The organism is Kineococcus sp. G2, from assembly GCF_037154035.1.
Taxonomy (GTDB): Bacteria; Actinomycetota; Actinomycetes; order Actinomycetales; family Kineococcaceae; genus Kineococcus.
This window is the reverse complement of the sequence record NZ_JBBBEM010000042.1, coordinates 1-41,597: the sequence shown is the minus strand read 5'-3', so window position 1 is coordinate 41,597 and position 41,597 is coordinate 1. Positions and strand designations below refer to the sequence as shown.

36 protein-coding genes and 1 pseudogene are annotated in these 41,597 nt (G+C 75.9%); 17 read left to right on the top strand and 20 right to left on the bottom strand.

Translation table 11 applies throughout. From position 1 onward, the window contains the following. Nucleotides 1–386 precede the first annotated feature (386 nt). Nucleotides 387–1,127: a transcriptional repressor LexA gene (lexA, locus tag V9U69_RS08250; protein WP_337061092.1), complete on the top strand. Its 741-nt coding sequence runs from the start codon at nt 387–389 to the stop codon at nt 1,125–1,127. Between the two features lie 33 nt (nt 1,128–1,160). Here lexA and V9U69_RS08245 read toward each other — a convergent pair whose 3' ends face one another. The 4 genes from V9U69_RS08245 to hflX all read right to left on the bottom strand — a co-directional run bounded on the left by V9U69_RS08245 (nt 1,161) and on the right by hflX (nt 6,163). Continuing rightward, nucleotides 1,161–1,580, bottom strand: a complete 420-nt coding sequence (locus V9U69_RS08245; protein WP_337061091.1) for an ATP-binding protein — start codon at nt 1,578–1,580, stop codon at nt 1,161–1,163. 159 nt (nt 1,581–1,739) lie between these two features. After that, on the bottom strand, nt 1,740–2,408 hold the full coding sequence (locus V9U69_RS08240) for an aspartate/glutamate racemase family protein (RefSeq protein ID WP_337061090.1): 669 nt from the start codon (nt 2,406–2,408) through the stop codon (nt 1,740–1,742). A 62-nt stretch (nt 2,409–2,470) separates the two neighbouring features. Continuing rightward, nucleotides 2,471–4,522, bottom strand: a complete 2,052-nt coding sequence (locus V9U69_RS08235; protein ID WP_337061089.1) for an ATP-dependent DNA helicase — start codon at nt 4,520–4,522, stop codon at nt 2,471–2,473. 42 nt (nt 4,523–4,564) lie between these two features. Continuing rightward, nucleotides 4,565–6,163: a GTPase HflX gene (gene hflX, locus V9U69_RS08230; protein WP_337061088.1), complete on the bottom strand. Its 1,599-nt coding sequence runs from the start codon at nt 6,161–6,163 to the stop codon at nt 4,565–4,567. Nucleotides 6,164–6,326: 163 nt separating this feature from the next. On the opposite strand from hflX, the gene V9U69_RS08225 reads away from it, so the two are divergent. Then, nucleotides 6,327–6,959: a class I SAM-dependent methyltransferase gene (locus tag V9U69_RS08225; RefSeq protein WP_337061087.1), complete on the top strand. Its 633-nt coding sequence runs from the start codon at nt 6,327–6,329 to the stop codon at nt 6,957–6,959. A gap of 23 nt (nt 6,960–6,982) precedes the next feature. Here V9U69_RS08225 and dapF read toward each other — a convergent pair whose 3' ends face one another. Next, nucleotides 6,983–7,948, bottom strand: a complete 966-nt coding sequence (gene dapF, locus V9U69_RS08220) for a diaminopimelate epimerase (RefSeq protein WP_337061086.1) — start codon at nt 7,946–7,948, stop codon at nt 6,983–6,985. Continuing rightward, nucleotides 7,945–8,904, bottom strand: a complete 960-nt coding sequence (miaA, locus tag V9U69_RS08215) for a tRNA (adenosine(37)-N6)-dimethylallyltransferase MiaA (RefSeq protein ID WP_337061085.1) — start codon at nt 8,902–8,904, stop codon at nt 7,945–7,947. Before miaA ends, dapF begins: the two co-directional genes overlap by 4 nt. 67 nt (nt 8,905–8,971) lie before the next feature. Here miaA and V9U69_RS08210 point away from each other — a divergent pair, with 67 nt between their 5' ends. Further along, entirely contained in the window at nt 8,972–9,295 is a 324-nt protein-coding gene (locus tag V9U69_RS08210) for an antitoxin (protein WP_337061084.1), read from the top strand. A 306-nt stretch (nt 9,296–9,601) separates the two neighbouring features. Here V9U69_RS08210 and miaB read toward each other — a convergent pair whose 3' ends face one another. Continuing rightward, nucleotides 9,602–11,146, bottom strand: a complete 1,545-nt coding sequence (gene miaB / locus V9U69_RS08205) for a tRNA (N6-isopentenyl adenosine(37)-C2)-methylthiotransferase MiaB (protein WP_337061082.1) — start codon at nt 11,144–11,146, stop codon at nt 9,602–9,604. Between the two features lie 108 nt (nt 11,147–11,254). Between miaB and V9U69_RS08200 the strand changes: the two genes are divergently transcribed. The 4 genes from V9U69_RS08200 (at nt 11,255) to V9U69_RS08185 (ending at nt 14,687) form a co-directional block, all read left to right on the top strand. Continuing rightward, on the top strand, nt 11,255–12,040 hold the full coding sequence (locus V9U69_RS08200; RefSeq protein ID WP_337061080.1) for an amino acid ABC transporter ATP-binding protein: 786 nt from the start codon (nt 11,255–11,257) through the stop codon (nt 12,038–12,040). Between the two features lie 67 nt (nt 12,041–12,107). After that, nucleotides 12,108–13,016 (top strand): glutamate ABC transporter substrate-binding protein, encoded by a 909-nt coding sequence (locus tag V9U69_RS08195; protein ID WP_337061078.1) that lies wholly within the window; start codon nt 12,108–12,110, stop codon nt 13,014–13,016. A 103-nt stretch (nt 13,017–13,119) separates the two neighbouring features. Beyond that, a complete protein-coding gene (locus V9U69_RS08190; RefSeq protein ID WP_337061076.1) occupies nt 13,120–13,770 on the top strand; it encodes an amino acid ABC transporter permease in 651 nt (216 codons plus the stop codon). Beyond that, nucleotides 13,767–14,687: an amino acid ABC transporter permease gene (locus V9U69_RS08185; RefSeq protein WP_337061074.1), complete on the top strand. Its 921-nt coding sequence runs from the start codon at nt 13,767–13,769 to the stop codon at nt 14,685–14,687. Before V9U69_RS08190 ends, V9U69_RS08185 begins: the two co-directional genes overlap by 4 nt. Before the next feature lie 84 nt (nt 14,688–14,771). On the opposite strand, the gene V9U69_RS08180 is transcribed toward V9U69_RS08185, so the two are convergent. The 3 genes from V9U69_RS08180 to recA form a co-directional block, all read right to left on the bottom strand. Next, complete coding sequence (locus V9U69_RS08180; protein WP_337061073.1) at nt 14,772–15,068, bottom strand: putative quinol monooxygenase; 297 nt, start codon at nt 15,066–15,068, stop codon at nt 14,772–14,774. A gap of 64 nt (nt 15,069–15,132) precedes the next feature. After that, on the bottom strand, nt 15,133–15,588 hold the full coding sequence (locus tag V9U69_RS08175) for a regulatory protein RecX (protein WP_442907678.1): 456 nt from the start codon (nt 15,586–15,588) through the stop codon (nt 15,133–15,135). A gap of 83 nt (nt 15,589–15,671) precedes the next feature. After that, nucleotides 15,672–16,712 carry a recombinase RecA gene (gene recA / locus V9U69_RS08170; RefSeq protein WP_337061071.1) on the bottom strand — a complete coding sequence of 347 codons (1,041 nt, stop codon included), beginning with the start codon at nt 16,710–16,712 and terminating at the stop codon, nt 15,672–15,674. 280 nt (nt 16,713–16,992) lie between these two features. On the opposite strand from recA, the gene V9U69_RS08165 reads away from it, so the two are divergent. Beyond that, nucleotides 16,993–17,976 (top strand): SMP-30/gluconolactonase/LRE family protein, encoded by a 984-nt coding sequence (locus V9U69_RS08165; protein ID WP_337061070.1) that lies wholly within the window; start codon nt 16,993–16,995, stop codon nt 17,974–17,976. 16 nt (nt 17,977–17,992) lie between these two features. Here V9U69_RS08165 and V9U69_RS08160 read toward each other — a convergent pair whose 3' ends face one another. Continuing rightward, a complete protein-coding gene (locus tag V9U69_RS08160; protein ID WP_337061068.1) occupies nt 17,993–18,214 on the bottom strand; it encodes a DUF3046 domain-containing protein in 222 nt (73 codons plus the stop codon). A 100-nt stretch (nt 18,215–18,314) separates the two neighbouring features. On the opposite strand from V9U69_RS08160, the gene V9U69_RS08155 reads away from it, so the two are divergent. From V9U69_RS08155 to V9U69_RS08130, 6 genes are all read left to right on the top strand, one after another. Beyond that, a complete protein-coding gene (locus tag V9U69_RS08155; protein ID WP_442907677.1) occupies nt 18,315–23,177 on the top strand; it encodes an ATP-dependent helicase in 4,863 nt (1,620 codons plus the stop codon). Between the two features lie 276 nt (nt 23,178–23,453). Beyond that, nucleotides 23,454–24,038, top strand: a complete 585-nt coding sequence (locus V9U69_RS08150) for a hypothetical protein (protein WP_337061066.1) — start codon at nt 23,454–23,456, stop codon at nt 24,036–24,038. 110 nt (nt 24,039–24,148) lie between these two features. Beyond that, nucleotides 24,149–24,826, top strand: coding sequence for a response regulator transcription factor (locus V9U69_RS08145; protein ID WP_337061065.1), 678 nt, complete (start codon nt 24,149–24,151; stop codon nt 24,824–24,826). Next, nucleotides 24,823–26,241, top strand: coding sequence for a sensor histidine kinase (locus V9U69_RS08140; RefSeq protein ID WP_337061063.1), 1,419 nt, complete (start codon nt 24,823–24,825; stop codon nt 26,239–26,241). The genes V9U69_RS08145 and V9U69_RS08140 overlap by 4 nt, the downstream gene beginning before the upstream one ends. After that, nucleotides 26,238–26,909 (top strand): GerMN domain-containing protein, encoded by a 672-nt coding sequence (locus tag V9U69_RS08135; RefSeq protein WP_337061061.1) that lies wholly within the window; start codon nt 26,238–26,240, stop codon nt 26,907–26,909. The genes V9U69_RS08140 and V9U69_RS08135 overlap by 4 nt, the downstream gene beginning before the upstream one ends. 92 nt (nt 26,910–27,001) lie before the next feature. Beyond that, a complete protein-coding gene (locus tag V9U69_RS08130) occupies nt 27,002–27,514 on the top strand; it encodes a hypothetical protein (RefSeq protein ID WP_337061060.1) in 513 nt (170 codons plus the stop codon). Between the two features lie 398 nt (nt 27,515–27,912). Here V9U69_RS08130 and V9U69_RS08125 read toward each other — a convergent pair. From V9U69_RS08125 to V9U69_RS08100, 6 genes and pseudogenes are all read right to left on the bottom strand, one after another. Next, nucleotides 27,913–28,105, bottom strand: a pseudogene (locus V9U69_RS08125) (helix-turn-helix domain-containing protein); the annotation flags it as partial. A gap of 203 nt (nt 28,106–28,308) precedes the next feature. Further along, on the bottom strand, nt 28,309–28,815 hold the full coding sequence (locus V9U69_RS08120; RefSeq protein ID WP_337061059.1) for a CinA family protein: 507 nt from the start codon (nt 28,813–28,815) through the stop codon (nt 28,309–28,311). Then, on the bottom strand, nt 28,812–29,396 hold the full coding sequence (gene pgsA / locus V9U69_RS08115) for a CDP-diacylglycerol--glycerol-3-phosphate 3-phosphatidyltransferase (RefSeq protein WP_337061058.1): 585 nt from the start codon (nt 29,394–29,396) through the stop codon (nt 28,812–28,814). Before pgsA ends, V9U69_RS08120 begins: the two co-directional genes overlap by 4 nt. Beyond that, on the bottom strand, nt 29,393–30,865 hold the full coding sequence (rimO, locus tag V9U69_RS08110; protein ID WP_337061056.1) for a 30S ribosomal protein S12 methylthiotransferase RimO: 1,473 nt from the start codon (nt 30,863–30,865) through the stop codon (nt 29,393–29,395). The genes pgsA and rimO overlap by 4 nt, the downstream gene beginning before the upstream one ends. A gap of 54 nt (nt 30,866–30,919) precedes the next feature. Next, on the bottom strand, nt 30,920–31,765 hold the full coding sequence (locus tag V9U69_RS08105) for an NYN domain-containing protein (protein WP_337061055.1): 846 nt from the start codon (nt 31,763–31,765) through the stop codon (nt 30,920–30,922). Between the two features lie 117 nt (nt 31,766–31,882). Then, complete coding sequence (locus tag V9U69_RS08100; protein WP_442907676.1) at nt 31,883–34,456, bottom strand: DNA translocase FtsK; 2,574 nt, start codon at nt 34,454–34,456, stop codon at nt 31,883–31,885. Nucleotides 34,457–34,837: 381 nt separating this feature from the next. Here V9U69_RS08100 and V9U69_RS08095 point away from each other — a divergent pair, with 381 nt between their 5' ends. Next, nucleotides 34,838–36,010, top strand: coding sequence for a heparan-alpha-glucosaminide N-acetyltransferase domain-containing protein (locus tag V9U69_RS08095; protein ID WP_337061053.1), 1,173 nt, complete (start codon nt 34,838–34,840; stop codon nt 36,008–36,010). 10 nt (nt 36,011–36,020) lie between these two features. On the opposite strand, the gene V9U69_RS08090 is transcribed toward V9U69_RS08095, so the two are convergent. Next, the gene (locus V9U69_RS08090) at nt 36,021–37,337 is read right to left on the bottom strand and encodes a Gfo/Idh/MocA family protein (protein WP_337061052.1); all 1,317 of its coding nucleotides are present in this window, start codon (nt 37,335–37,337) and stop codon (nt 36,021–36,023) included. Between the two features lie 144 nt (nt 37,338–37,481). Here V9U69_RS08090 and V9U69_RS08085 point away from each other — a divergent pair, with 144 nt between their 5' ends. Beyond that, complete coding sequence (locus V9U69_RS08085; RefSeq protein WP_442907675.1) at nt 37,482–38,723, top strand: glycoside hydrolase family 27 protein; 1,242 nt, start codon at nt 37,482–37,484, stop codon at nt 38,721–38,723. Nucleotides 38,724–38,789: 66 nt separating this feature from the next. Here V9U69_RS08085 and gdhA read toward each other — a convergent pair whose 3' ends face one another. Beyond that, nucleotides 38,790–40,139 carry an NADP-specific glutamate dehydrogenase gene (gene gdhA, locus V9U69_RS08080; RefSeq protein ID WP_337061049.1) on the bottom strand — a complete coding sequence of 450 codons (1,350 nt, stop codon included), beginning with the start codon at nt 40,137–40,139 and terminating at the stop codon, nt 38,790–38,792. Nucleotides 40,140–40,291: 152 nt separating this feature from the next. Then, complete coding sequence (locus V9U69_RS08075; RefSeq protein ID WP_337061048.1) at nt 40,292–40,939, bottom strand: cyclase family protein; 648 nt, start codon at nt 40,937–40,939, stop codon at nt 40,292–40,294. Nucleotides 40,940–41,009: 70 nt separating this feature from the next. Here V9U69_RS08075 and V9U69_RS08070 point away from each other — a divergent pair, with 70 nt between their 5' ends. Further along, the gene (locus V9U69_RS08070) at nt 41,010–41,438 is read left to right on the top strand and encodes a ChaB family protein (RefSeq protein WP_337061046.1); all 429 of its coding nucleotides are present in this window, start codon (nt 41,010–41,012) and stop codon (nt 41,436–41,438) included. The last annotated feature ends 159 nt before the right edge of the window (nt 41,439–41,597 follow it).

Here is a 41,597-nt window from a genome sequence, read left to right as displayed (position 1 = left end):
GTGGTGCGGGCGCCCGCACGGGCCGCGGTGCGGTGCGGCTGCGGCGCGAGGCGGCCGGTGCGGCGGGACGGTGCCGCCGGGACGAGGGCGAGGGCGGTGCTGCTCACGGGGAGGACCTCCGGCTCGAGAGCCGGTTCGAACGGGTGTTCGAACCGGCCAGGCTGTTCTACACCTCCACCCGCACCGCGCACCACCCCCGCGGGCGGCGACGGGGGCCCGGCCCCCCGGGACGGGGACGGTGCGCCGGCCGCAGGTTGCCACCCGCCTCCGACACGAGGCCCCGCACGCAGGGGCGACGCGTTCGAACACCTGTTTGAGGTCGGCGCCCGGCGCGGGTAGCGTGATCGCAGCCGCGGGACGCCGCGGCCGCGACGACGGGAGCGGACGTGACGGACGTGCTGGACGGGGCCGACGACAACGGTCGGGGCGGCCGGGACGGGACCACGGGCTCCGTGCACCCGCTGCCCGACGGCCCCCTGGACCGGACGGGCCTGACGCCCCGCCAGCGCCGCGTGCTGGAGACGATCCGCGAGGCGGTCGAGCGCCGCGGGTACCCGCCCAGCATGCGCGAGATCGGGCAGGCCGTCGGGCTGACCAGCCCCAGCAGCGTCGCGCACCAGGTCAAGACGCTCGAGCGCCTGGGGTACCTGCGCAAGGACCCCCGCCGCCCGCGCACCCTGGAGGTCGTCGCCCCGGGCCCGGCGCACGGCGCGCTCACCGACGGGCGGACGACGGGCACCGACGAGCGCCCGGCCACCACGTACGTGCCGGTGGTGGGACGCATCGCGGCGGGCGGTCCCATCCTCGCCGAGCAGCTGGTGGAGGAGGTGTTCCCGCTGCCCGCGCAGCTCGTGGGCGCCGGCCAGCACTTCATGCTGCGCGTCGTGGGCGACTCCATGGTCGACGCGGCCATCTGCGACGGCGACTGGGTCGTGGTGCGCCAGCAGCCCACCGCCGAGAACGGCGACGTGGTCGCGGCCATGATCGACGGGGAGGCCACGGTCAAGGTGCTCCAGCGCCGCGACGGCCACGTCAAGCTGCTGCCGCGCAACGACCTCTACGAGCCCCTCGACGGTGACGAGGCCGTCGTCCTCGGGCGCGTGACGGCGGTGCTGCGCAGCCTCTGACCGCCCCCACCACCGGCCGGTGGTGGGGGCGCCTCAACCGGCGGCCACCTCGCACCACACCTGCAGGGCCCCGGGGGTGCGGTACCAGCCCCAGTCCCGGGTGAGGGCGGACAGCAGCGCTGCGGCCTCGTCCCGCACGCGCACCTCCTCCAGCCCGGCGAGGTCGAGGACCACGGTGATCCCGTCGGGCAGCTCGCGCACCTCCACCGCCTGCAGCTGGTCCACGGCGCCCTCCGCGCCGAGCAGTTCGGCGGCGGCCTGCACGAGGTCGTCCGCACGCTCCTCGTCCACCCCGCTCTGCTGGGCGTACAGGCGCACGAAGCGGCGCGCCCGGGCGAGCGCCTCGGCACCGGCGGGCAGGGCCAGCCGGACGCGGTCCCCGGAACTCCCCCGGGCGCTCCCGGGCTCGAGGAGGTCCGGTCGGTCGTCCGTGCGGGCGGCGGTGGGGTCCACGGCTCCTCCTGGGCGGCTCGGCGCCGCGGTGCTCGGGGGGACGGCCGTAGGCGACCGTGGGGCCCGTTCCGCGACCCCGCCCCTCAGCTACCCGGTGCACCGCGCGCCGAAACGCGGCACCGGTGCCCCGCGGGTGACCGGCCGGTGTGCGGCGCGCAGCTAACGGCCGATGGGGACGACCATCTCCACCGCCGCCTCGACGGCCAGCCGCGGGGACGTGAGGACGGGCAGGTCCAGCTCCCGCAGCAGCGGCGCGGCGCCGACCATGCTGGCCTGGGCCAGCACGACGACGTCGACCGGCGGCCGGACGGCGCGCACCGCCCGCCGCACGGTCTCGGCGACGCTCGCCGAGTACGTCACCAGGTCCCCGGACTCGAAGGAGGACCAGGCGTCGGGGCAGCGGACCTCGACGAGGTCGACCTCGCGGCCGTTGGCCACCGCGCACTCGCGCAGCAGCGGCCGCAGCGTGGCGGCCGCCTCGTCCAGGGAGCTGACCAGGGCGATGCGCCGCCCGGCGAGGACCGCGGCCTCCGCCATGGGCCGGTCCACGCGCAGCACCCGCACGCCCGCCTCGGCACCGACGCGCTCGGCCTCCGGGCCGGTCTCCGAGCAGGTGGCCAGCACCAGCTCGGCACCCTCGGCGACCAGGCGGCGCAGGCGGTCCGCCAGCGGGGCCCGCACGCTCGCCGCACCGCGCTCGCGCGCGGCGGCGAGCAGGCCGGTGTCGACCAGGTGCAGGTCGGCGACGGTCTCGTCGCGCTGGTGCAGGAGGTCCCGGAAGGTGCGCACGTGCGCGTGCGCGGTGTGCAGGAAGCCGACGGTGGCCACGGGCCGAGGATGCCAGGCGCGGGCCGAGCGGTCAGCACCAGCCCCCGGTGCGGGCGCCGGTGTCACCCGACCGGTGCAGCGCCGGCCGCGTCCAGCCGGTGCAGCGCCCGCCTCGCCACGTCGGGCGAGTCCGTCGCCCAGAAGGCGGGCAGGCTGCCGCGCAGGAAGCCCCCGTAGCGGGCCGTGGCCAGCCGGGGGTCGAGGACGGCCACGACGCCGCGGTCGCCCGCGGCGCGCACCAGGCGCCCGGCGCCCTGGGCCAGGCGCACGGCGGCGTGGGCGGCGGAGACGGTGAGGAACCCGTTGCCGCCGGCGGCGTCCACGGCCTTCGCCCGCGCGGACATCAGCGGGTCGTCCGGGCGCGGGAAGGGGATGCGGTCGATGACGACGAGCTGGCAGCTGGCGCCGGGCACGTCGACGCCCTGCCACAGCGACAGGGTGCCGAAGAGCGAGGTCGCCGGCTCCTCGGCGAAGCGGCGCACCAGGCGCGGCAGCCGGTCGTCGCCCTGGCACAGCACGGTGCGCCCGGTGCGCTCGCGCACCCCGGCGGCGGCCTCCTCCGCGGCACGGCGGGAGGAGAACAGCCCCAGGGTGCGTCCGCCGGCGGCGTCGACGAGGGAGGCCAGCTCGTCGAGGACGGCGTCCGCCGGGCCGGTCCGCCCGGGAGGGGGCAGGTGCCGGGCGACGTAGAGGATGCCCTGGCGCGGGTAGTCGAAGGGGCTGCCCACGTCCAGGCCGGTCCACGGGGCGCGGTCCTTCGACCCCGAGCGCAGCCCGAAGGAGCCGGCGACCGGGTCGAAGGAGCCGCCGAGGGTGAGGGTGGCGGAGGTGGCCACGACGGTGCGGTCGGTGAAGACGCGCTCGCGCAGCAGGCCGGCCACCGACAGCGGCGCCACGTGCAGCGAGGGGCCGCGGCCGCCGGGGCCGCCCGCGGTGATCCAGGCGACGTCGTGCTCGGAGCCCTCCGCGAGGCGCTCGGCGACGGTGAACACCTCCTGCACGGCCGCGCGCGCCAGGTGGCGGGCACCGCGGGTCTCGGCGTCCTCCTCCTTCGCGGCACCGTCGGAGGCGACCTTGAGGTCGCTCAGGGCGGTGCGGGCGCCGTCGCGCACGGCGGTCACGGCGGTGGCCAGCGCCGCCGGCCAGGTGTCCAGCCGCCCGGGGGCGCTCTCCTGCAGGGCGGCGTCCAGCGCGACGGCGGCGTCCTCCAGGGCCTCGCCGACGACGCCCGCCGAGCGCCGCAGCCGGCGGGCCGCGGCGCTCAGGACGGCACCGGACAGCTCGGCGGTGGCCACCGCGGTGACGCGGTCGGCGAGCTCGTGGGCCTCGTCGACGACGAGGACGTCGTGCTCGGGCAGCAGCTGGCCGGAGCCCTCCAGGGCGTCGATCGCCGTCATGGCGTGGTTGGTGACGACGACGTCGACCTCCCGCGCCCTCGCGCGCACCCGCTCGGAGAAGCACTCGGCGGCCACCGGGCAGCGCTGCCCGCCCAGGCACTCGCGCGCCGAGACGGACACCTGCCGCCAGGCGCGGTCACCCACGCCGGGCTCCAGCTCGTCGCGGTCGCCGGTGCGGGTGGTCTCGGCCCACTCGCGCAGGCGCACCACCTCCCGGCCGAGGCGGCCGGCGTGGTCGGCCCCGCCGCCCTCGCCCGCGGGGGCGGCCACGTCGAACAGCGCGGCCTCGTCGGCGGGGAAGCCGCCGTCGAGCTTGTTGCGGCACAGGTAGTTGGCCCGGCCCTTGAGCAGCTCCCAGGTGGGCTCGCGGCCCAGCTCGGGGGCCAGCGCGCGCGCCAGGCGCGGCAGGTCCCGCTCGACGACCTGGGCCTGCAGGGCGAGCGTGGCGGTGGTGACGACGACGCGGGAGCCCTCGCGCACCGCGTGCGCGACGGCGGGCACCAGGTAGGCCATGGACTTCCCCGTGCCGGTGCCCGCCTGCACGAGCAGGTGCCGCTCGTCGCGGACGGCCTCGGCGACGGCGCGCGCCATGCGGGTCTGGCCGTCGCGGCGCTGACCGCCGAGGGCGCCCACGACGGTCCCCAGCAGCTCGGCGGCGCCGGGTGCGCCCGCCTCGTCGGCCTCGTGGTGGACCTGCTCGGTGCTGGGCGCGCTCACCGGACCATCCTCGCCGACGCGCGGTGCTGTGGACGGCGCGGCTCAGGCGCGCGCGCCGCTGAGCCGGTACGGCTCCAGCTCGGCCGCCAGGCGCGGTCGCACCCGCGCCCGCAACCGGGTGCCGGGGGCGGTGTGCTCCTCGGCGAGGACCTGACCGGTGGTGTGCACCCGGTTCACCAGCTCGCCGCGGTCGTACGGCACGCACACCTCGACCTCGACGTCCGGCACGGGCAGCAGCTCCGCGATGCGCTCGCGCAGCTGCTCGATCCCCTCACCGGTGCGGGCGGAGACCACGACGGCGCCGCGCTCGCGGGCGAGCAGGCGCTGCAGCACCTCCGGGTCGGCGACGTCGCACTTGTTGATCGCCACCAGCTCCGTCACCTTGTCGGCGCCCACCTCGGTGAGCACCGAGCGCACCGCCGCCAGCTGCCCCTCGGGGTCGGGGTGCGAGCCGTCGACGACGTGCAGGACGAGGTCGGCCTCGGCGACCTCCTCCAGGGTGGAGCGGAAGGCCTCCACGAGCTGGTGCGGCAGCTGCCGCACGAAGCCGACGGTGTCGGCCAGCGTGTAGGGGCGCCCCTCGGGCGTCTGCGCGCGCCGGACCGTGGGGTCCAGGGTGGCGAACAGCGCGTCCTCGACCAGCACGCCCGCCCCGGTGAGGCGGTTCAGCAGCGAGGACTTGCCGGCGTTGGTGTACCCGGCGATGGACACCGACGGCACCGCGCGGGCCACGCGCAGGGAGCGCTTGGCGTCGCGGGAGGTGCCCATGCCGCGGATCTCCCGGCGCAGCTTGGCCATGCGGGAGCGGATGCGGCGGCGGTCCAGCTCGATCTTCGTCTCACCGGGACCGCGCGAGCCGATCCCCGCACCGCCGGCGACGCGGCCACCGGCCTGCCGGGACATCGACTCGCCCCAGCCGCGCAGGCGCGGCAGCAGGTAGTCCAGCTGGGCCAGCTCGACCTGCGCCTTGCCCTCCCGGCTCTTGGCGTGCTGGGCGAAGATGTCCAGGATCACGGCCGTGCGGTCGACGACCTTGACCTTGACGATGTCCTCCAGGCCGCGCCGCTGGGACGCGGACAGCTCACCGTCGCAGATGACGGTGTCCGCGCCCTCGGCGGCCACCAGCTCGGCCAGCGCGGCGGCCTTGCCGGCCCCCAGGTAGCTGGCCGGGTCGGGGGTGGAGCGGCGCTGCAGGACGCCGGCGAGGACGTCCGAGCCGGCGGTGGCGGCCAGGGCCGACAGCTCCTGCAGGGACACCTCCGCCTCGGTGCGGTTGGAGTCGGCGCTGGACCAGACCCCGGCCAGCACGACGCGCTCCAGGCGCAGCTGCCGGTACTCGACCTCGGTGACGTCGGCGAGCTCGGTGGACAGGCCGGCGGCGCGGCGCAGCGCGCGGCGGTCGGCCAGGTCGAGCTGGTCGCCGTCGTAGTCGCGCTCGCCGGAGCCGTCTGCCGCCTCGTCGCCGGTGGTGGGTGCCGCGCCGTCGTGGCCGGTGAGGATGCGGGCCAGAGCGCGGTCGAACTCGGCGTCGCGGTCCACCTCGCGGGCGGCGGCCGGCACGGGTGCGTGCTGGTCGTCGCGCGCGCTGTCCGTCGACGGCTGCGTCGCGGACGGCTGGACCGGCGAAGAGCGGTGGTTCATGGACCTCCCAGGTCGTGCTGCCCCTCACGGGTTGAGGGGACCAGCATCCTTCTCAACGGGCTCGGGGTCCACGGGATTCCGCGTCCGGCGCGGGCGTGTCGTCCTGCGCGGGCGCGCCGGGGCGCGCGGGAGGGTGCGCGGTCGCCGCCCTACCCTCTCCTGCGTGAGCAGCACCGCGGCCGGCGACGAGCACTACTTCACGGCCCGTCCCGCCACCCCCGACGAGCGGCGCGAGGTCGAGGTGGAGCTGGCCGGGCGCGCCGTGACGGTGCAGACGGCGCGCGGCGTCTTCAGCGCCGAGCGCGTGGACCCGGGCACCTCGGTGCTGCTGCCCCTGGTGCCCGACGAGCCGGAGGCCACCGGCGACGTCCTGGACCTCGGCTGCGGGTGGGGCCCGGTGGCGCTGACGCTGGCGCTGCGCCAGCCACGGCGGCGGGTGTGGGCGGTGGACGTCAACGAGCGGGCCCTGGACCTGCTGCGGGGCAACGCGCAGCGGCTGGGCGTGCAGGTGCGCGCGTGCCTGCCCGACGAGGTGCCGGACGGCGTGGCGTTCGAGCGGGTGTGGTCCAACCCGCCGATCCGGGTGGGCAAGGACGCGCTGCACGCGCTGCTGCTGCGCTGGCTGCCGCGCCTCGCCCCGGGCGGCGAGGCGCACCTGGTGGTGCAGAAGAACCTCGGCGCGGACTCGCTGCACCGGTGGCTGGAGGCGGAGCTGCCCCCGGTGCTGCCGGGCGCGGTGACGACCCGCACGACGTCCTCGAAGGGGTTCCGGGTCCTCACCGTCCGGCGCACCTGAGCGGCGGGCGCCGCGGCGCGCGCTCAGGCGGGGGCGGGCTCGTCCAGCAGTCCGGGGGCGGTGCTGCCGCTGGCCACCAGCACCGCGGGCCCGGTCAGCCACACGGTGCCCTCCACGAGGCTGGAGCCCTCGCCGACGGTGACGACGACCTCGCCGCCGGGCACCTCCACCCGCCACACGTCCAGCGACGCGGCACCGGACCAGGCGCGGGTGGCCAGGGCCGCCGCGCAGGCGCCCGTGCCGCAGGAGCGCGTCTCCCCCACGCCGCGCTCGTGCACCCGCATGCGCACGTCACCGATGTCGGCGACGTGGTCGCCGGTGACGTCCACGGCCAGCAGCGGCACCACGAGCTCGACGTTGGTGCCGTGCGGCGGTTCGGGCTGCACCTGCGGGGCGTGCAGCAGGTCCGCGGCGTCCAGCTCGGCGGGCTCGGCGAGCGCCACGACGGTGTGCGGGTTGCCCAGGTCCAGCGAGAGCGCCGGGCGCGGCACGCCCAGGCCGGCGACGGCCACCAGCGCGTCGGAGCCGTCCGCGAGCGCCCGCTCGCCGCCGGTCAGCCGCCAGGGCCCCATGTCGGCGGTCCAGCGCCCGTCGGGCTCGCGCCGCAGCCGCTTCAGGCCGGCGCGGGTGCCGATCGCGAACCAGCGGCCGTCGCCCGCCTCGGCGGGCAGGAACCCCTCGGCCAGGAGGAACTCGGCGAAGACGCGCACGCCGTTGCCGCACATCTCGGCGATCGAGCCGTCGGCGTTGCGGTAGTCCATGAACCACTCGGCGTCCGCGGCCAGCGCCGCCCCCTCGGGCAGCGCGGCGCTGCGCACCGCGCGGATGAGCCCGTCGCCGCCGATCCCGGCGCGCCGGTCGCACAGGCGCGCGACGACGGCGGCGGACGGCTCCCAGGTGCCGTCGGGGTCGGCGACGAGGACGAAGTCGTTCTCGGTGCCGTGGCCCTTGACGAAGGGCAGCCCGGCGGCGGGGGTGGTCTCGCTCACGCGGCCGACTCTACGGCCAGCAGGGCCAGCACCCGGCGGGCGAGCTCCTCCGGGTCGGTGCCGTCGCCGGCGTCGAGCCAGCGGACCCGCTCGTCGCGGCGGAACCACGACTCCTGCTTGCGCGCGAAGCGCCGGGTCAGGCGGGCGGTCAGCTCGGCGGCCTCGGCCTCGGTGGTGGTGCCGTCCAGGGCGTCGAGGACCTGCGCGTAGCCGAGGGCGCGCGAGGCGGTCAGGCCCTCGCGCAGCCCGGCGGTCTCCAGCCGGCGCACCTCCTCCACGAGGCCGGCGTCCCACATGCGCCGCACCCGGGCGTCGACGCGGGCGTCGAGCTGCTCGCGCGGCACGGCCAGGCCGACCTGCACGGCCGGGCGCACGTAGCGCTGGTCGGGCAGGGACGCGGCGAACGGCCGGCCGGTGAGCTCCCCCACCTCCAGCGCCCGCACGATCCGCCGGCCGTTGGAGGGCAGGATCGCCGCGGCCGCGGCCGGGTCGCGCGCGGCCAGCTCGGCGTGCAGGCGCTGCGGGCCCACCTCGGACAGGCGCGCCTCCCAGCGGGCCCGCACCGCCGCGTCGGTGCCGGGGAAGCGCATGTCGTCCAGCGCCGCGCGCACGTACAACCCGGAACCGCCCACCAGCAGCGGCGTGCGCCCGCGGGCGGCGATCTCGTCGAGCGCGGCGCGGGCCTGCCGCTGGTAGGTGGCGACGTCGGCGGTCTCGGTCACCTCCAGCACGTCGAGCAGGTGGTGCGGCACGCCGCGCCTCTCCTCGGGCGTCAGCTTGGCGGTGCCGACGTCCATGCCCCGGTACAGCTGCATGGCGTCGGCGTTGACGACCTCTCCCCCACCGGGCAGCAGGTGCGCCAGGGCGACCGCGACGTCGGACTTGCCGGAGGCGGTGGGGCCGACGACCGCCACCACGGGGGTCGCGGCCGGGTGCGGTGATCTCGACTGGCCCACGCGCCGATGGTGGCAGACAGTGGACCCCGCACGGACGCTGCACGGACGCGAGGAGCGAGGAGGAGCCGTGGGCACCATGAAGTTCCTGGGGCTGAAGCTGGACGAGGCCGTGGAGCAGGCGCGCGTGGCCGCCGAGCAGGCCCGCAGCCGGGCCGGGGAGTTCGCCGGCCAGCACACGCAGCAGGCCGAGGGCGTCTTCCGCAGGGCGACGACCTTCGTCAACGAGCGCACCGAGGGTCGCTACGCGGGACCGCTGGAGCGGGCCACGAGGGTGGCCCAGAGCGGCTGGGAGCGCGCCGCGGGGGTCCGCCCGCACTTCGAGGGCTGGGGCACGCCGATGCGCGGCGGCACCCGCACCGAGGGCACGTCGATGTCCGGCCCGGCCCGCTGACGCAGCACGAGCAGCACGAGCAGCACGGGAACCAGCACGTCCGACACGTCAGGAGGACGGGATGACGATCCCCACCACGCCACCGACGACGCCGCAACCGCCGAGCCCGGTGCCGCAGCCGGGCACACCCGGCCAGCCCCCGCAGCCGGACCCCGGCCCCACGCCGGGACCGGACCCCGAGCCGGGACCGGCCGCACCGCCGCCGATGTGACGCTCCCCCGGCGCGACCGGGGGGAGCCCGGAGCGCACGAGGGCCCCGCACCGTCCGGTGCGGGGCCCTCGTCGCGTCGAGGAGGTGAGCGCGGGTCAGCGGCGCCGGATCGTCGGCAGCCCCAGGCCCACCGGCCGCGGGCCCGCGGTCTCGGGCTCCGGCCGGGCCTGACGCGCCTGCCACGCGTCGCCGGCGCGGGTGCGGCGCACCGCGAAGGCGTCGGTGGCGTCGGCCTCCAGGTAGTGCGGGGCCCCGCGGCTGATCGTCACGGTGGCGACGTCGCCCGGACGGGGCGCCTCGGCCCCCGGCGGCAGGGAGAAGTGCACGAGGCGGTTGTCCGGGGCGCGGCCGGAGAGCCGGCGGGTCTCGGCGTCCTTGCGGCCCTCGCCCTCGGCGACGAGCACGTCGAGGGTGCGCCCCACCTGGGCGCGGTTCTCGGCGTAGGCGATCTCGTCCTGCAGCGCGGTCAGCCGCTCGTAGCGCTCCTGCACGACGGCCTTGGGCACCTGCTCCCCCATGGTCGCGGCCGGGGTGCCCGGGCGCGGGGAGTACTGGAACGTGAAGGCGCTGGCGAAGCGGGCCTCGGCGACGACCTCCAGGGTCTGCTGGAAGTCCTCCTCCGTCTCCCCGGGGAAGCCGACGATGATGTCGGTGGTGATCGCCGCGTCCGGGATGCGCCCGCGCACCTCCTCCAGGATGTTCAGGAAGCGGGTGCGCCGGTAGGAGCGGCGCATCGCCTTCAGCACCCGGTCGGAGCCGGACTGCAGCGGCATGTGCAGGCTGGGCATGACGTTGGGCGTCTCGGCCATGGCGTCGATGACGTCGCTGGTGAAGCTGGAGGGGTGCGGGCTGGTGAAGCGCACCCGCTCCAGGCCGGCGATGCCGCCGGTGGCGCGCAGCAGCTTGCCGAAGGCGAGCTTGTCGCCGAACTCCACGCCGTAGGTGTTGACGTTCTGCCCCAGCAGCGTCACCTCGAGCACACCCTCGGACACCAGCGCTTCGACCTCGGCGAGCACGTCGCCGGGGCGGCGGTCCTTCTCCTTGCCGCGCAGCGAGGGCACGATGCAGAAGGTGCAGGTGTTGTTGCACCCCACGGAGATGGAGACCCACGCCGCGTAGGGGGACTCGCGGCGGGTGGGCAGCGTGGAGGGGAAGACCTCCAGCGACTCCAGGATCTCCACCTGGGCCTTGGCGTTGTGCCGGGCGCGCTCCAGCAGCGCCGGCAGCGAGCCCACGTTGTGGGTGCCGAAGACGACGTCCACCCAGGGCGCCTTGCGGACGATCTCGCCGCGGTCCTTCTGCGCCAGGCAGCCGCCCACGGCGATCTGCATGCCCGGGCGGCGCTCCTTCACCGGCGCCAGGTGGCCGAGGTTGCCGTAGAGCTTGTTGTCGGCGTTCTCCCGCACCGCGCAGGTGTTGAACACGACGACGTCCGGCTCGGCCGGCCCGTCACCGCCCACCTCGTCGAAGCGGACGTAACCGGCGTCCTCCAGCAGCCCGGACAGCCGCTCGGAGTCGTGGACGTTCATCTGGCAGCCGAAGGTGCGCACCTGGTAGGTGCGGGGCGCCTGCTCGGGCGCGGCTGCCTCGGCCGGCGCGTCGAGCGGGCCGGTCGGGCGGGGGACGGTGGGCGTGCTCATCGCCGTCCAGGGTAGGTCAACGCCCGAAGATCACGCTCGGGTCACGATCTGCCCGCATCCGTGGACGTCCGGTGGGCACCGTGCACGGTGCCTGTACGTTCTGGCCGCATGAGTGACCCCTCCGCGGCCACCACCTCGCCCGGCGCCGACGGCGCGCGCCGGCCGCTGGTGCGCCTGGAGCACGTGGACAAGCACTTCGGCGCCCTGCACGTGCTGCGGGACGTGGACCTGACGGTCGCCGAGGGCGAGGTCGTCGTCGTCATCGGCCCCTCCGGCTCCGGCAAGTCCACGCTGTGCCGGACCATCAACCGGCTGGAGACCATCGACTCCGGCCGCATCACCATCGCCGGCGAGGACCTGCCCGCCGAGGGCAAGGCGCTCGCGAAGCTGCGCGCGGACGTCGGCATGGTCTTCCAGTCCTTCAACCTCTTCGCCCACAAGACCGTGCGCGAGAACGTGACGCTCGGCCCGGTGAAGGCGCGCGGGATCAGCGCCGAGAAGGCCCGCGCCCGCGCCGACGAGCTGCTCGAGCGCGTCGGGGTGGCCAACCAGGCCGACAAGTACCCCGCGCAGCTCTCGGGCGGCCAGCAGCAGCGCGTGGCCATCGCCCGCGCGCTGGCGATGGACCCGAAGGTCATGCTCTTCGACGAGCCGACCTCCGCCCTGGACCCGGAGATGATCAACGAGGTCCTCGACGTCATGACCGGGCTGGCCAAGTCCGGCATGACCATGATCGTCGTCACCCACGAGATGGGTTTCGCCCGCCGCGCCGCCGACCGCGTCGTCTTCATGGCCGACGGGCAGATCGTGGAGGACGCCGACCCGGAGACCTTCTTCACCGCACCGAAGCACGAGCGCGCCAAGGACTTCCTGTCCAAGATCCTCACCCACTGACGTCCGGGCCGGTCGCGACCGGCCCCGCAGCGGCGACCGCACCACCGACACGACCCAGGAGGACCCCATGAGGAAGACCCGCAGCGCAGCGCTCGCCGCCACGGTGACCGCCCTGCTCACGCTCACCGCCTGCGGCGGCGACGACGCCTCCACCGGTGCCGAGGGCGAGGTCGCGCAGCCGGAGGTGGACACCAGCGCCACCTTCGAGGCCGGCACGACGATGGCCGAGATCCAGGAGGCCGGCGCCGTCACCATCGGCACGAAGTTCGACCAGCCCGGCTTCGGCCTGGCCGACCTCGAGGGCATCCCCGCCGGCTTCGACGTCGAGGTCGCCGAGTACGTCGCGGCGCAGATGGGCGTCGCTCCGGAGGACATCGAGTGGGTGGAGGCGCCCAGCGCCCGCCGCGAGGACCTCATCGCCAACGGCGACGTCGACATGGTCGTGGCCACCTACACGATCAACGACAAGCGCAAGGAGCGGATCACCTTCGCCGGCCCGTACTACGTGGCCGGGCAGCAGATCATGGTGAACGCCGACAACACCACGATCACCGGGCCCGAGGACCTCAAGGCCAACCCGGACGTCAAGATCTGCTCGGTGACCGGCTCCACCCCGGCGGAGAACATCCGCCAGTACCTCGCCAGCCCCGACCAGCTCGTCACCTTCGAGGTCTACGACGACTGCGTCTCCGCCATGCAGAACGGCCAGGTCCAGGCGCTGACGACCGACAACGTCATCCTCACCGGTTACGTCGCCGAGAACGAGGGCGAGTTCAAGCTCGTCGGCGAGCAGTTCACCGAGGAGCCGTACGGCATCGGCATCGAGAAGGGGAACACCGCCTTCTGCGAGTTCATCAACGAGTCGCTGACCGAGATGGCCGAGAGCGGCGCCTACGAGGAGGCGTGGAAGGCGACGGCGGGTCAGTACGAGGGCACCGAGGTGCCCGAACTGCCCGAGCTCGACCCCTGCGTCTGACCCCGACGGCAGACGCCCCCTGATCGCACGGAGGGGGACGAGGGCCCCGACGACGTGGCCGCCGTCCCCCTCCGTGCCCCACCCCACCCGGAGGCCCCCACCCGTGGACCCCGTCCTCGAGAACCTCGGCCTGTTCGCCAGCGGGTTCCTGCGCTCCCTGGGCATCGCCGCCTGGGCGCTGCTGGGCAGCCTCGTCTGGGGCACGGTGCTCGCCGTCTTCCGCATCTCCCCCGTGCCGGTGCTGCGGGCCTTCGGCACCTTCTACGTGACCTGGCTGCGCAACACGCCGCTGGCGATCGTGCTGTTCACCATGGCGTTCGGCATCCCCGCCGTCGGGATCAACGCCTCCTACTACGTGTTCGGCGTGACGGGTCTCGTCCTCTACACCTCCGCGTTCGTCTGCGAGGCCGTGCGCTCCGGGGTGGCGACGGTGCCCGCCGGGCAGGCCGAGGCGGCGCGCTCCATCGGGCTGACGTTCTCGCAGACCCTGGGGCTCATCGTGCTGCCGCAGGCGCTGCGCGCGGTCGTGCCGCCCGTCGGGAACGTCCTCATCGCGATGATCAAGAACTCGGCGGTCGTCGGCGCCATGGGTGTCGGCGGCGAGCTGTTCAGCGTCTACAACCGCCTGACCAGCGCCCAGGGCTACCCGGCGCTGCCCGTCCTCACCGGTGTGGCGATCGGCTTCCTCATCATGACCCTGACGGCGAGCGCGCTGCTGGCGCTGTTCGAGCGACGCGCGGCGGTGGTCCGGTGAGCGCGCCCACCGCCGTCCTCTTCGACGCGCCGGGCCCGAGGGCCCGGCGCCGCACCCTCATCGCCAGCGTCGTCGCGGGCCTGGTGATCGCGGCGGTGCTGGTGCTGATCGTGCTGCGCCTCGCGGAGCGCGGGCAGCTCGACGCCGAGCTGTGGAGCCCGCTGGTCGACCCCTCCGACGAGCAGTTCGACGCCGTGTGGGAGCGCATCGGCGAGGGCCTGCTGGTCACGCTGCGCGCGGCGCTGTTCGCCGTGGTGCTGTCGCTGTCGATCGGCCTGGCGCTGGCCGCGGCGCGCCTGAGCCTGGGGCGGGTCGCCCGTGTCCCGCTCGTCGGGGTCATCGAGCTGCTGCGCGGCCTGCCGGTGATCGTGTCGATCCTGTACGTCGACGTCCTCATGCGGACCCTGGACATCTACCAGGGCTCCGTGACCACGCTCGTCATCGCCCTGACGCTGTACAACTCGGTGATCATCTCGGAGATCACCCGGGCGGGGATCCTCTCGCTGCCGAAGGGGCAGGTGGAGGCCGGCCTGGCGGTGGGGCTGACCCGCGGTCAGGTCATGCGGACGATCCAGCTGCCGCAGGCGGTGCGGGTCATGCTGCCGGCGATCATCAGCCAGCTCATCGTCATCCTGAAGGACACGGCGCTGGCGAGCATCGTGCTCAGCCAGATCGACGACCTCGGCCGGGTCGCCGACCAGCTCGGCGGTTTCCTCGACAACCGCCTGCAGTCGTACTTCGTCGTCGGCCTGGTCTACATCGCGATCAACCTGCTGCTGGAGCAGCTGGCGAAGCTGGTGCAGCGGCGGATGTCGGGGCAGGGCCGCAAGCGGCGCACCCGCGCGTCCACCGCCCCGGACGCGGCGCAGCAGGTGGACACCGACGCCGCGGACCGGACGACCGGCACGCGCCCCTGACCACCCACCGCACGGCAGGAGGGCCGCCACCCCGTCACGGGGTGGCGGCCCTCCTGCGGTGCGCCCCGGTTCCGGGGCACGGGTTCAGACGCCGGGTTCGGTGGTGAACCGCGTCAGGACGGGCGGCGCGCTGAGCAGCTCCCCCAGTCGCGAGGCGCCCTCGGGGGTGGCGCGCCAGGCGCGGTAGGCGTCGTCGACCTCCAGGGACTCCCAGCGCTCCAGCACCAGCACGTGCGCCTCGTCGGCGGCGTCGCGCAGGACGTCCACCCCGAGGTTGCCCTCGAAGGCGCGGGTGGCCTCGAGGGTCTCGGTGAGGACGGCGGGGGCGGCGGCGACGGCCTCCGGCTTCAGGCGCAGGTCCAGCAGGGACGTGATGCTCACGGGTCCTCCTCGTCGGGGTGTGCGGCGAGGGTAGCCAGGTGCGTACCGGGCCCGGCGGGCCGGCTCAGTCCTCCAGGGCCTCGGCGTCCTCGTCCGCGCCGATCGCCTCGCGCACCAGGCGCATCACCAGGCCCGGCGGGTAGCCGCGCCGGGCCAGGACACCGGCGAGGCGGCGCTGGCGGGCGGCGCGGTCCAGCCCCCGGGTGGCGGCCAGCGGGCGGCGCAGCAGCTCGCGCGCCGCCTCCTCCTCCACCTCGTCGTCGACCCCGTCCAGGGCTTCGCGGGCGGTCTCGTCGTCCACGCCCTTGCGGCGCAGCTCCAGCGCCAGGGCGCGCTTGCCGCGACTGCGGGAGCGGGAGTGCACGTACGCCTGCGCGTACGCGCCGTCGTCGACGAGGCCGACCTCCTCGAAGCGGTCGAGGACGTCGGTGGCGACCTGCTCGGGGACGTCCTTGGCGGCCATCTTCTCGGCCAGCTGGGCGCGCGTGCGCGGCGCCATCGTCAGCTGGCGCAGCGCGATGGCGCGGGCGACGTCGTGCGGGTCGACCTCCCGGTCCGGGTTCTCCTCCGGACCGGGGGGCCGCTGACCGCGAGCGCCTCGACTCAGAACGCGACCTCGGGCTCGGCCTCGGCCGGGGCGTCGATGCGGGCGCCGATGCCGAGCTTCTCCTTGATGCGCTTCTCGATCTCGTCGCCGAGGTCGGGGTTGTCGCGCAGGAAGGCGCGGGCGTTCTCCTTGCCCTGGCCCAGCTGGTCGCCCTCGTACGTGTACCAGGCGCCGGACTTGCGGACGAAGCCGTGCTCGACGCCGAGGTCGATCAGGCCGCCCTCGCGGGAGATGCCCTGGCCGTAGAGGATGTCGAACTCGGCCTGCTTGAACGGCGGGCTGACCTTGTTCTTGACGACCTTGACGCGGGTGCGGTTGCCGACGGGGTTGGTGCCGTCCTTCAGCGTCTCGATGCGGCGCACGTCCAGGCGCACCGAGGCGTAGAACTTCAGCGCCTTGCCGCCGGTCGTGGTCTCCGGCGAACCGAACATCACGCCGATCTTCTCGCGCAGCTGGTTGATGAAGATCGCGGTGGTGCCGGAGTGGTTGAGCGCACCGGTGATCTTGCGCAGCGCCTGCGACATCAGGCGGGCCTGCAGGCCGACGTGGCTGTCACCCATCTCGCCCTCGATCTCGGCGCGGGGCACCAGGGCCGCCACGGAGTCGATGACGATGATGTCCAGCGCCCCGGAGCGGATCAGCATGTCCGCGATCTCCAGGGCCTGCTCACCGGTGTCCGGCTGCGAGACGAGCAGCGCGTCGGTGTCGACGCCCAGCTTGGCGGCGTAGTCGGGGTCGAGCGCGTGCTCGGCGTCGATGAAGGCGGCGATGCCGCCGGCCTTCTGCGCGTTGGCGACGGCGTGCAGGGCGACGGTCGTCTTGCCGGACGACTCCGGCCCGTAGACCTCCACGACGCGACCGCGCGGCAGGCCGCCGATGCCGAGCGCGACGTCGAGGGAGATCGCCCCGGTGGGGATGACCTCGATGGGCGGGCGGCTCTCGTCGCCCAGACGCATGACGGAGCCCTTGCCGAACGACTTGTCGATCGCGGCCAGGGCGGATTCGAGGGCCTTCTCGCGGTCCGCGGGAGCGGGCATGTCCTCACCTCGGGTTGGGGTGGCCGACGCTTCGGCCCGGTGTGTTCTTCCGACCCGGGGAACGCTACGACCCGCCTCCGACACGACCCGTGCACGCGGCCCGGCGTGTGGAGAGCGGGACCGGACGGCCCCCTGTGGAACAGCGGCGATCCTATCCGTACAGGTGTTCGATGCCCAGCCCCGCGACCCGGCGGGTCCCGCCCGGAGTTGCGCCCTCCTAGGCTGCGCCCACCCACCGGCCGGCGGGACCCGCCCGGCCCCGAGCAGCGACGGAGCGCCCGTGAGCACCGAGACAGCCCCCACCGGCCTGCCGCAGTTCCTCGACGAGCGCGGACGCGCCCTGGTGGCCGGCGACGCCCGGCTGGAGCACCTGGGCACCGGCAGCACCTGGGCCGAGGGCCCGCTGTGGCTGCCCGAGGAGCGGGCGGTGGTGGTCAGCGACATCCCCGGCGACCGGGTGCTGCGCTGGGACGAGGCGGGCGGGCTGCGGGTGGACCGCGAGCGCGTCGGCTTCACCAACGGCCGCACCCTGGACCGCGAGGGCCGGGAGGTCTTCTGCTCGCACGGCCGGCGCTCCGTGGAGCGCCGCGAGCACGACGGTTCCACCACGGTGCTGGCCGACCGCTACGGCGGGGCGCGGCTGAACTCCCCCAACGACGTCGTCGTCGCCTCCGACGGCGCCGTGTGGTTCACCGACCCGCCGTACGGCATCAGCGTGCCGGAGGAGGGCCACGAGGGCTTCCGCGAGTACGGCGACAACCACGTCTTCCGCCTGGACCCGGCCACCGGGGAGCTGCGGGTGGTGGTGGCGGACGTGGAGGAGCCCAACGGGCTGGCGTTCTCGCCCGACGAGTCGCTGCTGCACGTCGCCGACACCTCCGCCGCCGCCACGCCGGGTGCCGGCTCGAACCGGCTGATCCGGGTCTACGACGTGCGCCGCGGCACCCCCGGCGGGCGCGGGCCGGACGCCCGCCCGGGCGGGCCGGTCGCCAAGAACGGCCGCGTCTTCGCGACGGTGGACCGCGGCCTGGCCGACGGCTTCCGCGTGGACACCGCCGGGAACGTGTGGACCTCGAACGGCGACGCCGTCACCGTCCTCGCCCCGGACGGGACGCGGTTGCTGGAGGTGGTCGTCGGCGAGGTCGTGGCCAACCTCTGCTTCGGCGGGCCGGAGGGCACCGACGTGTTCGTGGCGGCCTCCACGAGCCTGTACCGGCTGCGCACCCGCGCCACCGGCGCCGGCCTGTGGTGGCTGCGCGGCTGACCCCGCCGAGCGCCCGTCAGCGCTTCGGGGGCCGGTCCCTGCCCAGGCGCCGCTCCGGCGGCACGTCCATGGCGTCGCACAGCGCCAGCCACACCCGCTTGGGGTCCTCGCCGGCGTCCAGCGCCTGCAGCGGGGTGCGGTCGTCCAGGGCCAGCAGCACCTGGTCGTGGGCGAGGGAGCGCCCGTGGGCGCTGCCGAACTCGTCCTCCACCAGGGTCCAGAACTCGCTGACTCGCACGCGGGCAGGGTGCCACGCCGGCGCCGCCGCGACGACGGCGGGCGGGGCGGCGGGCGGGGGCACGGGCGGTGGCGGGCGCGTGTCGGAGGCGGGTGCTGTGATGTGCCCCGTGTCCCCCCGCGCCGCGCGACCCGCCCCCGTGAGCACCACCGCGCAGGGCGCCGGCCGCGGCGCGGGGCCGGACGAGCCTCCCGGCGCCGAGGAGGTCCTGGGGCGCTTCTCCCCGGCCACCCGCGCCTGGTTCACCGGTGCCTTCGAGGCCCCCACGCCGGCCCAGGTGGGCGCGTGGGACGCCGTCAGCCGCGGCCGCCACGCGCTGGTGGTGGCCCCCACCGGCTCGGGCAAGACGCTCTCGGCGTTCCTGTGGGCGCTGGACGGCCTGGCCGCCGAGCCGGTGCCGGAGGACCGGGACGTGCGCTGCCGGGTGCTGTACGTCTCGCCGCTGAAGGCGCTCGCGGTGGACGTCGAGCGCAACCTGCGCAGCCCGCTGACCGGCATCCGGCAGGCCGCGCAGCGCCTGGGGCTACCGGTGCCGGACGTGCGGGTGGGGGTCCGCTCGGGCGACACCCCCGCCGACGAGCGCCGCTCCTTCTCCCGCACGCCTCCGGACGTGCTCATCACCACCCCCGAGTCGCTGTTCCTGCTGCTGACCTCCAAGGCGCGCGAGCAGCTGCGCGGGGTGCGCACCGTCGTGCTCGACGAGGTGCACGCGATGGCCGGCTCCAAGCGCGGGGCGCACCTGGCGCTGTCGCTGGAGCGCCTGGACGCCCTGGTCACCGCGGCCGGCGGCGAACCGGCGCAGCGGGTGGGCCTGTCGGCGACGGTGCGCCCCGTGCAGACGGTCGCCGAGTGGGTCTCCGGGGGGCGGCCGGTGACGGTGGTGCAGCCGGAGTCCACCAAGCGCTTCGACCTGCGCGTCGTCGTGCCCGTGCCGGACATGAGCGAGCTGGACTCCTCCGGCCGCGGCCCCGCCGACGAGGACGACCTGACGGGGCAGGCCGCCGGCGACCCGCGGCGGGCCAGCATCTGGCCGCACGTGGAGGAGCGCATCGTCGACCTGGTGGCCGAGCACCGCTCCACGCTGGTGTTCGCCAACTCCCGGCGGTTGTCGGAGCGGCTGACCGCGCGGCTGAACGAGGTGTGGGACGAGCGCCTGGCCGCCGGCGCGGAGAACGGCGAGGACGGCGGTACCGCTCCCACGCCGGGCCCGGGCGGGGGTGTGCGCCGGGCGCCGGCGGAGTTCATGGGCGGGGCCGGGAGCGCGGTGGGCGCGCCGGCGGTGCTGGCGCGCGCGCACCACGGGTCGGTGTCCAAGGAGCAGCGCGCCGTCATCGAGGAGGAGCTGAAGGCGGGCCGGCTGCCCGCGGTGGTGGCCACCTCCAGCCTGGAGCTGGGCATCGACATGGGCGCGGTCGACCTCGTGGTGCAGGTGGAGTCCCCGCCGAGCGTGGCCAGCGGCCTGCAGCGGGTCGGGCGGGCCGGGCACCAGGTGGGCGCGGTCTCGCGCGGGGTGCTGTTCCCGAAGTTCCGCGGCGACCTGCTGCAGACGGCCGTCGTCGTCGAGCGCATGCGCGACGGGCGCATCGAGGAGCTGCGGGTCCCGGCGAACCCGCTGGACGTGCTGGCCCAGCAGGTCGTGGCGATGGTCGCGATGGACGAGTGGTCCGTGCCGGAGCTGCACGAGCTGGTCAAGCGGGCCGCGCCGTTCGCGACGCTCTCGCGCCCGGTGCTGGAGGCCGTGCTGGACATGCTCTCCGGGCGCTACCCCAGCGACGAGTTCGCCGAGCTGCGCCCGCGGCTGGTGTGGGACCGCGTCGCCGACACGCTCACCGGCCGCCCCGGCGCGCAGCGCCTGGCCGTCACCAGCGGCGGCACCATCCCCGACCGCGGCCTGTTCGGCGTGTTCCTGGCGAGCGGGGAGGGCCCGGGCCGACGCGTCGGCGAGCTCGACGAGGAGATGGTCTACGAGTCCCGCGTCGGTGACGTGATCACGCTGGGTTCCTCGGCGTGGCGGGTCGAGGACATCACCCACGACCGCGTGCTGGTCACGCCCGCCCCGGGCCAGCCCGGCCGGCTGCCGTTCTGGCACGGCGAGGCGCTGGGACGGCCCGCGGAGCTGGGCCGGGCGCTGGGCGCCTTCGTGCGCGAGCTGGGCTCGATGGACGGCGGGTTCACCGGTGCGGCGGCCCGCGAGCGGGTGCTGGCCTCCGGCATGGACGAGTGGGCCACCGACAACCTCGTGGCGTACCTGGCCGAGCAGCAGGAGGCCACCCGGCACGTCCCCGACGACCGCACGATCGTGGTCGAGCGCTTCCGCGACGAGCTGGGCGACTGGCGCGTGTGCGTGCACTCCCCCTTCGGCGGCCAGGTGCACTCCCCCTGGGCGCTGGCGCTGGGCGCGCGGTTGCGCGAGCGGTTCGGCGTGGACGTGCAGGCCATGCCCGCCGACGACGGCATCGTGCTGCGCCTGCCCGAGGTGGACCTGCCGGAGGGTCAGAGCCCCGACGTGGCCGACCTGGTGGCGTTCGAGGCCGACGAGGTCGCCGAGCTGGTGACCGCCGAGATCGGCGGATCGGCCCTGTTCGCGGCGCGCTTCCGCGAGTGCGCCGCACGGGCCCTGCTGCTGCCGCGACGCCAGCCCGGCAAGCGCCAGCCGCTGTGGCAGCAGCGCCAGCGCGCCGCGTCCCTGCTGGAGGTGGCCAGCCGGTTCGCGAGCTTCCCGATCGTGCTGGAGACGGTGCGCGAGTGCCTCTCCGACGTCTTCGACGTCACCGGCCTGGAGCAGCTCATGCGGGACGTGGCGGCGCGGCGGGTGCGCGTGGTGGAGGTGGAGTCGCAGCAGCCGTCGCCGTTCGCGCGGGGGCTGATGTTCGGCTACGTGGCGCAGTTCCTCTACGAGGGCGACTCCCCGCTGGCCGAGCGCCGAGCCGCCGCCCTGGCCCTGGACCCGGGCCTGCTGGCGGAGCTGCTGGGCCGCGGCGAGGGCGCGGCGCTGCGCGACCTGCTGGACCCGGAGGCCGTGGAGCGCACCGAGGCGGAGCTGCAGCGCCTGGCGCCCACCCGCCGCTGCGCCGACGCCGAGGACGTCGCGGACCTGCTGCGGGTGCTCGGGCCGCTGAGCACCGCGGAGGTCACCGCCCGCAGCGGCCGCTCCGCCCCTGACGAGGACCCCGTGGTGGTGCCCGAGGGCGAGGTGGCGCGCTGGCTCGTCGCGCTGGAGGAGGCGCGCCGCGTCATCCGGGTGCGCGTCGCCGGCGCCGAGCACTGGGCGGCGGTCGAGGACGCCGGCCGGCTGCGCGACGGCCTGGGCACCCCCCTGCCGGTGGGAGTGCCGGAGGCGTTCACCGAGCCCGTCGCCGACCCCCTGGCCGAGCTGCTCGGCCGGTACGCGCGCACCCGCGGGCCCTTCACCGTCGCCGACGCCGCGGCCCGCTTCGGCATCGGGCGGGCGGTCGCGCACGACGCGTTGCGCCGGCTGAAGGCCGCCGGCCGGCTCGTCGAGGGCGAGCTGCGACCGGGCGGCAGCGGCCTGGAGCTGTGCGACGCCGACGTGCTGCGGGTGCTGCGGCGCCGCTCCCTGGCCGCGCTGCGCGCCGACGTCGAACCCGTCGCCCCCCGCGACCTGGCCCGCTTCCTGCCCGCCTGGCAGGGCGTGGGCACGGGGCTGCGCTCGCGGCTGCGCGGCGTGGACGGCGTGCTGCGCGCCGTGGAGCAGCTCGCCGGGGCCGTCGTGCCGGCCAGCGCGCTGGAACCGCTCGTGCTCACCGCCCGCGTGGAGGGCTACTCCTCCGCGATGCTCGACGAGCTGACCGCCGCCGGGGAGGTGGTGTGGGCCGGGCACGGCAGCCTGCCCGGAGACGACGGGTGGGTCTCCCTGCACCCGGCCGACCTGGCGCCCCTGACGCTGCCGGACCCGGAGGACTCCGGCGTCGACGTGGACACCGAGCTGCACCGCGCCGTGCTCGACGCCCTCGGCGGCGGCGGCGCGTTCTTCTTCCGTGCCCTGTCCGACGCCGTCGGCTCCACCGACGACGTCGCCCTGGCCACGGCCCTGTGGGACCTGGTGTGGGCCGGGCGCCTGACCAACGACACCCTCGCGCCGCTGCGCAACCGCCTCGGCGGCGGGCGCGCCGCGCACCGCACCCGGCGGGCCGCGCCCCGCTCGCGCTACGCCCGCCCCGGCTCGGTGCGCCGCCCCGGCGCCGGGCTGCGCGGCGTCGAGGTGCCCTCGCGCGGCGGGCCGCCCTCGGCCGCCGGCCGCTGGTCCCTGCTGCCCGAGCGGGAGACCGACACCACCGTGCGCGCGCACGCGGCCGCCGAGGTCCTGCTGGACCGGCACGGGGTGCTCACGCGCGGCGCCGTGGCCGCCGAGCGGGTGCCCGGCGGGTTCGCCGCCGTCTACCGGGTGCTGGCCGCCTTCGAGGAGGCCGGGCGCGCCCGGCGCGGCTACTTCGTCGAGGGGCTCGGCGCCTCCCAGTTCGCGAACGCCGGCGCCGTCGACCGGTTGCGCGACAGCGCCCGCCCCCTGGGGGGACGCAGCCCCTCCCAGCGCCGCGACGAGCAGGCCGGGGTCCGCCCCGGGGCGCTGGTGCTGGCCGCCACCGACCCGGCCAGCCCGTACGGCGCGGCGCTGCCGTGGCCGGAGCGGCCCGAGGCGTCGGCGGGCGCGAGCGGGCACCGGCCCGGCCGCAAGGCCGGCGCGCTGGTGGTCCTCGTCGACGGCGACCTCGTGCTCTACGTCGAGCGCGGCGGGCGCTCGCTGCTGTCCTGGAGCCCGGACCCGCAGGTGCTGCAGCCCGCCGCGGACGCCCTCGCCCTCGCCGTGCGCGACGGCGCCCTCGGCAAGCTCACCGTCGAGCGCGCCGACGGCGCCGAGGTGCTCACCTCCGCCTCCCCGCTGGGCGCCGCGCTGGAGGCCGCCGGCTTCCACGCCACCCCCCGGGGCCTGCGGATCCGCTCGTGACCGGGCGAGCGCAGGCGGGCGCCCGCGCCCGAGGGTGACGTCGTGCGGCGCACCGCGACCCGCTCCGCGCAGCGCTGACGCGGGTCGGACGTCCGGCGCCGGACCGTCACACGCGCGTCACGGACAGCGGCTCCTGATGACGCTCTCGTGACAGCAGCGCCGACCTCCCCGTTCCGTCGCGCGGGCCGGCCCGGCACTGGCCACGGTGGACGTGCAGCGCCCCTCACGAGGTGGGCGAGAGGAAGACCGAGGACCACCGACGCACTGGAGGAAGCCGTGTTCAGCCGATTCCGCACCCGTCCCACCGCCCGCACCGCCGCGGCGGGCATCGTGGCCTTCGCCGCCTTCGGCGTCGCCGGCTGCAGCGAGACCGCCGGTGAGGAGGAGGGCACCAGCGTCGAGGACGTCCAGGAAGCCGACGAGGAGGCCCTGGAGGGCGAGGCCGCGGTCACGCCCTACGAGGGCGCCTACGACGGCACCTTCTACGACGACGTCAACACGTACGTCGGCCAGGAGGTCACCGTCTCCGCCGAGGTCGACAGCGTCGTCTCGCCGAACGCGTTCGTCATCGCCGGCACCGAGGACACCACCGTGGACCCGATGCTGGTCGTGGGCGCCACCGAGGTCTCCGGCCTGAGCGAGGGCACCCTGGTGGAGGTCACCGGCACCGTGCACGAGGCCTTCGACCTGCCGCAGGTCGAGGAGGACACCGGCGTGGACTTCGAGGACGACCTGTTCAACGACTACGACGCCGAGCCGTACATCGTGGCCACCACCGTGGAGGTGCCCGAGCAGGGGGACGAGGACATCGACACGGCGACGGCGACCGACTCGCCCACCAGCACGCCGGCGGCCTCCTGACGCGCCCTCTCGCCTCGTCGACGCCCCCGAACCGGTGAGGACCGCCCACGGGCCGCTCCCGTGCCGCCGGTGCGGGTGCGCCGCACCGGCACCGGCGGCAGGATGGCGCCGTGTCCCGGTCCGTGCTGGTCGTCGAGGACGACCCGATGGTCCGCCGGGTCGTCCGCATGACGCTGGCCGCCGAGGGCTACGAGGTCACCGAGGCGGAGAACGGCGAAGCAGCGCTGGAGCGGCTCGCCGAGGGTGGTGTGGACGCCGTCCTGCTGGACCTGATGCTCCCCGGCCTCGACGGGTTCGAGACCTGCCGGCGCATCCGCCGCAGCAGCGACGTCCCGGTGATCATGGTGACGGCCCGCGCCGACAGCCACGACGTGGTCGCCGGCCTGGAAGCCGGTGCCGACGACTACGTCACCAAGCCGTTCGTGCCCAAGGAGCTCACCGCCCGCCTGCGCGCGGCCCTGCGGCGCTCCCCGGCCGACGGCCCCTCCCCGCGGGTGGAGGCCGGCGACCTCGTCATCTCGCCCCGGGACGGGCTGGTGCTGCTGCACGGCGAGCCCGTCGACCTCACCCGCACCGAACTGCGCCTGCTGTGCGAGCTCGCCGCCGTGCCCGGCCGCGCCACGACCCGCGAGGAGCTGCTGGAACGCGTGTGGGGCTACGGGTACTTCGGCGACAGCAGGCTCGTGGACGTCCACGTGCGCCGGTTGCGCACCAAGGTCGAGGACGACCCGGCGCACCCCCGGCACGTCGTGACCGTGCGCGGGATCGGCTACCGGCTGCAACCGTGACGCCCGCCCCGTCGCCGGGCACGGGCAGCGCCCGGCGCGGCGACCACCGGCCCGCAGCGCCCTGGCGCACCCTGCGCGGGCGCGCCACCTTGCTCATCACCGGTCTCGTGCTCGTGCTGACCACCGCGACCACCCTGGCCGTGTGGACGGCCGTCTCCCAGTACCTGCTGGTGCAGCGCCAGCGCACGGCGGTCGCCCAGGCCAGCGCCAACGCCCTGCAGGTCGAGCGCGGCCTGCGCACCCGCGGCCTGCCCGCCCCCGACCTGCTGGCCCAGCTGCCCCGGGAGACCGGCTCCACGTCGCTGCTGCTGCGCCGCGGCGAGTGGACCACCACGTCCCTCAGCGTCGGGGCCGACGACCTGCCCACCGCCCTGCAGCAGGCCGTCGTGGACGGCCGCGCCGCCGCGCAGCGCGTGGAGGTGGACGGCGGCGTCGCCCTGGCGGTGGGCGTGCCCCTGGCCGGGATCGGCGAGGCCTACTTCGAGGTCTTCGGCCTGGACGAGCTGGACCGCACCTTCCGCGCCCTGAGCACGGGCATGACGGCGGGGACGGTTCTGCTGCCCTTCGCGGCCCTGCTGCTGGGCCGGTGGCTGACCCGACCCGCGCTGCGCCCCCTGGAGGAGGTGTCCACCGCGGCCGCCGCCATCGCCGCCGGGGACCTGGGCGCGCGCATCGACCCCCACGGGGACCCGCTGCTGGTGCCGCTGGCGACCTCCTTCAACGGCACCGCCCAGGCGCTGGAGCGCCGGGTGCTGGCCGACGCCCGCTTCGCCGCCGACGTGGCGCACGAGCTGCGCACCCCCCTGACGACGATCACCGCGGCGCTCGCCATCGTGCAGGCCCGCCGCGAGCACCTGCCCGACGACGCCCGCGAGGGCCTGGACCTGCTGGGGCACGAGCTCGGCCGGTTCCACCGCCTGGTGCTGGACCTGCTGGAGATCTCCCGCTCCAGCGGCGACGGCACCACCGCCGCCGTGGAGAGCGTGCTGCTGGCGGACCTCGTGGAGCACTCGCTGCCCGAGGCGCTGCGCCCCCTGCTCGTCGTGGAACCGGACGCCCGGCGGGTGCGGGTGTGCGCGGACAAGCGCCGCCTGCGCCAGGTCGTCGTCAACCTCGTGGAGAACGCCGAGCACCACGGCGCGGGCGCCACCCGCGTCACCGTCTCCTGCACCGCGCAGCGCGGTCTCGTCGCCGTCGACGACGCCGGTCCGGGCGTCGCCCCCACCGATCGCGAGCGGGTCTTCGAGCGCTTCGCCCGGGGCCGCACCGGCGACCGGGCCTCCACCGCCGGCGCCGGGCTGGGGCTGTCCCTGGTGGTGCGCCACGTGGAGGCGATGGACGCGGAGGTCGGCGTGGGCGACAGCCCCGACGGCGGGGCGCGCTTCGTCGTCTCGATCCCCCGGGAGGACGTGTGAGGAACCGGTGCGCCCTGTTCCTCACGGGGGCGCTGGTGGCGTCGCTGGCGTCCTGCGGCGTGCGGGCGCAGGACGAACCGACCACGGTGGCGCTGCCGGTGGTGACCAGTCCTTCGCGCACCGGGCCGTCCAGCGGCGTGTTCGTGCTGCAGACGTACTTCGTGCGCGGCGGCGACCTCGTGGCGGTGGAGCGGCGCACCGCCACCGCCACACCTCAGACGGCGCTGGACCAGCTCCTGGCCGGCCCCCGCCGCTCGGAGGTGCTGGACGACGTGCGCACCGCGGTGGCCCCGCAGGAGCTGACGGCGACCCCCGAGCCGGACGGTGAAGTGGTGGTCGCGGCCGGTCGCGACTTCGCCAACGTGGGCGGCGCGAACCAGTTGCTGGCGGTCGCCCAACTGGTGTGGACGCTGACCGAGCTCCCCGGCGTGAAAGGGGTCAGCTTCACCGTGGAGGGCCGCCCGGTGGAGGTGCCGACCGACGACGGCTTGACGAGCGCACCGGTGCAGCGCGAGGACTACGCCTCCGTGGCCCCACCGGACCTCCCGACGCCCACGAGCCCCGCCGTCCCGACGCCGAGCGGATCCCCCGCCCCGTCGCCGAGCACAGGTGAGTCCGGTGACGATCTCGTGACAGCCACGCCGGGGGACCTCCTCCGGGGGGCGTGAGCGGGCACGCCCCGCCACCCTGGGAGGAGCAGGACCACCCGTCCTCGGGCCGCCGCCCGAGGTCGAGCAGCACCGAGCCCCAGGAGGACACCGTGCCCAGCCACCACCACCGCCGCTCCCTGCGGACCGCCGCCGCCGGTGCCGTCGCCCTCGCCGCGCTGGGGCTGGCCGGGTGCGGCTCGCAGGAGGACGACCTGGTCGACGCCTTCCCGGAGGACGCCCAGGAGGCCGCGGTCGACGTCGCGGACGGCAGCGCCGAGGTCGTCTACGACGGCGTCTTCGACGGCACCTTCTACGAGCAGGTCGAGGACTGGGACGGGGAGCAGGTGACCCTGACGGCGCAGGCGGACGCCGTGGTCCCGCCGAACGCGCTGGTCCTCGTGCCCGAGGCGGGCACGGACGTCGACCCGCTGCTGGTGCTGAGCGAGTCGGAGCTGGACGGCGTGGAGGCGGGCGAGACCGTGCGGGTCACGGGTGCCCTGGGGGCGGCCTTCGACCTGCCCCGCTTCGAGGAGGACACCGGCGTGGAGCTGCCGGACGACCGCTACGACGACTACGACGCCGAGCCGTACCTGCTCGCGACGTCGGTGGAGGTCGTGCAGTAGCGCGAGGGCGACGAGCCCGCCGGCCCGCGCGGGCCGGTGGGCGGGCGCTCAGGCGGCGGGCAGCAGCCGGCGCCGCAGGACCAGTTCGAGCTCCTCGGGCAGGCCGTCCAGGTCCACCGGGAACTCCCTGCCGCGGCCGGCGAGGAGGTCCTCCAGCGCGGCGTCCACGATGGCGTCGACGGCCTGGTCCACGACCTCGTCGGCCACGGACGCGCGTTCGCGGCGGTCCTCCGCCGCCGCGGGGGCGGCCTCGACGACGGGCAGGCGCGGCGCGGTGGCGACAGCGCCGGTCCCCTTCGGGGAGGTGCGCGGCGACGCGGGGACGAGCCCCTCGGCGGTGAAACCGCGGGAGCCGCCCTCCTCGACGGCGATGCGGCGCGTCACCTCGCCGAGCACGTGCGAGAGCGGCACGTCCAGAGCGGTGCAGATGGAGGCCAGCAGCTCGCTGGACGCCTCCTTCTGGCCCCGCTCCACCTCGCTGAGGTAGCCCAGGGAGACGCGGGCGGTCGAGGAGACCTCGCGCAGGGTCCGCTGCTGGCCGCGGCGCTCGTCGCGCAGCACGTCACCGATCGTCCGGCGGAGCACGACCATGCGGCGGCCTCCCTCAGGGAGTCGAGGGGGCAGCCCTCGGAGGACCGGTCGTCCGTTCGGTGCTCCTCGGTCGCTGCCCGTGGTGGAACCACCACCGTACCCCGCGGGTCGTTCGGAAGGCGTGGTGGGAACGGGGTTGCGCACGTCCTGCTCAACTCCCGGGACGCGGCCGGTGTTCCGGGGGCGGGCCGTCGCGAGGAGCGTCACGCCGGCGGGGGCAGCAGCGCGGCGAGGTCGGCGAGCACCGCCTGGACCGCCGAGCGCCGCACCGCCGCCCGCTCCCCCGGCAGCCGCAGCAGGCGGGCGGTGGCACCGCCGGGCAGCACGTCGGCGGCGACGGCCACGAACACCGTGCCGGCCGGGTGGCCGTCGGCCGGTCCGGGGCCGGCGACGCCCGTGGTGGCCAGGCCGACGTCGGCGCCCAGGCGGGCGCGGGCACCGAGCGCCATCTGCCGGGCGACCTCGGCGTCCACGGGCCCGGTGCGGGCCAGCAGCGCGCCGTCCACGCCCAGCAGCGACGCCTTCAGCTCGGTGGCGTAGGCGACCACGGCGCCGCGCACCACGACGGAGGCGCCGGGCACGTCCACGAGCGCCGCGCACACCAGCCCACCGGTCAGCGACTCCGCGGTGGCGACCGTCAGCCCGGCCGCGCGCAGCGCGGCGACGACCCGTGCCGCGGTGGGCCCACCGGCGGGTGCGGGGACGCTCACCCGCGCAGCAGCTTCGCGCCGGCGGCGAAGTAGCCGCGGGCGCTGCTCAGGGTCAGCACCACGGCGGCGAGCATCACCAGCCAGGACGGCCAGTGCGTCCAGCCCGGCAGCGGCAGCACGAACAGCGCCACGGCGGTGGTCTGCACGACCGTCTTGACCTTGCCGCCGCGGTCGGCGGGCAGGATGTGCCCGCGGCGCACGAGGACGAAGCGCAGCAGCGTGACCAGGACCTCGCGGGCGAGGATCACCGCGGTCATCCACCACGGCACGCGGTCCTGCAGCGAGAGCACCACCAGCGCGCTGCCGATGAGCGCCTTGTCGGCCAGCGGGTCGGCGATCTTGCCGAAGTCGCTGACGGTGCCCCAGCGCCGGGCCAGGTGGCCGTCGTAGCGGTCGGTGACGCTGGCGGCGGCGAACACGCCCGCCGCGGCCAGGCGCCAGCGCCAGTCCTCCCCGCCGTCCTCGGCGAGGAACCACACGAACAGCGGCACGAGCAGCAGGCGCAGCACCGTCAGGGCGTTCGGCAGGTGCGCCCGGTGGGCGGTGCGCCAGCCGCCGGAGCCGTCGGTGCGGGCGTTCACGCGGGCACGGGCGCCTCCGCGCCCACCAGCGGCTCGGCGAGCAGGTCGGCGCCGGACACGCCCGTCACGCGGGCGCGCACCACGTCCCCGACGGCGGCGCGGGCGCCCGGCGGCAGGTCCAGCTCGGTCTCGCCGTCGACCTCCGGGCCCTGGTGCGCGGCGCGGCCCACCACGTGCGGGTCGCCGTCCTCGTCGACGACGGACTCCACGAGCACCTCCACCACCTCGCCGAGGCGCTCCTCGGCCCGCTGGGCCACCAGCTCCTCCACGAGCCGGCCCACGCGGTCGGCGCGCTCGGCGACGACCTCGGCGGGCAGGTGCCCGTCCAGGCCGGCGGCCTCGGTGCCGTCCTCGTCGGAGTACCCGAAGACGCCGACGACGTCGAGGCGGGCGCGCTCGAGGAAGGAGCAGAGCTCGTCGACGTCGGCCTCGGTCTCGCCGGGGAAGCCGACGATGACGTTGGAGCGGATCCCGGCCAGCGGGCTGCGCTCGCGCACCTGCTCCAGCAGCGCCAGGAACGGCTCGGTGCCGCCGAAGCGGCGCATGCGGCGCAGCACGGCGGGAGCGGAGTGCTGGAACGACAGGTCGAAGTACGGCACGACGCCGGGCGTGCCGGTGAGCGCGTCCAGCAGGCCGGGGCGCACCTCGGCCGGCTGCAGGTACGACACCCGCACCCGCTCGATGCCGTCGACGGCGGCGACCCGCGGCAGCAGCGCCTCCAGGGCGCGCAGGTCGCCGAGGTCCTTGCCGTAGCTGGTGGTGTTCTCGCTGACGAGGAACACCTCCTTCACGCCCTGCTCGGCCAGCCAGCGGGTCTCGGCGAGGACCTCGTCGGCGGGGCGGGAGACGAAGGAGCCGCGGAAGGCGGGGATGGCGCAGAACGTGCAGCGCCGGTCGCAGCCGGCAGCGATCTTCACCGGCGCCCAGGGCGCGGAGCCCAGCCGGCGGCGCACCACGCGCGGGCCGCTGGCCGGTGCCAGACCGGCGGGCAGGTCGGGCAGCTGCACGGCGGCGCGCGCGGCCTGGCGCTCGGCGGGGGCCAGCGGCAGCAGGGTGCGCCGGTCGCGCGGCACGTGCGAGGCCGGCCTCTCGCCGTGCAGGATCGCCTCGAGGTGGCTGGAGAGGTCGCCGTAGGAGTCGAACCCGAGGACGGCGTCCGCCTCGGGCAGCGACTCGGCGAGGTCCTTGCCGTAGCGCTCGGCCAGGCAGCCGACGGCGACGACGGCACCGGTGCGGCCGGAGTCCTTCAGGTCGGCGGCGGCCAGGACCGTGTCGATGGAGTCCTTCTTGGCCTGCTCGACGAAGCCGCAGGTGTTGACGACGGCCACGTCGGCGCCGTCGGGGTCGTCGACGAGGTCCCAGCCCGCGTCGGCGAGCCGGCCCGCCAGTTCCTCGGAGTCCACGTCGTTGCGGGCGCACCCGAGGGTGACGAGGGCGACGGAGCGGCGTTGCGCGGGGGTGCCTGGCACGTGCCCAGGGTACGCAGTCGGCGCCGGCTGCTCGCGCCGCGCGGGCGCGGACCCTCAGCCGGCCCGCAGGCGCGAGCCCGGCGGGCCGGGGTGCGGCACGCGAGCGGTCTCGCGGGCCGGTGGTGCGGGCACCCCGTCGCGCTCGGGCTCGGCGAGGGGGCCCGCGGTGGGCCCGGTGGTCGGCCCGGTGGTCGGCCCGGCGACGGCTCCGGCGTCCTGTCCGTGCGCACCGTCGTGCTCGACGGGGACACCCGCCGCGTCCGCGGCGGCGGGCGCGGGGTGGTCCTCCAGCAGCGCCCGCATGGACCGGGTCGGCCGGAACCAGCCGCCCCCGGGGGGCAGCGCCGACAGGCGGGTGCGCCCCAGCGAGACCTGGAACGCCCCCGGCACGTCCTCCAGGTCCACGAACTCGATGTGCGCGGACTCCTGCGCGTAGCCGGCCACCTCGGCGAAGGAGAGCACGACGCACCGCACGCCGGCGCGGTGCAGCTCCTCCAGCGGCGCGAGGAAGTTGCGGCCGTCGCCGCTGGCGACGACGAGGCGGCGCAGGCGGTGGCTGGCGGCGCGCTCGGTGATGTGCTGGAGCATGGCGTCGTCGACGTCGTCCTCGGGGTGCAGCTTCGGGCGCGCGAAGACGGCGTACCCGAAGCTGCGCAGCGCCTCGATCCAGCCGCGCAGGGAGACGGCGGCGGTGGGCTGGACGTTGGTGAACACGCAGCCCTCGACCTCGTGGTCACCGGCCCCGGCGAGGAACCACCGGGCGATCGCGTCGAAGCGGGGCCGGTCGGAGGAGGCCGGGCGCGAGCCGAGGATGGCCGAGAGGGTCATGTCGATGTTGGGCGCGTCCCACACGAGCAGGTCGAGGTCCCGGGCGGGCTCGTGGGGTCGCGGCGAGTCCATGCGCTCAAAGTTACACGGAGAGTCACCGAGCTGCGACGCAACGCACCGTCAGTTGTGACGCCACGTACAACTAGCGGCAACTTCCCGTCACCGACCGGCGAGCCGCCCGTCTCGGCATCAGCGCTGCGTGAGCTCCCACGCGTCCTCGGACCCCTCGGCCTCGACCTCCTCCGGAACCTGACCGGCACCGGGCTCCACCGCCCGCGGCGGCTCCTCCCCGCGCATCAGGGCCAGCGTGGCCGGCAGGTCCTCCGGCCGCACCAGCACGTCGCGCGCCTTGGAGCCCTCGCTGGGCCCGACCACCCCGCGCGACTCCAGCAGGTCCATCAGCCGGCCCGCCTTGGCGAAGCCGACGCGCAGCTTGCGCTGCAGCATCGAGGTGGAGCCGAACTGCGTGGTCACCACCAGCTCGGTCGCCTGCAGCAGCACCTCGAGGTCGTCACCGACCTCCTCGTCGATCTGCTTCTTCTGCGCGGGCGCCACCACGTCGTCGCGGTACGTCGGCGCCAGCTGCGACTTCACGTGCGAGACGACGGCCTCGATCTCGCTCTCGGTGACCCACGCCCCCTGCACCCGCATCGGCTTGGAGGCACCCATCGGCAGGAACAGCGCGTCGCCCTGCCCGACCAGCTTCTCCGCACCGGGCTGGTCCAGCACGACCCGCGAGTCGGCCAGCGAGGAGGTGGCGAACGCCAGGCGCGAGGGCACGTTCGCCTTGATCAGGCCGGTGACGACGTCCACCGACGGCCGCTGGGTGGCCAGCACCAGGTGGATGCCGGCGGCGCGCGCCAGCTGGGTGATGCGCTGGATGGAGGCCTCCACGTCGCGGGGGGCGACCATCATGAGGTCGGCCAGCTCGTCGACGATCACCAGCAGGTACGGGTAGGGCTGCAGCACGCGCTGCGAGCCCTCCGGGGGCTTGACCTTCCCCGCCCGCACGGCCTTGTTGAAGTCGTCGATGTGCTTGAAGCCGAACGCGGCGAGGTCGTCGTAGCGCAGGTCCATCTCGCGCACCACCCACTCCAGGGCCTCGGCGGCCTTCTTGGGGTTGGTGATGATCGGCGTGATGAGGTGCGGGATGCCCTCGTAGATCGTCAGCTCCACGCGCTTGGGGTCCACCAGGACCATGCGCACCTCGTCGGGCGTGGCCCGCATGAGGATCGAGGTGATCATGGAGTTGACGAAGCTCGACTTGCCGGCGCCGGTGGCGCCCGCGACCAGCAGGTGCGGCATCTTCGCGAGGTTGGCGATGACGAAGCCGCCCTCGACGTCCTTGCCCACACCCATGACCATCGGGTGCTCGCTGCGGGTGGCCACGGCGCTGCGCAGCACGTCGCCGAGGGAGACGGTCTCGCGGTCGGTGTTGGGGATCTCGATGCCGATCGCGGACTTGCCGGGGATCGGGGACAGGATGCGCACGTCGGCGCTCGCCACCGCGTAGGCGATGTTCTTCGACAGCTGCGTGACGCGCTCGACCTTCGTGCCGGCGCCCAGCTCCACCTCGTAGCGGGTGACCGTCGGGCCGCGCGAGAAGCCGGTGACGCGCGCGTCGATGCCGAACTGGTCCAGCACCCCCGTCAGCGCCTCGACGACGCGGTCGTTGGCGGCGCTGCGCTCCTTGGGGGGCGTGCCGGGGTTGAGGCTGGCGGGCTCGGGCAGCGCGTAGGTGACGTCGCCCGCCAGGGCGAGCTGCTCGATGCGCGGGGGCATCGGGGTGTGCGGCGGCGCGGGCAGGTCCTTGGGCTTGGCCGCCGGGACCGCGGCGGCGTCGACGGCGGGCCCCGCTGCGCCCGCGCGCGCGGAGGGCGGGTCCGAGGGCACCGGCCGGCGCTCGCCGGGCCGGGGGCGCGCACCCGCGGCGTCCTCGTCCGCAGCGGGCGCCGGGGGCGCGTCCTGCTCGCGGGGGACGGTGGTCACGGCCGTCTCGAACGCCTCGTCGCCGGCGCGGGCCTCCAGCTCCAGCTCGCGCTCGCGGCGGCGCTTGCGCGCACGGGACTCCTTCGGCTCCGCCTCCTCGCCCTGCGCGGCGGCGCGCGCCCGGGCCAGCGCCGAGGCGGGCAGGTCCTTGCGGCGGCCGGCCCCGCCCCCCGCGGTGCCCGCCTCGTCGGCGGCCTGGTGCGGGCGGTGGGTCAGGCGCTCGTACACCTCCCGCAGCCGCTCCGGGATGGCGTGCACGGGCGTGGCGGTGAGGACGAGCAGGCCGAAGAAGCCCATCAGCAGCAGCAGCGGGACGGTGACCCAGCCCGTCAGGGCGGAGGAGAGCGGCCCGGCGACGAGGAAGCCGACCATCCCGCCGGCGTCGGTGACGACGTCGGCGCCGGCCGGACCGGTCGGCGAGGGCGCGTCGGCGGCCAGGTGCACCAGGCCCGCGGCGGACAGCGTCAGGGCGGTGGTGCCCACGACGGCGCGGGTGGTGGTCCGGGTGCGGTCGGGGTGGCGCAGCAGGTGCACCGCCAGGCCGAGCAGCACGAGCGGCAGGGCGAGCGCCACCTCGCCGAAGGTGCCGGCGGCCACGGTGTGGATCACCTCGCCGGCGCGGCCGGGCAGCCCCCACCACTCCCGGGCGGCGACGACGAGGGCGAGGCCCAGCAGGGCCAGGCCGGCGCCGTCGCGGCGCAGCTCGGGGTCCAGGTCGCGCGCGCCGGTGCCGACGCGGCGGGCGGCGCCGCCGACCACGTGGGCGCAGCCCATCCAGATCGCCGTCAGGGCCCGCACGGGCCAGCTGGGGCCGGTGCGGACCGGCCCGGCGGGCGCGACCCGCTTGGCGGGGGCGCGCCCGGAGGCGGGGCGCGCACCGCCCCGGGCGCGGGCCGGGCTCGCGGACGCGCGGCCGGACGTCTTGGCGGTGCCGGCCTTGGCCACCGTCGACCCCCTCCCCTGCGACGTGCGGGCGGACGCGGAGCGGGGAGCGGGCGCACGGCCCCCGCTGCCCCTGGCCCCCTTCCCCGGCGCGGTGGTGCGTGCGTTGGTGCGGGGGGCCATGCGCCTCACCGTACCCAGGGCGGGCGCGCTCGGCCGGGCGGCGCGCCAGCACCCGGGTGCGGGGCGGGGCGGGCGGGCCAGACTGTGCCCGTGCCGCCCCCCTCCCCCGCCCCGCCCCCCGTGCCCGCGCCGGCCGCGGCGGCACCCGCCGCGCGCGTGGTGGGCGTGGACCTGGCGCGGGCGGTGGCGATCGCGGGGATGGTGGCGGTGCACGTGCTGCCGGAGTCGTCCGCGGGGGCGGCGGGGTGGCTGTACGACCTGGCGGACGGGCGGGCCTCGGGGCTGTTCGCGGTGCTGGCCGGGGTGTCGCTGGGGCTGTCCACGCGCCGCACCGCGCCGGTGGCGCGCTCGCGGGCCGCGGCCCGGGTGGGCGTGGCGGTGCGCGGGCTGCTGGTGGCGCTGCTGGGCCTGGCGCTGGTGAGCGCCGGCAGCCGCGTCGCGATCGTCCTGCCGTACTACGGCGTGGCGTTCGTGGTGGTCCTGCCGGTGCTGTGGTGGCCGGCGCGCCGCCTGGCGGTGCTGGCCGGGGCCTGGCTGGTGGCGGGCCCGCTGCTGGGCTTCGCGCTGCGCGACGCGTACGCGCTGGACCCCGCGTACCAGCAGCCCACGCTGCTGGACCTGGTCCACCCGGCCGAGCTGCTGCGCACGCTGCTGCTGACCGGCTACTACCCGGTGCTCGGCTGGACGGGGTACCTCGTGCTGGGCCTGGCGGTGGCGCGCGCCGGGCTGGTGGGGGTGCCGGCCGCGCTGCGGCTGCTGGGGGCGGGTCTGGTGCTGGCCGCGGGGGCGTGGACGGTCAGCGCGCTGCTGCTGGGGCCGGGTGGCGGGCTGGCGCGGCTGGCGGAGCTGGGTGTGGCGCCGGGGACGCCGTGGTGGACGTTCCACGGCACGGTGCCGACGGCCTCGCCGTGGTTCCTGGCGGTGGCGGAGCCGCACTCGGGCACGCCGCTGGACCTGCTGCACACCTGCGGCACGGCGCTGGTGGTGCTGGGCGCGGCGCTGCTGCTGCCGAGGGCGCTCACGCGGTTCCTGGTGCCGGTGGCGGCGTTCGGGTCGATGCCGCTGTCGGTGTACACCGCGCACGTGCTGGCGCTGGCGGTGCACCCCGGCGACAGCCCGGCGCTGCTGGCGGCGCACGTGCTGGTGGGGGTGGCGCTGGCCACGGCGTGGCAGCTGGCGGCCGGGCGCGGCCCGCTGGAGGAGGCCCTGTCCTCGGCGGCGCGCGGTGCGGCGGGGCTGGTGGCACCGGCCGCACCGCGCTGAGGCGGGACGGTCAGCCGCGGCCCCACAGGCCGAGCTGCTCGACCGCGACGGGCTGCCCGCTCGCCAGGGAGGCGTTGCCGGCGATCCCCACGGCGACGGCCCGCACGCCGTCGGTGTAGTCGGCCTGGGTGCCCAGGGGGTCCTCGCCGGGGCCGACGAACACGTCGCGCAGCAGCTTGACGTCGCCGCCGCCGTGGCCGCCCTCGCCGTTCTCGATCGGCACCTCCCGGGCGGTGCCCCAGTGCTCCTGCACGAGGAGGCGCTCGGAGACGGGGCGGGCGGCGGCCTCGTCGCGGGCCTCGGGGACGGCGCTGGGGTCGATGCCGGCGCGGGCGGAGACGGCGCCGCGCTCGACGACGGTCAGCTCGGCGCGCCCGGCGGTGCCGTTGACGGCGACGGTGTACCCCTCCCAGGGCGCGTGGGCGTTCAGGGAGTACGACATGGACGGCCCGCCGGCGTAGTCGACGACGAGGGAGAGGTTGTCCTCGATGTCGATCTCGCCGCTGAAGACGTCCTGGTCGCGCACGTAGCCGTCGTGCTCCTCGTTGGCCAGGTACAGCTGCTCCAGCAGCTCGTCGCGGCGCAGGTCGAGCTGGAAGGGGTCGGTGGCGTCGCCGCCGGTGCCGCGGGCGGGGCGCGGGCCCAGGCCGCGGGCTGCGGCGTTCTTCGGGCCGTAGAACCGCAGTCCGCCGCTGGCGAAGACGCGGCGGGGCTCGTCGTCGATCCACCAGTTCACCAGGTCGAAGTGGTGGGAGGCCTTGTGCACGAGCAGGCCGCCGGAGTTCTCCTTGCGGCGGTGCCAGCGGCGGAAGTAGTCGGCGCCGTGCACGGTGTCCAGCACCCACTCGAAGTGCACGGACGTGACGGTGCCGATGGCGCCGGAGGCGACGACGCGCTTGAGGGCGGTGTTGCGCGGGGAGTAGCGGTAGTTGAACGTCATGACGACGGATCGGCCGCTGCTGCGCACGGCCTCGACGATGCGGCGGGCGCCGTCGGCGTCGGTCGCCAGCGGCTTCTCCACCACGACGTCGGCGCCGGCCAGCAGGGAGCGGGACACGAGGTCGGCGTGGGTGTGGTCGGGGGAGGTGACGACGACCCGGTCCAGGCGCTCGTCGGCGATGACGCGTTCCAGCTCGTCCGGGTGGAACAGCCGGGGCGCCTGCGCGCCGGCGGCGACGGCGGCGTCGCGGTGGAACTGCGCGCGACCGGGGTTGGTGTCGCCCAGGGCGACCAGCGCGGCGTCGGCGGCGTGCGCCCCCGTCATCGCGCCGACGTACATCCGGGCGCGCGAACCGCACCCCACGAGGCCGTAGCGGCGCTGAACCATCGTCTCTCCTTCGAGCACGCGTCGTGAAAGCCTTTTCCCGCCTCGAACCGTAGGCTCCGGGCCGAACGCCGTCAACGACGAGGAGCACCGGTGCCCGAGCACGCGCCCGACCCCGCCGCGGGGGTCCTGGCCCCCACCCCGCCGATGGGCTGGAACAGCTGGGACTGCTTCGGCACCACCGTGACCGAGGCCGAGGTGCTCGCCAACGCGGACCACCTGGCCGAGCACCTGCTCCCGCACGGCTGGGACACCGTCGTGGTCGACATCCAGTGGTACGAGCCGGTGACGCGGGCGGGCGGCTACCGGCCGGTGTCCGAGCCGGTGCTGGACGCGCACGGGCGGCAGCTGCCGGCCCCGAACCGCTTCCCCTCCGCCGCCGGCGGCGCGGGTTTCGCCCCGCTGGCCGCGGCCGTGCACGAGCGCGGGCTGAGGTTCGGCCTGCACGTCATGCGCGGGATCCCCCGCAGGGCCGTCGAGCTGGACCTGCCGGTCCTCGGCACGGACGCCACCGCGCGCGACGTCGCGGTGCCGGAGGACGACTGCGCCTGGAACCCGGACAACGTCGGCGTGGACCTGGACCACCCCGCCGGGCAGGCCTGGTACGACGCGCAGGTCGCGCAGTTCGCCGCCTGGGGCGTGGACTACCTCAAGCTCGACGACGTCCTGCACCCGTACCACGACCGCGACGTGGCGGCGTACGCGACGGCGATCCGCCGCAGCGGGCGAGCGATCGTGCTGTCCCTGTCCCCCGGCCGGCGGCTGTCCCTGGCCCGCGCGGAGCACCTGCGGGCGAACGCGCAGGTGTGGCGGGTCAGCGACGACCTGTGGGACCGCTGGGAGGACGTGCGCGAGCAGTTCCAGCGCGCCGCCCGCTGGGCCCCCGGTCAGGGACCGGGCGGCTGGGCGGACCTGGACATGCTGCCGCTGGGCCGCGTCGGCATCCGGGCCGAGCGCGGCGAGGACCGCCTCAGCCGCCTCACCGACGACGAGCAGCGCACGCTGGTGACCCTGTGGTGCATCGCCCGCTCACCGCTGATGTTCGGCGGGCACCTGCCGGACACCCCGCCGGCCACGCACGCGCTGCTGACGAACGACGCGGTGCTGGACGTGCTGCGCAACAGCTCGGGCAACCGGGAGGTGGTCCGGGACGAGGAGCTGGTGGTGTGGACGGCGCAGCTGCCCGGCGGCACGTGCGTGGCGGTGTTCTGGCTCGGCGAGGAGCCCAGCGGGCCGCTGCGGCTGAGCGCCGGCGACCTGGGTGCGGAACCACCGGCGTCCGTCCGGGACCTGTGGTCCGGCGAGGAGCTCGCCCCGGCCGGCGGTGCCGTGGAGGTGGAGGTGCCCGCGCACGGCACCCGGCTGCTGCTGCTGGCGCCGGCCGGCTGAGGGCGCCGCACGGGCCCACCGGTCGGTGACGCCGGCGCCGCCCGGGATCCGGGCGGCGCCGGTGCGTCACACCAGGCCGTGGGCGTGCATGGCCTCGGCCACGCGGACGAAGCCGGCGATGTTGGCGCCGGCGACGAGGTCACCCGGGGTGCCGTACTCCTCGGCGGCCTGCGCGCAGCGGGCGTGGATGTCGTGCATGATGCGCTCCAGCCGCGCCTCGGTGTGCTCGAAGGTCCAGCTGTCGCGGGAGGCGTTCTGCTGCATCTCCAGGGCGGAGGTGGCCACCCCGCCCGCGTTGGCGGCCTTGCCGGGGCCGAAGGCCGTCCCGGCCTGCCGGAACACCGCCAGCGCCTCGGGCGTGGAGGGCATGTTGGCGCCCTCGGACACGGCGATGCACCCGTTGCGCACCAGCCGCGCGGCCGCGTCGCCGTCCAGCTCGTTCTGGGTGGCCGACGGGATCGCGACGTGGCAGGGCACGTCCCACACGGAACCGCCGGCGACGTGGCGGGCGGAGCGGACGCGCTCGGCGTAGTCGGTCAGGCGCCCGCGCTCGACCTCCTTCACCTGCTGCAGCAACCCCAGGTCCAGCCCCGCCTCGTCGACGACGTACCCGCCGGAGTCGGAGCAGGCGATCACCTTCGCGCCCAGCTGGGTCGCCTTCTGCACGGCGTAGAGGGCCACGTTGCCGGAGCCGGAGACCACGACGGTGCGCCCCTCCAGGGAGGTTCCCCGGGCGGCGAGCATCTCCGAGGCGAAGAACGTGGCGCCGTACCCGGTCGCCTCGGTGCGCACCCGCGCCCCGCCCCAGCTCAGGCCCTTGCCGGTGAGCACCCCGGACTCGTACCGGTTGGTGATGCGCTTGTACTGGCCGAACAGGTAGCCGATCTCGCGGGCGCCGACGCCGATGTCCCCGGCGGGCACGTCGGTGTGCTCGCCCAGGTGGCGGTAGAGCTCGGTCATGAAGGACTGGCAGAACCGCATGACCTCCGCGTCGGAGCGGCCCTTGGGGTCGAAGTCGGAACCGCCCTTGCCCCCGCCGATCGGCATGCCGGTCAGGGCGTTCTTGAAGATCTGCTCGAACCCCAGGAACTTGACGATGCCCAGGTACACGGAGGGGTGGAAGCGCAGGCCGCCCTTGTACGGGCCCAGGGCGGAGTTGAACTCCACGCGGAAACCGCGGTTGATGTGCACCTGGCCCTGGTCGTCGGTCCACGGCACCCGGAAGATGATCTGCCGCTCAGGCTCGCAGATGCGCTCGATCGTCTTCAGCTCGGTGTACTCCGGGTGGCGCGCCAGCACGGGGGCCAGCGACTCGAGCACCTCCCGAACGGCCTGGTGGAACTCCCCCTCAGCGGGGTTGCGGCGGACGACGTCCTCGTAGACGGCCTCGACGTTCGGGGCGACGGCGTGGCTCACGACGGCGCTCTCCCTTCTGCGGCGGTGCGGAACGGCGGGCTGGGCTCTGCGCGCCGGGCTGTCGGCAGCCTAACCACCGGTGCGGTGGGCAGGCGCAGCAGCGTCGGCGCCGAGGGTGCCGCGACCGGGCGGGCGGACCGGGTGCCCGCCCCTCACGCGGGGACGAGGAACGCGCGGGCCGGGGCGCCGTCGGCACCGGGTACCAGCAGCGGCAGGCACGTCAAGGAGTACGCGCCCGGCGCCACGCCGCGCAGGTCCAGCGCCTCCACCACGACGACGCCGGCCCGCAGCAGCGTCTCGTGCGCCGGCGCGGGGTCGTCGAACGGGGCGATGGACAGGTAGTCGATCCCCACCAGGCGCACCCCGCGCTCGACGAGGACGGCGGCGCCGTCACCGGTCAGCGCCGGGAAGTCCTCGCTGAACCCCGGGCCGTCCCACAGCGCGCCGCCGCGGGTGCGCAGCAGCACGCGCTCGGTGCCTTCGGGCAGCGCCAGCGCCCGCACGGCGGCGGCGTCCAGGTGCCCCTCGGGGCCGGTGGCGTCGACCACCCGGCACGGGCCGACGAGCGCGTCCAGGGGCACGGTCTCGATCCCGCCGGCACCGTCGAGGAAGTGCACGGGGGCGTCGACGTGGGTGCCGCAGTGCGCCGAGCAGGTCAGGCGGGAGACGTTGGCCCCCTCGGCCGCGAGGGTCTGGTGCCGCTCGACGACCAGCTCGGTGTCACCGGGGTACAGCGGGACCCGCCCGGGCACCAGCGGCACGGTCACGTCGATCAGGGTCCTGGACGGGGCCTCGTCCACGTCGTCCTCCTCGGCCACCGGGGCGGCGCCGCCGCGGTTCGGCGACCCCCGTCACGGGTAAGCCTCCCGCATGGCCGACAAGGAGGGGAAGAACGAGAACCCCGATCCCGAGGAGCTGCCGAGCACCGTCGCCCGCTCCGACGCGAAGGCGCAGCGCACGTACGCGAAGACGCTGGAGCACGCCGAGGACGAGTACGGCGACGGCGAGCGCGCGCACCGGACCGCCTACGCCGCGCTGAAGCACACCCACGAGAAGGTCGGTGACCACTGGGAGCCGAAGGGCCGCGAGGGCCCTTCGGACGCGCAGGCGGAGGGTGGGCGCGACACCGACCGGGAGACCGCGGGCGGGGTGGACGCGAACGCGACCAAGGAGCACCTGATGGACGTGGCCCGGCGCCTGGACGTCCACGGCCGCTCGTCCATGACGAAGGACGAGCTGGTGCGGGCGATCCGGAAGGCGAACGACCGGGAGACGCGGAAGTCGCGCGAGGAGGAGTGACGGGTCCTCGCGCATGATCCCGCCCCCGCGGGGTACGTGTGGTGCACCAGCGGTTCGAGCGAGAGGAGGCGTCGTCGTGGGACTGATCTCCGGCGTCCTGAAGGGCGCAGCGGTTCAGAAGATCGTCAGCAGGCTCGCGGGCGGCAAGCGCCGCTCCTG

Coding starts and splice junctions, on each gene's coding strand:
- V9U69_RS08090 (WP_337061052.1), bottom strand. CDS start 37,337: ATGGTTCAGCGCCGCTACGGCCTCGTGGGGTGCGGTTCGCGCGCCCGG.
- V9U69_RS08200 (WP_337061080.1), top strand. CDS start 11,255: ATGAGTGACCCCTCCGCGGCCACCACCTCGCCCGGCGCCGACGGCGCG.
- V9U69_RS08195 (WP_337061078.1), top strand. CDS start 12,108: ATGAGGAAGACCCGCAGCGCAGCGCTCGCCGCCACGGTGACCGCCCTG.
- V9U69_RS08070 (WP_337061046.1), top strand. CDS start 41,010: ATGGCCGACAAGGAGGGGAAGAACGAGAACCCCGATCCCGAGGAGCTG.
- V9U69_RS08105 (WP_337061055.1), bottom strand. CDS start 31,765: ATGGACTCGCCGCGACCCCACGAGCCCGCCCGGGACCTCGACCTGCTC.
- V9U69_RS08085 (WP_442907675.1), top strand. CDS start 37,482: ATGGGCTGGAACAGCTGGGACTGCTTCGGCACCACCGTGACCGAGGCC.
- recA (WP_337061071.1), bottom strand. CDS start 16,712: ATGCCCGCTCCCGCGGACCGCGAGAAGGCCCTCGAATCCGCCCTGGCC.
- miaB (WP_337061082.1), bottom strand. CDS start 11,146: ATGAGCACGCCCACCGTCCCCCGCCCGACCGGCCCGCTCGACGCGCCG.
- V9U69_RS08100 (WP_442907676.1), bottom strand. CDS start 34,456: ATGGGCTGCGCCCACGTGGTCGGCGGCGCCGCCCGCCGCGTCGGCACC.
- V9U69_RS08155 (WP_442907677.1), top strand. CDS start 18,315: ATGTGCCCCGTGTCCCCCCGCGCCGCGCGACCCGCCCCCGTGAGCACC.
- hflX (WP_337061088.1), bottom strand. CDS start 6,163: ATGAACCACCGCTCTTCGCCGGTCCAGCCGTCCGCGACGCAGCCGTCG.